The sequence below is a fragment of the Pseudomonas sp. NFR16 genome, assembly GCF_900108875.1.
Classification (GTDB): domain Bacteria; phylum Pseudomonadota; class Gammaproteobacteria; order Pseudomonadales; family Pseudomonadaceae; genus Aquipseudomonas.
In genome coordinates, this window is sequence record NZ_FNYJ01000001.1 from 855,771 (window position 1) to 912,754 (window position 56,984).

General features: G+C 62.7%; 52 protein-coding genes (2 of these 52 cut by a window edge). 25 read left to right on the top strand and 27 right to left on the bottom strand.

What is annotated here, in order from left to right; translation table 11 throughout:
* Positions 1-498, bottom strand: the start of a protein-coding gene (locus BMZ10_RS03840; protein WP_093458706.1) for an aldo/keto reductase. Its footprint begins 513 nt before the window's first position; the window shows 498 of its 1,011 coding nt (coding positions 1-498); the start codon lies at positions 496-498; its stop codon lies off the left edge, out of view.
* 147 nt (positions 499-645) lie between these two features.
* Between BMZ10_RS03840 and BMZ10_RS03845 the strand changes: the two genes are divergently transcribed.
* A complete protein-coding gene (locus tag BMZ10_RS03845; RefSeq protein ID WP_093458707.1) occupies positions 646-1,605 on the top strand; it encodes a LysR substrate-binding domain-containing protein in 960 nt (319 codons plus the stop codon).
* A 152-nt stretch (positions 1,606-1,757) separates the two neighbouring features.
* Here the strand turns inward: BMZ10_RS03845 and ycaC are convergent, their stop codons facing one another.
* From ycaC to BMZ10_RS03875, 6 genes are all read right to left on the bottom strand, one after another.
* A complete protein-coding gene (gene ycaC / locus BMZ10_RS03850) occupies positions 1,758-2,381 on the bottom strand; it encodes an isochorismate family cysteine hydrolase YcaC (RefSeq protein WP_093458708.1) in 624 nt (207 codons plus the stop codon).
* Positions 2,382-2,493: 112 nt separating this feature from the next.
* The gene (locus BMZ10_RS03855; protein ID WP_093459976.1) at positions 2,494-4,332 is read right to left on the bottom strand and encodes an amidohydrolase; all 1,839 of its coding nucleotides are present in this window, start codon (positions 4,330-4,332) and stop codon (positions 2,494-2,496) included.
* 142 nt (positions 4,333-4,474) lie between these two features.
* Positions 4,475-5,107: an antibiotic biosynthesis monooxygenase gene (locus BMZ10_RS03860; protein ID WP_093458709.1), complete on the bottom strand. Its 633-nt coding sequence runs from the start codon at positions 5,105-5,107 to the stop codon at positions 4,475-4,477.
* Positions 5,100-5,516 (bottom strand): DoxX family protein, encoded by a 417-nt coding sequence (locus BMZ10_RS03865; protein ID WP_093458710.1) that lies wholly within the window; start codon positions 5,514-5,516, stop codon positions 5,100-5,102. The genes BMZ10_RS03860 and BMZ10_RS03865 overlap by 8 nt, the downstream gene beginning before the upstream one ends.
* Positions 5,517-5,682: 166 nt before the next feature.
* The gene (locus BMZ10_RS03870) at positions 5,683-6,603 is read right to left on the bottom strand and encodes a LysR family transcriptional regulator (protein ID WP_093458711.1); all 921 of its coding nucleotides are present in this window, start codon (positions 6,601-6,603) and stop codon (positions 5,683-5,685) included.
* Between the two features lie 117 nt (positions 6,604-6,720).
* Positions 6,721-7,434 (bottom strand): AraC family transcriptional regulator, encoded by a 714-nt coding sequence (locus BMZ10_RS03875; protein WP_256214336.1) that lies wholly within the window; start codon positions 7,432-7,434, stop codon positions 6,721-6,723.
* Between the two features lie 226 nt (positions 7,435-7,660).
* Between BMZ10_RS03875 and BMZ10_RS03880 the strand changes: the two genes are divergently transcribed.
* A complete protein-coding gene (locus tag BMZ10_RS03880) occupies positions 7,661-8,305 on the top strand; it encodes a phosphohydrolase (protein WP_143070253.1) in 645 nt (214 codons plus the stop codon).
* 32 nt (positions 8,306-8,337) lie between these two features.
* Here BMZ10_RS03880 and BMZ10_RS03885 read toward each other — a convergent pair whose 3' ends face one another.
* The 3 genes from BMZ10_RS03885 to BMZ10_RS03895 all read right to left on the bottom strand — a co-directional run bounded on the left by BMZ10_RS03885 (position 8,338) and on the right by BMZ10_RS03895 (position 13,010).
* Positions 8,338-10,680: an ATP-binding protein gene (locus BMZ10_RS03885; protein ID WP_093458713.1), complete on the bottom strand. Its 2,343-nt coding sequence runs from the start codon at positions 10,678-10,680 to the stop codon at positions 8,338-8,340.
* A gap of 168 nt (positions 10,681-10,848) precedes the next feature.
* Positions 10,849-11,466: a response regulator transcription factor gene (locus tag BMZ10_RS03890; protein ID WP_218147165.1), complete on the bottom strand. Its 618-nt coding sequence runs from the start codon at positions 11,464-11,466 to the stop codon at positions 10,849-10,851.
* Between the two features lie 17 nt (positions 11,467-11,483).
* A complete protein-coding gene (locus BMZ10_RS03895) occupies positions 11,484-13,010 on the bottom strand; it encodes an ATP-binding protein (protein WP_093458714.1) in 1,527 nt (508 codons plus the stop codon).
* A gap of 381 nt (positions 13,011-13,391) precedes the next feature.
* On the opposite strand from BMZ10_RS03895, the gene BMZ10_RS03900 reads away from it, so the two are divergent.
* Entirely contained in the window at positions 13,392-14,600 is a 1,209-nt protein-coding gene (locus BMZ10_RS03900; RefSeq protein WP_371265919.1) for an MFS transporter, read from the top strand.
* A 34-nt stretch (positions 14,601-14,634) separates the two neighbouring features.
* Here BMZ10_RS03900 and BMZ10_RS03905 read toward each other — a convergent pair whose 3' ends face one another.
* Complete coding sequence (locus tag BMZ10_RS03905; RefSeq protein ID WP_256214337.1) at positions 14,635-15,507, bottom strand: AraC family transcriptional regulator; 873 nt, start codon at positions 15,505-15,507, stop codon at positions 14,635-14,637.
* 75 nt (positions 15,508-15,582) lie between these two features.
* A complete protein-coding gene (locus BMZ10_RS03910; protein WP_093458716.1) occupies positions 15,583-16,575 on the bottom strand; it encodes an MBL fold metallo-hydrolase in 993 nt (330 codons plus the stop codon).
* 232 nt (positions 16,576-16,807) lie between these two features.
* On the opposite strand from BMZ10_RS03910, the gene BMZ10_RS03915 reads away from it, so the two are divergent.
* Positions 16,808-18,238 (top strand): mechanosensitive ion channel family protein, encoded by a 1,431-nt coding sequence (locus BMZ10_RS03915; RefSeq protein WP_093458717.1) that lies wholly within the window; start codon positions 16,808-16,810, stop codon positions 18,236-18,238.
* A gap of 97 nt (positions 18,239-18,335) precedes the next feature.
* Here the strand turns inward: BMZ10_RS03915 and BMZ10_RS03920 are convergent, their stop codons facing one another.
* From BMZ10_RS03920 to BMZ10_RS03935, 4 genes are all read right to left on the bottom strand, one after another.
* Entirely contained in the window at positions 18,336-18,809 is a 474-nt protein-coding gene (locus BMZ10_RS03920) for a Dps family protein (RefSeq protein ID WP_093458718.1), read from the bottom strand.
* 119 nt (positions 18,810-18,928) lie between these two features.
* Positions 18,929-19,864 carry a LysR family transcriptional regulator gene (locus BMZ10_RS03925; protein ID WP_093458719.1) on the bottom strand — a complete coding sequence of 312 codons (936 nt, stop codon included), beginning with the start codon at positions 19,862-19,864 and terminating at the stop codon, positions 18,929-18,931.
* Positions 19,865-20,043: 179 nt separating this feature from the next.
* Positions 20,044-20,241, bottom strand: a complete 198-nt coding sequence (locus BMZ10_RS03930) for a YbdD/YjiX family protein (protein WP_093458720.1) — start codon at positions 20,239-20,241, stop codon at positions 20,044-20,046.
* Positions 20,241-22,301 carry a carbon starvation CstA family protein gene (locus BMZ10_RS03935; protein ID WP_093458721.1) on the bottom strand — a complete coding sequence of 687 codons (2,061 nt, stop codon included), beginning with the start codon at positions 22,299-22,301 and terminating at the stop codon, positions 20,241-20,243. Before BMZ10_RS03935 ends, BMZ10_RS03930 begins: the two co-directional genes overlap by 1 nt.
* 282 nt (positions 22,302-22,583) lie before the next feature.
* Here BMZ10_RS03935 and BMZ10_RS03940 point away from each other — a divergent pair, with 282 nt between their 5' ends.
* Positions 22,584-23,942 (top strand): cache domain-containing protein, encoded by a 1,359-nt coding sequence (locus BMZ10_RS03940; RefSeq protein ID WP_093458722.1) that lies wholly within the window; start codon positions 22,584-22,586, stop codon positions 23,940-23,942.
* Between the two features lie 34 nt (positions 23,943-23,976).
* Positions 23,977-24,609 (top strand): response regulator, encoded by a 633-nt coding sequence (locus BMZ10_RS03945; RefSeq protein ID WP_093458723.1) that lies wholly within the window; start codon positions 23,977-23,979, stop codon positions 24,607-24,609.
* 20 nt (positions 24,610-24,629) lie between these two features.
* Here BMZ10_RS03945 and BMZ10_RS03950 read toward each other — a convergent pair whose 3' ends face one another.
* Both BMZ10_RS03950 and BMZ10_RS03955 read right to left on the bottom strand, forming a co-directional pair.
* Positions 24,630-26,135, bottom strand: coding sequence for an ATP-binding protein (locus tag BMZ10_RS03950; protein ID WP_093458724.1), 1,506 nt, complete (start codon positions 26,133-26,135; stop codon positions 24,630-24,632).
* A complete protein-coding gene (locus tag BMZ10_RS03955) occupies positions 26,132-26,860 on the bottom strand; it encodes a response regulator transcription factor (protein WP_093458725.1) in 729 nt (242 codons plus the stop codon). The genes BMZ10_RS03950 and BMZ10_RS03955 overlap by 4 nt, the downstream gene beginning before the upstream one ends.
* 176 nt (positions 26,861-27,036) lie before the next feature.
* On the opposite strand from BMZ10_RS03955, the gene msrB reads away from it, so the two are divergent.
* From msrB to BMZ10_RS03985, 6 genes are all read left to right on the top strand, one after another.
* Entirely contained in the window at positions 27,037-27,555 is a 519-nt protein-coding gene (msrB, locus tag BMZ10_RS03960; protein ID WP_093458726.1) for a peptide-methionine (R)-S-oxide reductase MsrB, read from the top strand.
* A gap of 192 nt (positions 27,556-27,747) precedes the next feature.
* Positions 27,748-29,586 carry a cytochrome c biogenesis protein DipZ gene (locus BMZ10_RS03965; protein ID WP_093458727.1) on the top strand — a complete coding sequence of 613 codons (1,839 nt, stop codon included), beginning with the start codon at positions 27,748-27,750 and terminating at the stop codon, positions 29,584-29,586.
* Positions 29,587-29,614: 28 nt separating this feature from the next.
* On the top strand, positions 29,615-30,352 hold the full coding sequence (gene msrA / locus BMZ10_RS03970) for a peptide-methionine (S)-S-oxide reductase MsrA (RefSeq protein WP_093458728.1): 738 nt from the start codon (positions 29,615-29,617) through the stop codon (positions 30,350-30,352).
* A gap of 285 nt (positions 30,353-30,637) precedes the next feature.
* Positions 30,638-31,288: a hypothetical protein gene (locus tag BMZ10_RS03975; RefSeq protein ID WP_093458729.1), complete on the top strand. Its 651-nt coding sequence runs from the start codon at positions 30,638-30,640 to the stop codon at positions 31,286-31,288.
* A gap of 344 nt (positions 31,289-31,632) precedes the next feature.
* On the top strand, positions 31,633-33,069 hold the full coding sequence (locus tag BMZ10_RS03980) for a catalase (protein ID WP_093458730.1): 1,437 nt from the start codon (positions 31,633-31,635) through the stop codon (positions 33,067-33,069).
* A 77-nt stretch (positions 33,070-33,146) separates the two neighbouring features.
* Complete coding sequence (locus BMZ10_RS03985; protein ID WP_093458731.1) at positions 33,147-34,100, top strand: VTT domain-containing protein; 954 nt, start codon at positions 33,147-33,149, stop codon at positions 34,098-34,100.
* A 37-nt stretch (positions 34,101-34,137) separates the two neighbouring features.
* Here BMZ10_RS03985 and BMZ10_RS03990 read toward each other — a convergent pair whose 3' ends face one another.
* The 5 genes from BMZ10_RS03990 to BMZ10_RS04010 are packed head-to-tail and all read right to left on the bottom strand — an operon-like array spanning position 34,138 to position 38,609.
* Positions 34,138-34,878, bottom strand: a complete 741-nt coding sequence (locus BMZ10_RS03990; protein WP_093458732.1) for an amino acid ABC transporter ATP-binding protein — start codon at positions 34,876-34,878, stop codon at positions 34,138-34,140.
* The gene (gene argH / locus BMZ10_RS03995; RefSeq protein WP_093458733.1) at positions 34,875-36,377 is read right to left on the bottom strand and encodes an argininosuccinate lyase; all 1,503 of its coding nucleotides are present in this window, start codon (positions 36,375-36,377) and stop codon (positions 34,875-34,877) included. The genes BMZ10_RS03990 and argH overlap by 4 nt, the downstream gene beginning before the upstream one ends.
* Before the next feature lie 2 nt (positions 36,378-36,379).
* Complete coding sequence (locus tag BMZ10_RS04000) at positions 36,380-37,066, bottom strand: amino acid ABC transporter permease (protein ID WP_093458734.1); 687 nt, start codon at positions 37,064-37,066, stop codon at positions 36,380-36,382.
* Positions 37,067-37,073: 7 nt separating this feature from the next.
* Positions 37,074-37,736, bottom strand: a complete 663-nt coding sequence (locus BMZ10_RS04005; protein ID WP_093458735.1) for an amino acid ABC transporter permease — start codon at positions 37,734-37,736, stop codon at positions 37,074-37,076.
* 12 nt (positions 37,737-37,748) lie between these two features.
* Positions 37,749-38,609, bottom strand: a complete 861-nt coding sequence (locus BMZ10_RS04010; RefSeq protein ID WP_256214339.1) for a transporter substrate-binding domain-containing protein — start codon at positions 38,607-38,609, stop codon at positions 37,749-37,751.
* A gap of 229 nt (positions 38,610-38,838) precedes the next feature.
* Between BMZ10_RS04010 and BMZ10_RS04015 the strand changes: the two genes are divergently transcribed.
* Entirely contained in the window at positions 38,839-39,744 is a 906-nt protein-coding gene (locus BMZ10_RS04015; protein ID WP_093458737.1) for a LysR substrate-binding domain-containing protein, read from the top strand.
* A gap of 598 nt (positions 39,745-40,342) precedes the next feature.
* Here the strand turns inward: BMZ10_RS04015 and hemB are convergent.
* Positions 40,343-41,317 (bottom strand): porphobilinogen synthase, encoded by a 975-nt coding sequence (gene hemB, locus BMZ10_RS04020; RefSeq protein ID WP_093458738.1) that lies wholly within the window; start codon positions 41,315-41,317, stop codon positions 40,343-40,345.
* Between the two features lie 236 nt (positions 41,318-41,553).
* Here hemB and BMZ10_RS04025 point away from each other — a divergent pair, with 236 nt between their 5' ends.
* Positions 41,554-42,807, top strand: coding sequence for an MFS transporter (locus tag BMZ10_RS04025; RefSeq protein ID WP_093458739.1), 1,254 nt, complete (start codon positions 41,554-41,556; stop codon positions 42,805-42,807).
* Between the two features lie 12 nt (positions 42,808-42,819).
* On the opposite strand, the gene BMZ10_RS04030 is transcribed toward BMZ10_RS04025, so the two are convergent.
* Entirely contained in the window at positions 42,820-43,353 is a 534-nt protein-coding gene (locus BMZ10_RS04030) for a GNAT family N-acetyltransferase (protein ID WP_093458740.1), read from the bottom strand.
* Between the two features lie 197 nt (positions 43,354-43,550).
* Here BMZ10_RS04030 and BMZ10_RS04035 point away from each other — a divergent pair, with 197 nt between their 5' ends.
* Entirely contained in the window at positions 43,551-44,489 is a 939-nt protein-coding gene (locus BMZ10_RS04035) for a class I SAM-dependent methyltransferase (protein WP_093458741.1), read from the top strand.
* 12 nt (positions 44,490-44,501) lie between these two features.
* Here the strand turns inward: BMZ10_RS04035 and BMZ10_RS04040 are convergent, their stop codons facing one another.
* Both BMZ10_RS04040 and BMZ10_RS04045 read right to left on the bottom strand, forming a co-directional pair.
* Positions 44,502-46,121: a methyl-accepting chemotaxis protein gene (locus BMZ10_RS04040; protein WP_093458742.1), complete on the bottom strand. Its 1,620-nt coding sequence runs from the start codon at positions 46,119-46,121 to the stop codon at positions 44,502-44,504.
* A gap of 266 nt (positions 46,122-46,387) precedes the next feature.
* Positions 46,388-47,224, bottom strand: a complete 837-nt coding sequence (locus BMZ10_RS04045) for an IclR family transcriptional regulator (protein WP_093458743.1) — start codon at positions 47,222-47,224, stop codon at positions 46,388-46,390.
* 245 nt (positions 47,225-47,469) lie between these two features.
* Here BMZ10_RS04045 and BMZ10_RS04050 point away from each other — a divergent pair, with 245 nt between their 5' ends.
* From BMZ10_RS04050 to moaA, 10 genes are all read left to right on the top strand, one after another.
* Complete coding sequence (locus BMZ10_RS04050; RefSeq protein WP_093458744.1) at positions 47,470-48,498, top strand: ABC transporter ATP-binding protein; 1,029 nt, start codon at positions 47,470-47,472, stop codon at positions 48,496-48,498.
* Complete coding sequence (locus tag BMZ10_RS04055) at positions 48,495-49,367, top strand: ABC transporter permease (RefSeq protein WP_093458745.1); 873 nt, start codon at positions 48,495-48,497, stop codon at positions 49,365-49,367. The genes BMZ10_RS04050 and BMZ10_RS04055 overlap by 4 nt, the downstream gene beginning before the upstream one ends.
* 3 nt (positions 49,368-49,370) lie before the next feature.
* Positions 49,371-50,165, top strand: a complete 795-nt coding sequence (locus tag BMZ10_RS04060; protein ID WP_093458746.1) for an ABC transporter permease — start codon at positions 49,371-49,373, stop codon at positions 50,163-50,165.
* A gap of 43 nt (positions 50,166-50,208) precedes the next feature.
* Positions 50,209-50,499 carry a (2Fe-2S)-binding protein gene (locus BMZ10_RS04065; protein WP_093458747.1) on the top strand — a complete coding sequence of 97 codons (291 nt, stop codon included), beginning with the start codon at positions 50,209-50,211 and terminating at the stop codon, positions 50,497-50,499.
* A complete protein-coding gene (locus tag BMZ10_RS04070) occupies positions 50,496-51,857 on the top strand; it encodes an FAD/NAD(P)-dependent oxidoreductase (protein WP_093458748.1) in 1,362 nt (453 codons plus the stop codon). The genes BMZ10_RS04065 and BMZ10_RS04070 overlap by 4 nt, the downstream gene beginning before the upstream one ends.
* Complete coding sequence (locus BMZ10_RS04075) at positions 51,854-53,038, top strand: NAD(P)/FAD-dependent oxidoreductase (RefSeq protein ID WP_093458749.1); 1,185 nt, start codon at positions 51,854-51,856, stop codon at positions 53,036-53,038. The genes BMZ10_RS04070 and BMZ10_RS04075 overlap by 4 nt, the downstream gene beginning before the upstream one ends.
* A gap of 5 nt (positions 53,039-53,043) precedes the next feature.
* Positions 53,044-54,096 carry an ABC transporter substrate-binding protein gene (locus BMZ10_RS04080; protein WP_093459988.1) on the top strand — a complete coding sequence of 351 codons (1,053 nt, stop codon included), beginning with the start codon at positions 53,044-53,046 and terminating at the stop codon, positions 54,094-54,096.
* Positions 54,097-54,199: 103 nt separating this feature from the next.
* Positions 54,200-55,576, top strand: a complete 1,377-nt coding sequence (locus BMZ10_RS04085; protein ID WP_093458750.1) for a cation:proton antiporter — start codon at positions 54,200-54,202, stop codon at positions 55,574-55,576.
* Positions 55,577-55,936: 360 nt separating this feature from the next.
* Entirely contained in the window at positions 55,937-56,764 is an 828-nt protein-coding gene (locus BMZ10_RS04090) for a formate/nitrite transporter family protein (RefSeq protein WP_093458751.1), read from the top strand.
* Between the two features lie 75 nt (positions 56,765-56,839).
* A protein-coding gene (gene moaA / locus BMZ10_RS04095; protein WP_093458752.1) for a GTP 3',8-cyclase MoaA crosses the window boundary here: on the top strand, positions 56,840-56,984 show its 5' end (the start). It continues 854 nt past the right edge of the window; 145 of the gene's 999 nt are visible here — the first part of the coding sequence; its start codon is at positions 56,840-56,842; its stop codon lies beyond the right edge, outside the window.

Below are 56,984 nucleotides of genomic sequence, written 5' to 3' on the forward strand. Positions count from 1 at the left end.
CAACACCTTGAAGGCGCCTTTACGGGCCTCGTTGAAGTACTCCAGCCATTGATCGCCGTAGAAGTCCTGCGCGATGTCGTGGATCCAGACGATGTCCAGCCGATCCGTCTGCAGGCGCTCGAGGCTGTCTTCGATGGAGCGCAGCGTGGCGTCGGCGCTGTAGTCGTTGACCAGTCTGTTTGGCCGGCCATGTTCGAAAACGCCGGCTTTTTCCCCCAGATCCCGGGCCGCGACATCTTCCACTTCATCCAGCACCAGCCGACCGACCTTGCTGCTCAGGACGAACTGATCGCGGGGGTATTGCTTGAGCGCCTGCCCCATGCGCAGCTCGGACAGGCCGCTGCCGTAAAACGGCGCGGTGTCGAAGTAGCGCACGCCGGCCTCCCACGCGCTGTGCACGGTGGCGATCGCCTCGTCTTCGGGGATTGCGCGGAACATGTTGCCCAGCGGCGCGCCGCCGAATCCGATCACGCCAGGCAGTTTGTCTTTGAGACTCATGATTGATCCTCTTCAAATAGGTGGACGGACGTGCAGTCCATCGACGCGTCACCGTGGGTGACTGTTGAAGCCAAGGTTAAGTTGACCGCCAAAGACCGTCCAAGACATAATTTGGCTCACTTAAGTCCCTCAAGGTCTGAACCCCTCATGATCGATCTACGCCAGTTGCGCTATTTCGTCGCCGTGGCCGAGGAAGAGCACGTCGGCCGCGCTGCCGAGCGCCTGCACATTTCCCAGTCGCCGCTGAGCCGGCAGATTGCCCAGCTCGAAGAAGTTCTCGGCCTGACGCTGTTCGAGAGGACTCAGCAGCGCATCCGGTTGACGGTCGATGGCCGCACGTTTCTGGCCGAAACCAAGGCGCTGCTCACGCACGCCAGGCGCCTCGAATCCCTCGGCAAGCGCCTGGGGCGCGGCGAAGAAGGCGGTCTGTGCATCGGTTACGTGGAAAACGCGATGCACACATCGGTGTTGCCCGATGCGCTGAAAACCTTGCGCGCCGTGCGCCATGATCTGCACATCGCGCTGTACAGCCAGCCCTCCCATGAGCAGCTCGAAGGCCTGCGTCAGCGCAGCCTCGACATCGCCCTGGTGAGCGAGCCGCCTGCCGATGACGACCCTGATCTGCTCGCCGCACTGGTGCTGGACGACGCCATGTTGCTGGCAATGCCGGAACATCACCCGCTGGCCCACAAGGCCCGGCTGACCCCGGAAGACCTGCAATCGGCGCAATGGATCTCGGCCGCCGGCGGCCAGTTGTCGGGGCGGCAACCCGGCCTGGCGGACGAAGGCTTCGTCGCCGCGTGCATGCGCGCAGGTTTCAACCCGGACGTTCACCTGGAAGTCGCCGAGCCGATGACTGCCTTGCGCCTGGTCGGTGCCGGGCTGGGCATTGCGATGCTGCAGAAAAACCTGCGCTCGATCGCACCGGAAAACGTGGTGCTGCGCGAGGTGCCGTGGATGCAATACACGACGCCGGTGTGGGCGGCCTGGCACCGGATCAACCTGCGCCCGCTGGTGGCGATGGCCAGAGAGGTGCTGGTCAAAGGCAACGCGACGATCAGCGCCGAAGCCACTGCTCCCTCGCCGGCGGACGACGTGACGGCCTGAAAGCCGCCAGCGAACGTCCCGGTTCACCCTCCCGCATAACGCGCATTGCCCGCGACGGCCAGGCAGCCACGAAGTCAATCGTGTCTGCCGTCGCCTCGCGGGCAATGCGCGTGTTTGCTGCCTGCCGAACGCCCTGCCGAGCGTCCGCCTGCTTACTTGGCGTTGAACGCCGTGTAGCTGTTCATCAGGTTGCGGTAGTTCGGAATGCGCTGGGACAGCAGGTTCGCCAGGCCTTCCATGTCGTTGCGCCAGTCACGCTGCAGCTCGCAGGCGACGGCAAACCAGTTCACCAGTTGCGCGCCGGCCGCGGACATCCGCGCCCACGCCGCTTTCTGCACCACATCGTTGAAGGTGCCGGACGCATCAGTGACCACGAACACGTCGAAGCCTTCTTCCAGCGCGCACAGCGTCGGGAATGCCACGCAGACGTCCGTCACCACACCGGCGATGATCAGTTGCTTGCGGCCAGTGGCTTTGATGGCCTTGACGAAGTCTTCATTGTCCCAGGCGTTGATCTGACCAGGACGCGCGATGTAAGGCGCGTCCGGAAACATTTCCTTGAGTTCGGGGACCAGCGGGCCGTTCGGACCGGTTTCGAAGCTGGTGGTCAGAATGGTCGGCAGCTTGAAGAACTTGGCGCAGTCGGCCAGGGCCAGCACGTTGTTCTTGAATTCGTTCGGCGTGAAATCCTGCACCAGCGAGATCAGGCCTGTCTGGTGATCAACCAGCAGGACAACCGCATCGTTGATATCCAGGCGTTTGTAAGGAACGGTCATGATAAGACTCCATTGAGGGTGTGACAGGTGTGTGCGAGTGCCAGCCAACCACGCTGACCTGTGCCCTCGCCGGTTATTGCCGGCGAGGTTTCATGCTCTTTTCACAACCGCGTCAGAACGCGAAGCACGAGCAACCGAATGCGCCCCAGAAGCCCTGGAAGTCGCTGACCGGGACTTTCGACATGCGCGCCTTGTCATGGCTGTGTGCGTGAACGCCGCAAGGCCCGCTGCACTGGTGAACGGCAGCGGCCATCGGCGCACCGGCGCGCCAGTGGCCCGGCACCTTGGCGACCGGCGACCAGTCCGGCAGAACCGGTACGCTGGGCGGCGACAGGTCGTCGAATTCGGCGGCGCCGTACACGACCTTGCCGTCGACGACCGTCAGCACCGACTCGATCCACTTGATCGACTCTTCCGGGACGCTGAAGAAGTCCTGAGACAAGGCGACCACGTCAGCCAGCTGGCCGACCTTGATCTGGCCTTTCTTGCCCTGCTCGGATGAGAACCAGGCGCTGCCGCGGGTGAACAACTCCAGGGCCGTCTCGCGGGACAGGCCCTCCGGATACAGTTCCAGACCGCCAACGGTGCGGCCGCTGACCATCCAGTACAGCGAAGTCCAAGGGTTGTAGCTGGACACGCGGGTGGCGTCGGTACCCGCGCCGACCGGCACGCCTTCGGCCAGCATGCGTTTGATCGGTGGCGTGTGCTCGCCGGCCTTGGCGCCGTAACGCTCGACGAAATATTCCCCCTGGAAAGCCATCCGGTCCTGGATGGCGATGCCGCCGCCCAGCGCCTTCACCCGTTCGATGTTCTTCGGCGTGATGGTTTCGCAGTGGTCGAAGAACCACGGAATGCCATTGAACGGGATGTCGCGGTTGACCTTCTCGAACACATCAAGCATGCGCGAGATCGACTCGTCGTAGGTCGCGTGCAAACGGAATGGCCAGCGATGCTCGACCAGGTGGCGCACCACCGGCTCAAGGTCCTGCTCCATGCCAGGCGGCAGGTCCGGGCGCGGTTCGAGGAAGTCTTCGAAGTCGGCCGCCGAGAATGTCAGCATTTCACCCGCTCCGTTGTGCCGCAGGAAGTCGTCGCCCTGGTGCAGTTTGACGGTGCTGGTCCAGTGTTTGAAGTCGCTGAGTTCTTCTTTCGGTTTCTGGGTGAACAGGTTGTAGGCAATGCGCACGGTGAGTTGCTTTGCGTCCGCGAGCTGGGTGATCACCTCGTAGTCGTCCGGGTAGTTCTGGAAACCACCACCGGCATCGATCGCGCTGGTCAGGCCCAGGCGGTTCAGCTCGCGCATGAACTGGCGCGTCGAGTTGACCTGATATTCCAGCGGCAGCTTCGGCCCCTTGGCCAGCGTGGAGTACAGAATCATGGCGTTGGGTCGTGCCACCAGCATGCCGGTCGGGTCGCCATTGCTGTCGCGCACGATTTCGCCGCCCGGCGGGTTCGGCGTGTCGCGGGTGTAACCGGCCACGCGCAGCGCGGCACGGTTGAGCAGCGCACGATCATAGAGGTGCAGGACGAACACCGGCGTATCCGGCGCGGCCTGATTGAGCTCTTCCAGCGTCGGCATGCGTTTTTCGGCGAACTGGAATTCGTTCCAGCCACCGACCACGCGCACCCACTGCGGCGTGGGCGTGCGATCCGCCTGGGCCTTGAGCATGCGCAGCGCGTCGGCCAGCGAAGGTACGCCTTCCCAGCGCAGTTCCAGGTTGTAGTTCAGACCGCCACGGATCAGATGCAGGTGCGAGTCGTTCAGGCCCGGAATGACGGTGCGCTTGTGCATGTCGATGACTTGAGTGGCGCTGGCGCGCATCGCCATGATCTCGGCATCGCTGCCGACTGCTACAAATTTGCCGGCGGAAATGGCCACGGCGCTGGCCTTGGGTTTTTCCTGGTCAACCGTATGAAAGTTTCCGTTAAAGAGAATCAGATCGACGTTCATCGTGTGTCCTTCGGCTGAAGATTGAGAGGCACCGACGGCAAAGCCGGTGACTGGTATTGAAGAGAAAATGGCGGCTGCCGCACTCAGCAACGAGCCTTTGGCGACGAAGCTGCGGCGCTCGTTGCTGACCGGGTCGTCGTTGTCATCCTTCATGATCCGCTCCGGGCACAGCCTTTGGCCGGGCGTTCAGCCAGGGGGCGAAGAGGCGCGTGGCCTGCGGCATCAGCAGGTAAACCACCAGCAGAACGATGGTCACGGTGACGAGCGCGGTGCTGATCACGTAGTTGCCCAACAATGGAAAGCGGCTGAACACCGGCCCCCACAACAGCGGGATCAACAGCGTCAGCGGGCAGATCACCAGAAAGGTCACGCACGCCTGTTTCCAGCGCGGGGGCGGCGGCGTGTCACTGGCCGGCACGAACCAGAACTCATTGTGCGGATTGACTTCGGTGCGGTCGCCGTCGGCCAGCATCGGCGCGGCCTCGGCCACCAGCTCACGGCGTTGCTCGGAGTCCATCCAGCTTTGCATGGCGTCGGTGGAGCAGAAGCGCAGCACGCAGGTGAACATTTTCAGGCCATCGGCGTTGCCGCGAATCACGTCAACGCCCAGATGCCCCGCGTAACTGCCGGCAATAGCGACGGTGCGGCGCAACCAGGCTTCGTACTGCGCCTCGCACCCGGCCTTGACCCGGTGCTTGATCACCAGCGTGACGATTTCGTCGGCAGACAGTCTGGACGTCGGGGCGACGTCAACGGCGAGGGTGGATTCAGGCATAGCGTAAGGCTCCGGGAAAACGAACGTTGAGCGCCAGACGACCGGGTCCGGCGATCAGTACACTGGTGAAAATTATCAGCAACAACCACCCGAACTGGCCCTGCTCCACGCTCCAGTCTCCGTGCACGACCACCAGCGCCACCAGCAGCAGGAAGAGAATAGGCAGGCAGGCGAGACGCGCCAGTACGCCGGTCAGAATCAGCAGCGGACACAGCACTTCGGCGAAGATCGCCATGCTCAGGGTCAGGCTGGTACCCAGATGGAAAGGGTCTTCGATCAGCGCCAGCTGCGCCTTGAAATCAAGCAGCTTGGGCAGGCCGTGGACGAACAGCAGGAATAGCGCGCCTGCGCTTCGCAGGAACAGAAGGCCCAAGTCCTGCGCACGGTCATTAAAGCGGGAGTAAGTCATCGTGCATCCATCGATTCATGAAAATCGCGTCAGGTGTTCGGCCGTTCGCGAGCAATGAATCCATAGTGCAGTCACAGGTTGGCGGGGTATTGAACAGACGTGCTCTGAATGGTCGGTTTGTGCCCGTCAGGCGTCAGCAACCGACGCCTGATGCTTTCCAGTCGTTTCACGGCATCGGCCGGGTTTCCTGCGACATGTACTCGGTGATCCGCGAACGCAGCCAACGCTCGGCCGGGTCGTTGTCGTGCACGCCAGCCCAGACCATCGACAGCTCGGCGGGCTCGATCGGGAACGGCGGATCCTCTGCGCGTAATGCGCAGCCCTCGACCAGCGCACAGGCAGCGTAATCGGGCACGGTGGCAATCAGTTCGGTGCCGGCAAGCAAGGCTCGCAGCCCGCTGAACTGAGGCACGGCGACCACCACCCGCCTCGCTCGGCCGACCTTCGCCAGGTCGATGTCGATGTTGCCGCTCAGGTCTCCTGAAAACGACACCATGGTGTGCGGCCGCTCGCAGTAATCGTCCAGGGTCAACGTGCCCGGGCGTTTGTCACCGCGCAGCACCTTGACGCCGATGTCGCGCAGTTTCTTGCGCTTGGCGTTGGCGGGCAGTTCGGTGGTGTAGCTGATGCCAACGGAGATTTCGCCCGAGGCCAGCAACGATGGCATCAGCAGGAAGTTCGCACGGCGCACCACGACGATGATGCCGGGCGCTTCCTCCCGCAGCCGCGTCAACAAGGGCGGGAACAGACCGAACTCGGCATCATCGGACAGGCCGATGCGGAAGACGTCGCAACTGGTGGCCGGGTCGAATTCCTTGGCGCGGCTGACCGCACCGGAAATCGTGTCCAGTGCCGGCTGCAATTCCTTGAGAATCGCCAGCGCCCGGGCCGTGGGCTCCATCGCCCGGCCATTGCGCAGCAGCAAGGGGTCGTCGAACAGATCGCGAAGCCGCGCCAGCGCCGCACTGATCGCTGGCTGGCCCATGAACAGCTTCTCGGCGACCCGCGTCAGATTCCTTTCGAACATCAGTGCTTCGAAGATGACCAACAGGTTCATGTCGACGCGGCGCAGGTCGTTGCGATTCATTCAGAAGTTCCGGGATCAGCGTTGAGGAAGCCTGAACTATGCCAGACAGGCGCAGGTATACACAGCGCGCCGATGTCCGGATTGTACGTTTGTGCGGTTGATCAAGGTCCCTGCCGCTCAGTTGGCACACAGACGCTCGCGCGCCGCTGTCTGCACTTGAGGGCGGCCGCGCCCCATCGAGCGTCGCCAGTTGAACGGGGTCATGCCGACCACACGCGTAAAGACGCGGGTGAAATGCGACTGATCGGCGAAGCCGCAGTCCAGGCTGATCTGCGAAATACTCAGCAGCGAGTCCGCGAGCAGGCCCTTGGCCTTGTCCAGACGCATCTGCAGAAACCAGTCCCGCGGCGACAGACCTGTGTTCTTCTTGAACGCCCGGGAGAAATGACTGCGAGACAGCGAGCATTCTCTGGCAATGCGTGCGATCGACAGGCCTTTGTCCATCTGGCTGGACATCAGCTCCTTGGCGCGTCTCTCCTGCCAGGGCGATAACGCGACCCGGGCTGCGGGCTGTTCCACCTCTTCAGGCTCAGCGCGAGGCGCGGTGATGCGAACCAGTTCGTTGACCTGACGCTGGCTGATGCCCAGCGATTCGAGCACAGATCCCAGCACATCGTGGATCAGCGCATCGGCTTCGCTCGGCAACATCGATGCACCGCTGTTGTGCGTGACCGTCCTGTCCGGGCGATGCTCGTGATTGCTCGCCAGTTGCGCCACTACCTGCATCGCCGAGGACAGCAATGCGACGGGCTCGGCGTGCTCCGGTGCGTCGGAAGGCATCAGTCCAGCGAGTACGGCTTCGCGTATCAATAACGGGTTGAATGCGTTCATCAAGGCGCTCCAGCTTCACAGATGGCAGTGACTGAAGTCTGTGCGGATGCCTTCTTAAAGTCCTTCTCGGGGTATTAAATGTTCTGAAGCAGGACTGAATGCCGCCCGCCCGCCGCGGTTTTTTTGCCCCGTTTAAGAACGTTTAAGATCACCCCAAGGACAAGCGCGTGGCGCACGCTTATCGTGCCAGTCTCCACAAGGCCTGGTTCGCTGCGAGGGACGGCAAGTGACCACCCGATACGTCGCTGGTATCTCGATTCCTGACAGCGCAATGGCCCGCGTTGCGACCGAGCTGATGCGCGATACCCAGTCTGACCTGCTGCTGGAATCGGCCTTGCGCACCTTTGTGTTCGCTCGCCTGTTGGGCCAGAGCCGCCAGCTGAGCCATGACAGCGATCTGCTCTACGTCGCTGCACTGTTCCTGCGCATCGGCATCACCCCGCTCTACGACCATTCGCAGCGACGTTTCGAGGTCGACAGCGCCGATGCCGCGGCACAGTTCCTGTGCGGGTTCGGTCGATCGCCGGACGACATCGCCCAGGTCTGGGATGCGATCGCCCTGCACACCACACCGGGAATCCCCCACTACAAACAACCACTGACGTCGCTGTTGGCCAGCGCCGTCGAGACCGACTTGCTCGGGACTCACTGCCAGCTGTTCACCTCAGGTGCGCTGGCCGGGATATTCAGCGCATTCCCGCGCGAGCCCGGCTTCAAGTTCAAGTTGCTCCACGCCTTGGCAGTCGGCCAGTTGCACCGGCCGCAGAGCACTGTCGGCACGGTCAACGCCGATGTGCTGTCGTTTCATGAGCACCGATTCATCGCCGGCGGATTCTGCGAACGCCTCCTGGCATCCACCTGGCCTTACTGAGCGCGAACGGCTGCGACCCCGCGCAGGTGGTATCAGCGGGCGACGGGCAACGTAAAGACGAACGTCGCGCCGCCGTAGCGCGCAGGCATTGCGTAGAGGTTGCCGCCATGGGCCTGAATGATCGAATGACAGATCGCCAGGCCCATGCCCATGCCTTTGTCCTTGGTGGTGAAGAACGCGTTGAACAGCTTGTCCATATGCCGCGAATCGATACCGGGGCCAGTGTCTTCGACGCTCACCACCAGATACTCGTGACCGACCACTTCACTGGTGATCGACAGCCGACGCAGCACCTGATCCCCGGCGCTCATGGCATCCAGCGCATTGAGGATCAGGTTCAGAATGACCTGCTGCAACTGCACGCTGGAGGCATAGACGCGCAAGGGTGAACGCGTCAAGTGCGTGGTCATCAGCACCTTCTGCTGCTCCACCTCGACCAGCGTCAGTGCCACGACATGGCGGATCACGTCGTTGATCAGCAAACGGCGGCGGTGATGCGGTCCCTGCCTGGCCAGCGTCTGCAACGCCTTGACGATCTCGCCGGCGCGTCGGCCGTCGTTGACAATGTCACGCAGGCCGTGCAGCGCCTCCTCGACCTGCGGCGTCTCGCGGTTGAGCCAGCGCAAGCTGGCGGCGGCATTGGACACGATCGAGGCCAGTGGCTGGTTGATTTCATGGGCAATCGACGCCGCCAGCTCTCCCATCACCGTCGCCTGCGCCACTTGAGACAGCTTAGCCCTGGCACTGCGCAGCGCATTTTCGACGTCCTGGCGGCGGGCGTTTTCTTCGAGCAACTGGTGGTGCAGGCGCGCGGTTTCCAGCGACACCGCGGCCTGCCCCGCGAGCAGCTCAAGCACCCCGGTATGGCAACTGGTGAACACGCCCGGCGCCAGGTTGTTTTCCAGGTACAGCACGCCGATCACCTGGCCCTGCTTGATCAGCGGCACGCACAGCGCCGAGCGCACCTGATGCTGCTCAAGGTACTGGTCATCGCCGAAGTACCGGTCGGCACTGACGTCCTCGAGCACCAGCCGCTGCTGGGTGCGCATCACCCGGTAGAGAATCGACAGCGGCAGATCGGCCCTGCCGGGCACTTGTTCGACCAGTTCGATCTGCAGGCCTTCCTCGCCGCCCTGGCCGATCGCGCAAATCATCGGCGCGTCGTTTTTGACCAGCAGCAACAGCGCGCGCTGGGCGCCGGCATGAATGATGGTGTTGCGCATGAGGATTTCGATCAGGCGATCTTGCTGACTTTCGTCGCGCATCGCCTGAGCGGCCTTCATTACCGACGACAGGTCCAGCGTGTCACGCCCGCCGAGCATGGTCACCGAGGTACGTGGCACCAGCCCGGCCTCCGCGGGCAGTGCCGCCGTGCCTGGGTAGCTCAGCGAAGGTTGCCGGTGAGCTTCGCATTGTCCGGGCCGAAAATCGGCGATGTCGCGAAACTGCCGCCATTGCCGCAGGCACTCCCCCAGATCGGCGCGCACGCTCAGCGCAGATTGATAGCGATCATCCGGGTTCTTGGCGATCAGTTTGAGCACCAGCTGCGAAAGCGCAGGCGGAATATCGCCCCGAAAGTGGGTCAGCGCAGGGGGCTGCCGCGCCACGTGACAATAGACCCACTCCACCGCGTCACGCGCCTCGAACGGCAGGCGACCGGCGAGCCATTCATAAAAGGTCATGCCCAGCGAGTACAGATCGCTGCGCTGATCGGCATGGCGCTCGACGCGCCGAGACTGCTCAGGCGACAGGTAAGCCAGCGTGCCGCAGATCGCATCCGCCAACGGCAGAGCGGTCGCCGCACGCACATCGACACTCAGACCGAAGCCACCCAGGCGCACCACGCCGTCGGCGTCTTCCAGCAGGTTGCAGGGCTTGATGTCGCGATGCAGCAGACCGTGTGCGTGGGCGCCTGCCAGTGCATCGGCGGCGCCGATGGCCAGTTGCAGAAAACGATCGACCAGCAGTGCCGCTTCAGCGGGTTCTTGCAGCGCCTGAGCGCCGAAATCCTCCAGTATCAACCACGGCCCCTCACTGGCAGTGAGCAAGGCCAAGGGTTGCAATGCCCATTGCGGCATCAATCGGCCAGCCAGGGAAAACTCATGTTCCAGTCGCCTGGCGACGTTGCCTGACGCATTGCTCGCAGACCTCACGGCGCGCCACTGCTGCGAGGTCTCTGCGTGACTGATCCGGTAATGAGCCAGTTCCCCGTCGAGCAGCAGCAACTGCCAGACGAGCCGCTCCTGCCACTGAGGCCCGAAAGCTTCAGCGTTCAGATCGACTGCAGATGGCGCGTTGAACACACGGCTCATGAAAACCCTTGATGGCAACCCTTGATAACAACCACTGACAGCGCCGCCCGGGGTGCGCTGCATGGAAACTCCCGGCGTGCACGAAATCCGGTCAAGCAAACGATCGACACGAGCATCGATGTGGCGGGAGGAATAATAAGCTGAACTTTGTGCGGCTGATAGTTCACCGGATTGGAATGTCGTACGACATACCAGCTGCACATTTAACGATATGGATATTTGTGCGGTTATTTATTCGCTGAGGCTGCCAAGTCGCTCATTCATCTTCAGAAGTTCGATGACATTACGTGCGCTCATTTTCGTCATCACATGTTTTTTATGAACTTTGGCAGTGACTTCGCTAGTGCCCAGTTCAGCAGCAATCTGCTTGTTCATTTTGCCGGTAATCAGTAATGCCATGACTTGTTTTTCTCTGGGCGTCAGGCTCTCGAAGCGCTCACGAACATCGCAGGTCAATGAGCGCTCAGCCAGGCTGCGTGCGTCGCAGGCCAGCGCTTCGCGCACCAGATCGAGCAATTGTTCGGGCTCGAAGGGTTTGGTCAGGAACTCACGGGCACCCGCCTTGATGGCGCGCACCGACATGGCGATGGTGCCGTAACCGGTCATGAAAATGATCGGAAAATGCTGACCGCGCTCGTGCAGAACCTGCTGCAGGTCGAAGCCGGTGCCGTGTGCCAGATTGACGTCGAGCAGCAGGCACCTGGGCCCTTCGGTCAGTGGTCTGGCCAGAAATGCCTCGGCGCTTTCAAACACTTCACAGGCGATGTCCGCCGAGTGGAACAGGCGCTGCAGGGAGGTGCGGATGGCCGAATCATCGTCCACCACGTATACGTTGGGGGTCACACTCATAAAACAGATCCGTCGCTTCAACGGCCAGCGGCCAGTGCTCTCTGATGCCGCGCATGATACGCGTCGGGACCGACCGGCACAGCCCTGATCGCCTGAAGCCGGCTCAGCGCCGAGGGCGCGTCGCAATCCTGCACGCGCAGCTTGCCGACCTCCGGGGCCGCTTCCTGCGCATTGATGGTGAGCAGGCAGGCGCGGGTGGTGGCGAGCATCCGGTAAAAACGGAACGGCCCTTGCGCCGAGACCATCAACAGCGATTTCTGCGCCAGTTGAACGATGCAGTCGACGATCCGTGCCCGTGGCAACGCCGTGCGCTGCAATGCATCGCAGGCCCGCTCCAGGGTGAAGCGCCCTTCCAGTTCCGCGAGTCGGCGCAGCACCGTGCGCTCATCGCGGCCCAGCAGCCGGTAGCTCCAGGCCAGCGAGGCCTGAAGCGTCTGTTGACGCGGCGGCGCGGTTCGCAGTGAAGCCGAAAGCAAGTGAGCGCTGTCCTGCAGGCTGGCGACCAGTTGATAAAGCCCGAGCGCAGAGGCGCGCGAGGCGGCCATTTCCAGCGCCAGCGGCATGCCCTCCAGGCGGCGGCAGACCTCGCCCACCAGTTCGACGCTGTAGTCATCCAGATTGGCATCGCTGTGCCCAGCGATGTGGCTGTCCAGTGCCCGCCACTGGCGCAGAAACAATTGCGCCGAGGGGAAGGCAAGAACGCGATCGCGGGGCGCATTCGCCTCGGGCGCATCGAGCGGCGGGACTTGCACACTGCGTTCACCGGCGATGCGCAGCGGCTCGCGGCTGGTGGCCACCGCCCTGAGCGCTGGCACGCAGTGGAGCAGCGTTTCAAGCAGGCTGGCGATGCCTTCGACCAGGTGCTCGCAGTTGTCCAGAATAAGCAGGCCGGGGTGAGTCTGCAGGTGCAGGATCAGGCTCGACAGCTCACAGCAACCGGTGTCTGCGTCGACTTCGAGCGCACAGGCGAAGGCGTCCAGCAGCGACTCGGCCGATTGCAACTGCGCCATTGGCACGAAGTACACGGGGCTGGTGCCTGACTCGATCAGACGCTGGCCGAACTCAGCGGCAAGGGCGGTCTTGCCCACGCCGCCAGGACCAATCAGCGTGACCAGCGCACAGCCTGCACGCAGCGTCGTATCAATGTCTTCGAGCAGTGTGTCGCGCCCGAGCAAGGTGACCCTGGTGGGCAGCCGATTACCGCCACCCGCGCTGGGCAACTCCGCGGGCTGGCGTACATCGAGCTCTCCACCGCCCTCGCCGCCCAGCAAGACGTAACCTCGGCCCGGGACGGTGCGGATCAGCTCGCGGTCGGTGCCCAGTGCCTTTCTGAGCCCGGAAATGTGGACCTGCAGGTTGTTTTCTTCCACCACGGTGTCCGGCCAGACGCATTGAAGAATCTGCTCCTTGCTCACCAACTGCCCTTGGTGGCGGATGAGCAATTCGAGGATGTCGAATGCGCGCGTGCCGATGCGCATGGCAACGCCGTCCTTGAATACGTCCCTGAGTTCCAGGGAGATCATCGTCTGACCGAGACTTATCATTTCATGCAGTCCTTAGAGTGGATTCGCAGGCCCTTTGGTCGCCGACTACCACCCGAGGGGCTCACACTCGGGCGCAGGTCAACGCAGCTATCCATTTTTAATAGGCGTTCATCTAATCAGTTAAAAACAAATGTCGATATTACCTGTAGGGGTAGTCGTTGCCAGTCCATGCACCGGTGAGGGCAAAAGTGCCAGTCTTCATCGCGCTACTTCTGATTATAAGACGCCTTGTTTTTATTTAGTCGCCCACTTCATTGCACTGAAAGCAACGGGCTTTTGCGTGCAGGACGTATTCAGCACCGGCATGCGCTGCTCTAACGTCGGCGGCAATGGATGACCCGAACGGGCTCCGATCCTTGCCACTTATTTGAGCCACTGCACATGAACAACTCGATGACTTCCACACTGCAAGCGCCGCCGCAGGGCCTGACACGGGCCATGGTGTTGCTGTTCGCCTTCTGTTGCGGCGCTATCGTCGCGAACATTTATTACGCTCAGCCGATCGTCGAACTGATTGCCCCTGATCTCGGTCTGTCCGCACAAAGCGCCAGCCTGATTGTGTCGCTTACCCAGATCGGTTATGCACTGGGACTGCTGTTTCTCGTGCCGCTCTCGGACCTGATCGAAAACCGCAAGCTGATGATCGCAACTGCGGTGGTTGCGGGTCTCAGCCTGCTGGCGGCAGCGACGATGCAGCACGCCAACGGTTTCCTTCTGCTGTCGCTGATCATCGGCTTCAGCTCGGTTTCGGTGCAGATGCTGGTACCGCTGGCCGCGCATCTGGCGCCCGAGCAGTCTCGCGGCAAAGTGGTGGGCAATATCATGGGCGGCCTGTTGCTGGGCATTCTGCTCGCACGTCCGCTGTCTAGCCTGATCGCCGACCACTTTGGCTGGCGTGCGGTGTTCATGTACGCGGCACTGGTAATGCTGACCATCGTGGTGCTGCTTTCCCTGACCATTCCACGGCGCGTGCCCGATGCACGTGCGACTTACGGGCAACTGCTCAAATCTCTGGCGACCTTGCTCAATCGTCACGCGGTGCTGCGTCAGCGCGCGCTGTATCAGGGCCTGCTGTTCGCCGCCTTCAGCCTGTTCTGGACGACAGCGCCGGTGGAGTTGGCACGCCATCATGGCCTGTCACAAACCCAGATTGCGTTGTTCGCCCTGGTCGGTGCGATCGGCGCCATCGCTGCCCCCATCGCCGGTCGCCTCGCGGACGCCGGCTTTACTCGCCGCGCGTCGCTGATGGCCATGATGCTCGCGCCCGCCTCGTTCCTGATTGGCCTCAGCACGCCTGGCTATAGCGTCATTGGCCTGGCGGTGACCGGTGTGTTGCTGGATTTTGCCGTGCAGATGAACATGGTGCTGGGCCAACGGGCGGTGTACGCCCTGGACCCTGCCAGCCGTGGTCGGTTGAATGCGCTGTACATGACCAGCATTTTCGTCGGCGGCGCGATCGGCTCGGCAATGGCCAGCGCGCTGTACGAACATGACGGCTGGCAGGGCGTGATCGCGATCGGCGCGGGTCTGCCGCTGGTGGCGCTGGGGGTGTTCGTGCTCGCCGAGTCAAAGGGCGCAAAAGCTCGGTAAGACGCGATCGAGTCGACCGTGGTGAAACCGGCGCTCAAGGTCTCGGAAAAAGGGGCTGTCGGTGCCGGTTTCGCCATGCGCTCGGGGTTTCTCCGGTCATGCGCGTGAACACCCGGGTCAGATGGGGCTGATCGGCAAAGCCGCATTGCTCGGCAATGCTCGACAGGGACAGCGCCGGGGTCTGCCGTAACAACTCCCGCGCCCGCTCGACGCGCATCTTCAACAACCAGGTGTGCGGTGCAACACCCGTCGCCTGTTTGAAGGCCCTGGAAAAATGGCTGCGGGTCAGTGAACACTCCTGGGCGATGCGCTCGACCGACAAGCCAGCGCCCAAGTGACTGGCGATCAATTCCTTGGCAATGGACAGCTGAGCAGGTGTCAGTGCCGCATGGGTCTTGCCGGAAGGCGGCGCGATCCGCCCGTAACGCTCGAGCGCGTGAGTACACACCGCCAGCAGCACGTAATCGATGAACAACTGATTGCGGGTGTCGGGCCGCGCCAGCGCGGGCAGCAGCGCCTGAGCGAGCTGGTGAATGACCGGATCCTCACTGCCACCCTGCTCATAACGGAACGTCCCGACCTTTCGGGCTCCCCGCTCGGTCTGCAGTTCATCCAGCGTGGCACGCGGCAGTATCAGCCGCAGATTGTCGTAAGCCGAACGGTGCTGGCAGCGCAGCTCATTACCCATGAACGGCAGCGACACGCTGCCCTGTCGATAGCCGCCGGCGTAATTCAGGCGCCGGCCGTGCCAGAGCCGATGCGCGGCGAAATCTTCAAGCTGGACGATGATTGAAAACGCGTCCAGGCATGGAATGTCGATGATTTTTTCCGGGTCGGGCGCAGGCTGGCGAACCCGCACCGCGGTGAATTTTTCGCTGCGCAATTGCAGCATCAGGGGATCGCTCAAGGCCGGCTCCTTTCAGTCCAGGTGATCGGCCGGGCCGCTCACTCCCTGTGCATGCGCGGCCCGGTCGTGACCATCCTAGTCGATCAGCGGCACACGAGCAGCACGTTGATAAGGCCCGTATTCCACCGGCACCCACTGGAAGTGCTTGTCCACTGAAAGAATGTGCCCCGTGCCCGGGAACGGCAGATGCGCGGCCGCCACCCAGATTTTCTTGCTGGCGGCTTCGCTGAACACTTGATCGCGGCTGGCGATGGCATTTTTACTGTTTTCGTCAAAGGCAATGCTGACCTTAGGATGATCGAACTGCACGGCCAGGTTGTGCACCAGATCGCCAATGAACAGGATCGTCTGCCCTTTGGAGGTGAATTGATAGGTCGTGCTGCCTGGCGTGTGCCCGGCCTCCAGCGCGGTCTTCACCTCCGCGACCGGTGACTCGCCGGGCGTGAAGGTTTTGAATCGGCCCGCCGCGACATAAGGCGCGGTGGAGTCCTGAGCGATCTTGAAGTAAGGCCTGGCCTGTTCGGGAACACGGGCCAGCGCTGTCGGATCCAGCCAGTAATCGGCCTCCGGCCTGGCCGCGTAAACGGTCGCGTTGGCGAATACCGGCTGCTTCTGTGCATCCACCAGCCCGCAGACGTGATCCAGGTGCAGGTGCGTCAGCAAAATGGTGTCGACCTGCTCGGGCTGGTAACCCGCGGCCCTGATGTTCTGCGACAGCATGCCGGCGGTTTCGCCGATGCACTGACCGGCGCCGGTGTCCACCAGAATCAGGTTCTTGCCGGTGTTGACCAGAAACGCGTTGAACGCGGTCTGCACGCCCGGCGTTTCGATGGCGCGACGGGCCAGGATCGCGCGGATCTGCTCCAGCTTCATGCCTTGCAACAACTTGGGGGACAGGTCGTTGTAGCCATCGAACAAGGCCGTGACTTCGTAGTCGCCGACGGCCAGGCGGAAGTAGCCGGGGACCTGGGTTTTCTGTTGTGCCGGAGCCTGCGCCGCGGCGAAGCCAGAGCTTAAGGCAATGCCCAGTGCCATACAGCGGGCCAGAGGAAGCAGAGATGAGCGCATGAGAGGCCTCGGATCAAAGAAGAGAGATCGTCGATGATGCGGGGGCGAAGCGGTCGGGGATTGAAGCAATGTGCTTGTTTTGGCGGAAATGGCACGCTGCGGTGGCTAGGGGCAGCCCGTGGCGAACGCCGGCCGCCCAAGGCGCGCGCCACCGGTTATAGACATCCGCCCGGCCCCTGCCTAACATCCGCGCGAGCCCACGCGACCTGTCATTCTCAAGCGGATAACCCCAATGTCTACCGTTGCCCCTCATTATTCGCTGGCCTGGAGTCTGCTTCTGTTACTGGCCGACGTGCTCGCCTGGCAGTTGCTCGCCGACCGAAACCGGCTGCTGCGTATCGCGGTGCGCCTCGGCGCATTTGTCGCCTACAGCCTGGTGATCATCAACGCCGGGGTGAGTCCGCTGGAGGCGCCTGCCTGGCCGCAGGACAGCGCGTTGCAATTCGGCGCCACGGCGCTCGCGATTGTCTGGTGGATGTACGCCGCACGTACGCTCACTGTCGTCCTCGGCGTGCTGCTGACCAGCCGCGTCGGCCACAGCGGACGGCTGCTGCAGGAAGTGATCGGCGCGGTGATCTTCCTCATCGCCATTGTCGCGGCCGCCGGTTACGTGCTGCAACTCCCGGTCAAGGGCCTGCTCGCCACGTCCGGTGCCATGGCGATCATCGTCGGTCTGGCGTTGCAGAGCACGCTCAGCGACGTGTTCTCCGGCATTATCCTCAACACCACCAAGCCGTATCAGGTCGATGACTCGATCTCCATCGACGGCATGGAAGGCAAAGTCATGGACATCGACTGGCGCGCCACGCATTTGCTGACCGGCGTCGGCACCATGGTGGTGATTCCCAACTCGGTGGCGGCGAAGGCGAAGATCGTCAATTTGAGCCGACCGGTCCATATTCATGGTGTGTCGATCACCATCATGATGTCGCCTCATATCCGCCCCCGCCGGGTGCTCGATGCGCTGGAGCGTGCGCTGCAGGGCTGCAGCGCTCTGCTGCAGACGCCGAAGCCGCGGGCGGTGGTCAAGGACACCAGCCCGACCACGATCGAATACGCCGTCACCGGTTTCATCAGCGACCTCAACAACAAAAGCGACGTGCGCAACCTGCTGTTCGATCTGGCGTACCGGCATCTGGAAGCGGCAGGGATTTCCTGGCAGTCGGAGACCGCCGCCGAACCGGTGTCGCGCCAGAGGGCACTGCTCGATGAGGTGAAGATTTTTCGCACCAGCAGCGCAGAAGAAAAAGATCAGCTCGCCAAAAGCATGGTGTCCCGCGAATACGCCGCCGGGCAGACCATCATCGAACTGGGCGAGGTGACCGACGGCCTGTTCGTGATCGCGACCGGCGTGGTGTCGGCCGGCGTGAAGGACGGCGCGAATCTGGTCGAAGCCGGCCGCATGGGGCCCGGTGAGGTCATGGGCGAACAGAGCATACTCGGCGACACCCCATCAGAAGGCCGTTTCGTGGCCCTGACCTCGTGCGTCATCTACCGCATCGACAAGGCCGCCACGCGTCAGGCGATGGAGAAGCGCGTGGAAATCACCACCGCACTGAATAAACTTCAAGCCGTCCGCCAGCAGAACACTCAACACGTCCTGCTGCGCAAGCCGGTGGCGGTCAAGAAGAGCAATTTCCTCGGCTGGCTGCAGAAACGCTGATCGCGCCCGCGGGTACGTCGTCGCTGGTACAACGTTACTGCCATAAATAAAAACGCCCCCGATCCGCAGAGGATCGGGGGCGTGTGCGGGCCGTGTATCAGTTGCCTTCTAGCAGCGAGCGCAGCATCCAGGCGGCTTTTTCGTGGACCTGCATGCGTTGGGTCAGCAGGTCCGCCGTAGGCTCATCACTGACTTTTTCCAGCAGCGGGAACATGCCTCGTGCGGTGCGGACCACCGCTTCCTGGCCTTCGACCAGCTGGCGGATCATGTCATCAGCCGCCGGCACGCCCGGCTCCTCTTTGATCGACGACAGGCGAGCATAGGTCGAGTAGGTGCCGGGCGCCGGGAAACCCAGTGCGCGGATGCGTTCGGCGATGGCGTCAACCGCTGTGGCCAGCTCCGTGTATTGCTCTTCGAACAACAGGTGCAGCGTGCGGAACATCGGACCGGTGACGTTCCAGTGGAAGTTGTGGGTCTTGAGATACAGCACGTAGGTGTCAGAGATCAGCCGCGACAATCCCTCTACAATTTGCCCGCGATCCTGTTCGTTGATACCGATTTCGATAGCCATGACTTGCTCCCTTGGTCGCTTGATTTCTCGTGATGCGTCCATTGTAGGGAGCGCATCGGGGCAGCGGAAATCAGCCATGGCAATCGCAACCATCGACAGCGGCTATGACCGGATTGAAGTCAGGTGCTGCTGACAGAGGGCAGCTGCACGCCCTCCTCGCCGAGAAAAACCTGCAGCCGTGAACGCAACCAGCGTTCGGCCGGATCGTTGTCACGGGCCTGACTCCAGACCATGTGCACCGGCAATGGCTCAAGGGCAATCGGCAGCGCCTGAACGCTCAACCCTCCCCGCGCCGCCAGCACGGTGGCGGCGTAATCCGGCACGGCAACGATGAGGTCAGTGCCCTCCAACAGCTCGCTGAGGCTGTTGAATTGTGGAACCGCCAACACCACCTTGCGCTCGCGCCCCAGCCGCCGCAAGGCGTCGTCGACAAAACCGACCGTGCCACCGGCGAACGACACCAGTGCATGGGGACGCGCGCAGAACTCATCCAGATCCAGCGGCTGCGTCCCGCCGTCGCCGCGCAACAGCACGACGCGACTCGTGCGCAGCGCCTGCCGCCGGACGCTGCCCGGCAGTTCGGTGGTGTAGCCGACGCCCACGGTGATCTCGCCCGCGCCGAGCAATCCAGGCATCTGCAAATAGTTGGCCCTGCGCACCACCAACACAATGCCGGGCGCCTCCAGACGAAGCTGCCTGAGCAGGCGCGGCAGCAGCGCGAACTCGACGTCATCGGCCAGACCGATGTGAAACACCCGGTCGCTGCACGCCGGGTCGAACTCGGCCGGCTGCCTGACCGCCATGGCAATGGACTCCAGCGCGGGGCCAAGCAGCAAGGCAATCTCCCGTGCCCTGGGGGTGGGTTCCATGAATCGCCCGGACCGCTCGAACAGCGGGTCGTTGAACAACTCCCGCAGACGCGCCAGTGCCGCGCTCACCGCAGGCTGCCCGAGGAACATGTTTTGCGCCGCGACACTGACGCTGCGGGCCTTCATCAAGGCTTCGAAAATCAGCAGCAGATTGAGATTGATGTGCCGCAGGTCAGTGTGATGCATGACCGAAATCCCGCTTTTAATTACGGTCGTCATCTTTGCAAATCCCGACGCTGAAAGTCAAAGCTTCAAAACACTGTTGATGTCACTGCGCGGTGACCGTGCGGACGACGGGGGCATAAAAAAACGCGCCAGGATCGAGATCGTGGCGCGTCTGGTTTACCCGGCCGGGGCCTGGGCACTCAACAGCATTTGGGCCCGGCCTTGCCGCCGTAACGGGCGTCCTGCCTTTCGCGGAAGAACGCTTCGTAACTCATCACCGGCTGGTCCGGGTGGGTCTTGTGCATGTGCTCGACATAATTGTCGTAGTCAGGCATGCCCACCATCAGGCGGGCCGCCTGCCCGAGGTATTTGCCGAGACGGCTGAGGTCGTTGAACATCAGCGCGCTTCCGGCATCGCCTGAAACGGTGCTTCCTTATCGCTGCGCTCTTTCTTGACCCACGCCGCGCGACCCACCTTGATCGCATAGAACAGGATGCTCAGCACCACGAACAGGAACAGTGTGGTCAACGCTGCGTTGGTATAGGCGTTGAAGATCACGTGCTGCATCTGCTCGACGGTTTTCGCCGGCGCCAGAATCTGGCCAGCCTCGGCCGCCGCACTGTACTTCTTCGCCAGTGCCAGGAAACCAACGGCGGGGCTTGGGTCGAACAGCTTGATGAAACCGGCGGTCACGGTGCAGATCAGCAGCCACGACGCGGGCAGGATGGTGACCCAGGCGTACTGCTGGCGCTTCATCTTGATCAGCACCACCGTGGCCAGCATCAACGCGATCCCGGCGAGCATCTGGTTGGAAATGCCGAACAGCGGCCACAAGGTGTTGATGCCACCCAGCGGATCGATCACGCCCTGGTACAGCAGATAACCCCACAACGCGACGCAACCACCGGTGCCAATCACGTTGGCAGTCCAGGATTCGGTGCGTTTCAGCGCGGGGACGAAGCTGCCGAGCAAGTCCTGCAGCATGAAACGACCGGCGCGGGTGCCGGCGTCTACGGCAGTCAGGATGAACAGCGCTTCGAACAGGATTGCGAAGTGGTACCAGAACGCCATGGTGTTCTGACCCGGCAGGACCTGGTGCAGGATCTGCGCGATGCCCACAGCCAGCGTCGGCGCACCACCGGCACGGGCCAGTACGGTATTTTCGCCGATGTCCTTTGCCACTGCGGTCAACGCATCGGGGGTGATGGCAAAGCCCCACGAGGTAATGGTCTGCGCGGCAGTCACCACGTCGCCACCCACCACAGCCGCAGGGCTGTTCATGGCGAAATAAACGCCCGGGTCGATCACCGAGGCAGCGACCATGGCCATGATTGCCACGAACGATTCCATCAGCATGCCGCCGTAACCGATGTAACGAGCGTTCTTCTCGTTATCCAGCAGTTTAGGCGTGGTGCCCGAAGAGATCAGGGCATGGAAGCCCGACACCGCGCCACAGGCAATGGTGATGAACAGGAACGGGAAAAGCGCACCTTTCCAGACCGGGCCAGTGCCGTCGGTGAACTGGGTCAGGGCCGGCATTTTCAACTCAGGGGCGAGGATCAGAATGCCGATCGCCAGCGCGACGATGGTGCCGATCTTCAGGAACGTAGACAGGTAGTCACGGGGTGCCAGCAGCAGCCAGACCGGCAGCATGGCAGCCACGAAACCATAACCGACCAGCATCCAGGTGATCTGCACGCCGGTGAAGGTGAAGGCATGGGCCCACTCGGGGCTGGCCGCCACTTGGCCACCGGCCCAGATCGACAGCAGCAACAGCACCACGCCAATGATGGAGATTTCACCGATCCGGCCCGGGCGGATGTAGCGCATGTACACGCCCATGAACATCGCAATCGGGATCGTCGCCAGCACGGTGAACATGCCCCACGGGCTTTCGGCCAGGGCCTTGACCACGATCAGCGCCAGCACCGCGAGGATGATGATCATGATCAGGAAGCAGCCGAACAGTGCGATGGTGCCGGGGATGCGGCCCATTTCTTCGCGGACCATGTCGCCCAGCGACCGGCCGTTCCGGCGGGTGGACAGGAACAGGATCATGAAGTCCTGTACCGCGCCGGCCAGCACCACACCGGCGATCAGCCAGAGTGTGCCGGGCAGGTAGCCCATCTGCGCGGCCAGAACGGGACCGACCAGCGGGCCTGCACCGGCGATAGCGGCAAAGTGGTGACCGAAGAGGATGTGTTTGTTGGTGGGAACGTAGTCCAGTCCGTCATTGTTGATCACCGCGGGGGTCGCCCGGGTCGGATCGAGTTGCATGACGTGATTGGCGATGAACAGGCTGTAGTAGCGGTACGCAACCAGATAAATGGCAACGGCGGCGACGACAATCCAGAGTGCGTTGATGGCTTCACCGCGGCGCAGCGCGACGACACCCAAGGCGCATGCCCCGAGGGCAGCGACGGCGAACCAACCCAGATGTTTGGTCAGTCGGGTCATTGTGGGTCTCCTGCCCAAGCTCATGGCTTGTGGCGTAATTGTTATTGTTCGGTCCGGGGTAACGGAGCGTCGCCACTATCCACGCAGTTGTCAGCAAGAGAAATTCGTACTACTACGGGATCAACTGCGTAGTTTTACGTAGATGGCCAAAAGCCTGGACGACAGAATCTTCCGCGATCTGCACCACCGCTTTCGCAAGCAAGCCTGCCACGGGTGTCCAGCGTCAGCCATTGCGTGTCTAATACTGCCCACAACACCCCGCCCCGCCGGACGTCCCCCACCATGCAGCTGAAACACAAAATCGTCGCCCTCGGCCTGTTGCCGCTGATCCTTGCCGTGTCGGTGATCTGCGCCTTGGTGATCGTGCAGAACCAGCGCCTGGGCGAACAACAGGCGCAGCTGATCGAAGACAGCATCCTGGCGAGCAAACGTGCCGAGCTGAAAAACTACGTCGAAATGGCCATGAGCGCGCTGGCGCCCCTTTACGACAGCGGCCGCAACGACGAGCAGACCCAGCAGAAGGTCCTCGAGGAACTGTCGAAACTGAGCTTCGGCATCGACGGCTACTTCTTCGTCTACGACCAGAACGGCCGCAACCTGATGCACCCGCGCCAGGCCGCGCTGGTGGGCAAGGACCTGTGGAACATGACCGACCCGCAGGGCCTGCTGGTGATTCGCGCCCTGCTGCAGAGCGCTGAATCCGGCGACGGCTTTCAGCATTACGCCTGGGAAAAGCCGTCCACCGGCCAAGTCACCGACAAGCTCGCCCACGTGGTCATGCTCGATCGCTGGGGCTGGATGCTCGGCACCGGCATTTATCTGGAAGACGTCGAACGCGCCACCCAACAGGCGCGCAAGGAGGTCGCGCGGGGCATCTACGCGACCATGCTCGACATCGGCGCCGTGGCGCTGATCGCCGTGCTGCTGGTCTTCATCTGCGGCGTCACCCTCAACGCCAGCGAGCATCGCCTCGCCGACCGCAAGCTGCAGATGCTCAACCAACGGATCATGAACCTGCAGGAAGAAGAGCGCTCCCGGCTGTCTCGCGAGCTGCACGACGGCATCAGCCAGGTGCTGGTGTCGATCAAGTTTCAGTTCGAGCTGGCCGGGCTGCAACTGGAAGGCAACGACCAGCGCGGCCTCGAGACCCTGCGTCAGGGGACCGAGCGGCTGGGTCAGGCGATCGGTGAAATCCGCACCATTTCCCATGACCTGCGCCCCTCGCTGCTCGACACCTTGGGGCTGGCGGCGGCCGTGACGCAACTGGTCTCCGAGTTCGAGCAGCAGAGCGGCCTGAACATCCACTACACCCACGACCTGAGCAACCTGAAGCTGGCCGAAGGGGCGCCGGTCGCCCTCTTCCGCATCCTTCAGGAGGCGTTGACCAATGTCGAGCGCCACGCCCAGGCGCAGAACGTCTACATCGACCTGCAGGGCAATAAACGTCAGGTGCAACTGACGGTGCGCGATGACGGTGTCGGCTTCAACGCCGATGTCGGCCATTTGCAGGAGATACAAGGCGGCATCGGGTTGCGTAATATTCGCGAGCGCGTCGAGCACTTCCATGGCCAGCTGAACCTGTATTCCGCACCGGGGCACAGCGAATTGACCGTGACCATGCCCGTCAGCGCAGCCGCATGATTCCATCCCTCCACACAGGAAGCCCGTTCCGATCATGAGCGCCAGCCCGTCCATCCGCATCGCCCTGGTCGACGACCACTCTCTGGTTCGCGACGGCGTGCGCGCCCTGCTCTCGACCCGGCCGCTGTTCGAAGTGGTGGGTGAAGCGGAGAACGCCGCTCAGGCACTGACGATGTGCGAGGACGTCAAACCGCACATTCTGCTGGTCGACATCGGCCTGCAAGACATGAACGGCCTGGAACTGACCCAGCTGATTCGCCAGCGCTGCCCGGCCATCAAGATTCTGATCTTGAGCATGTACGACAATCAGGAATACGTCGCGACGTCGATACGTGCCGGCGCCAGCGGTTACGTGCTCAAGAACGCCCCGTCGCGGGAAATCGTCGCCGCCATCGAAGCGATCGCCACAGGCGGCACGTTCTACAGCGCCGAGGTGACCCTGAAGCTGGTGTCGAAGAAAACCGAAGAAAACGAACTGACCCCGCGCGAGGTGCAAGTGCTGGTCGGGCTCGCCAAAGGCCTGGACAACAAGACCCTCGCGCGCGACCTGGCCATCAGCGTCCGGACGGTCGAAACCCACCGGCTGAGCATTCGCCGCAAGCTCAAGGTCGACAAACCGGCGGGCCTGGTGAAGTACGCGATGGAGCATGGGCTGCTGTTGCCGTGATCCATCGCGTTATTGCCGGGTCACGGGTGGTGTTCACCCTGACGCAATGCCTTTTCCGCGGTGTCCTGATCCACCGGCAAGGCGAACCTGAACGTGGCGCCTCGGCCGGGGACGTCGATCAGCTCGATGCGATGCCCGTGCAACTGCAGGATCTGGTGGACGATACGTAACCCCAGGCCGCCATCGCGACGCGCCCCGCCGATGTTGAAGGGCCGCAGGAACAGGCTTTCGCGCAGTTCGGCGGCAATCCCCGGCCCGGTGTCGCTGACAATCACGTCGACGAAGTTGCCCCGGGGCAGCAGCGACACGCTCACCTCGCCCCCTTGCGGGGTGTGACGCACGGCGTTGTCGAGCAGGTTGGTGAGCACGCGTTCGATCAGCCCGAGATCGGCATGAACACCGGGCGTCGACGGCGCGAAGTGTGGCGTCAGCGTCAGCGAACGGGCTTCGGCCGCCAGTTCGAATTTCTCGAAGATGTCCTGCACCAGATCGGTCAATGAAAACCCTTCGATCACCGGCACGACGAAACCGTGCTCCAGGCGCACCAGTTCGAGCAGCGATTGCGCCAGCCCGCCCACCTTGCGGCTCTGATCAAGCGCGATCCCCAGATAACGACGGCGCTCTTCGGCACTGAGGCTGGCGTCCTTGACCGACAACACTTCCAGATAGCCATGCAGCGACGCCAGCGGCGTGCGCAAGTCGTGGGAAATGTTCGCGACCAGTTCGCGGCGATCCTGGCTCTGCCGGGTCAAGGTCTGCCACTGCTCGCTCAGCCGGCTCTGCATCTGCTTGAACGTCGCATCCAGCACGGCAATCTCGTCGTGGCACTGCGGTGCGCGTTCGGTATCTTTCTCAGGGGGCGCCACCGGCGCAGCATTGATGTCGAACCCGCTCACCGAATTGGTCAGACGGCGCAGCGGGCGGGTGATCCAGCCAAACGCCGCGAGGCCGGCCAGCAGGCACAGCAAGGCGATCAGACCGATCGCCCACAGCGCTGTGCTCAGGGCTTCGCTGGTGGCGCCTCGCTCGACCAAGCGGTCATGGGCTTCGCCCAGCAGCACCACGTAGAGAAAGCCGGCGGGCTTGCCCATCACCATCAACGGCGCGGCGCTGAAGACCTTTCGGGCGGTCATGCTGCGCGGGTCATCGCCGAGGACCGGCAGCGGATCACCGGCCAGCAACCGGCGTACAGGCGCCAGATCCACACGGTCGCGCAGCACGCGGTCTCTGGGCGCGGCATCACCGACAATGCGCCCCGCATCGTCCAGAAGGTACACCTCGACACTGGGATTGACCCGCATCAACTGACTGAACAACTCGCGCACGGCGTCCGGCTTCAGGCCGTTGGCGTCCATCAGTTGGGTGTCACGGGCGATATGCTGCGCCAGATCCCGGGACAGGCCCTGCACCACTTCCAGCTCATGCATCTTGCTCGAGCGCACCTGCAGCCAGACAGAGGTGCCGCAGCAGACCAGCAACAGCAGCGCGAACACCAGCGACAGGCGTTGGGTCAAGGTCATGTTCACAGCGCCTCTCCCAACGTGTCGCCAGGCTCGGCGAATTTATAGCCGCGCCCCCAGACCGTGAGGATGCGCAGCGGCTGCGCCGGATCCGCTTCGATCTTCGCCCGCAGGCGGTTGATGTGGGTATTGACGGTGTGCTCATAGCCTTCGTGGTTGTAGCCCCACACCGAATTGAGCAGGTCCAGGCGTGAAAACACCTTGCCCGGTTGCCGAGCGAAGAAGTACAGCAGGTCGAACTCCCGGGGCGTGAGGTCCAGGACGCGGCCTTCCAGCGACGCCTCGCGGGTCAACGGGTCGATGAACAGACCCGCGCTGGACAGGCTGCCAGCGTCCATCTTCAGGTTGCGCGCCATGGCGTCGACCCGGCGCAGCAGCGCCTTGACCCTGGCGACCAGCTCCATCATCGAGAACGGCTTGGCCAGATAATCGTCGGCGCCCAGCTCAAGGCCCAGAATCCGGTGCATTTCGCTGGAGCGCGCGCTGGTGATGATGATCGGCGTGTAGCGCGTCATGGCCCGCGCCCGACGACAGATTTCAAGGCCATCCACCCCTGGCAGCATCAGGTCGAGAATCAATGCGTCCCAGCCGCCTTGTTCGAGCAGACGCAGGCCTTTTTCGCCGTCAGCGCTGTGCACGACGTCGAAATGTTCGTCGCGCAGGTGCAGGCAGATCAGGTCGGCAATATGACTGTCGTCCTCGACCACCAGAATGCGTTTGGGCTGTTCCATGGAAAGTAAAACCTAACAGGCGCATCGATCGCGCGATGTCCCATTGTGCCGATTTCGACGCCGCGCAGTTACCACGAATTGTTTAACTCTCGGTGAGGATTCCGGGAACAGACCGCCCCTAACCTTGGCTCATCGCAACAGGCCGCTCGTAATCGGCTGAGCAGAGGAGTCATGTCATGCTTTCAAGAAGACAATTCATGGTGCTGAGCGGCGGCGCGGGTGTGGCGGCGATTGCCCTCGGCATGCTGCCCAAATTCGCCGATGGCCAGGCCCTTGTCGCACCAGACGCCCCGATCGGCAGCTTTGAAGTCAGTCACACTGACGATGAGTGGCACGCGCTGCTCAGCGACGATCAGTTTCAGGTGCTGCGCCGCGAGGCCACCGAAAGGCCCTACAGCAGCCCGCTGAACGAAGAGCACCGCAGTGGCACCTTCGCCTGCGCCGGTTGCCAGCTGCCGTTGTTTTCGTCGACCACCAAATTCGACAGTCACACCGGATGGCCGAGCTTCTGGGCGCCGCTGGACAACGCCACCGCCATCCGCACCGACACCTCGTTCGGCGTCCTGCGCAAGGAGGTTCACTGCCGACGCTGTGGTGGGCATCTGGGCCACGTATTCACCGACGGCCCGAAGCCCACAGGACTGCGCTACTGCATGAATGGCCTGGCGATGAGTTTTGCCGAGCAAACAACATGACAACCGATGTGTAGGAGCGTGGCTTGTCCCGCGATCTGCCGGGGACCGGCAGCAAACCCGGTGCGTGCGGTGTGTCTGGGACAACGCGTTATCTGAATGCGTGACGACTTAGTCGCCGATTTCCGGACAAGCCACGCTCCTACAACGTCTTGCGTTGCTATCGAACTGCATTTATCTGAACGGAATAAAACCATGCTCCTGATCATCCTCGCCTACCTCGGCGGCGTGCTGACCATCGTCAGCCCGTGCATCCTCCCGGTTCTGCCGTTTGTCTTTGCACGCACCGGCCAGCCGTTCGTGCGCAGCGGCTTGCCGTTGCTGGTCGGCATGGCCGTCACCTTCGCGCTGGTGGCGACCCTGGCGGCGGTCGGCGGTGGCTGGGTCGTCCAGCTCAACCAGTACGGCCGCGGCCTGGCGCTGATTTTCGTGGCGCTGTTCGGCCTCACCTTGCTGCTGCCCAGGCTGGCTGAGCGCCTGACCCGACCGCTGGTGGCGGCGGGCAGTCGCCTGACCGAAACTGCCTCGACGGGTGCCGGGCCGAGCGTCTGGGCCTCGTTCATGATCGGCGTGGCCACCGGCCTGCTGTGGGCGCCCTGTGCCGGGCCGATTCTGGGTCTGGTCCTGACCGGCGCGGCGCTCCAGGGCGCAAGCATCGGAACGACGATTCTGCTGTTGGCCTACGCCGCCGGTGCCGCCACTTCGCTGGCCCTCGCCTTGTTGGTGGGCGGCAAAGTGTTTGCCGCCATGAAGCGCTCGCTGGGTGCGGGTGAATGGATTCGTCGAGGCCTGGGCGCCGCGATGCTCGCCGGCGTTGCCGCCATCGCGCTGGGCCTTGATACCGGCGTGCTGACAAAGATTTCCACGGCCTCCACCGGTGGACTGGAGCAAGCGCTGGTGGGGAGACTGTCCGGGGATTCCCACCCGAGGAACCTCGCCGAAGGCGGCGCGATGATGGCGCAGAACGTTCCGGGCGGTGACGGCCCTGGCGATGCGGGTCCGGACAGCCCCGGCATGCAGGCGTCCGGCGCCATGATGATGGCGGCGAAGAACACCGCCCCACGCCTGCCGGTGGAAGGCCAACTGCCTGCGCTCGACGGCGCCGTGCAATGGTTGAACAGCGCGCCGCTGACCGCCGCGCAGCTCAAGGGAAAAGTGGTGTTGGTGGATTTCTGGACCTACTCCTGCATCAACTGCCTGCGCAGCCTGCCCTACGTCAAGGCGTGGGCCGACAAGTACCGTGATCAGGGCCTGGTGGTGATCGGCGTGCACGCGCCGGAGTTCGCTTTCGAGCGTGACGTGAAAAACGTGACCAAAGCCATGGCTGATCTGGGCATCGACTATCCGGTCGCTGTCGACAACGACTATGCCATCTGGCGGGCGTTCGATAACCAGTACTGGCCCGCTCACTATTTTGCCGATGCCAAGGGCCAGATCCGGTATCACCATTTTGGTGAAGGCGCGTATGACGAATCCGAGCGGGTGATTCAGACCCTGCTGCGCGAAGCCGGCCAGACGCAGATCAGCACTGATCTGATCGACGCCAGCGGCCAGGGTGTGCAACAGGCGGCGGACATGGGTGACGTCAAATCGCCGGAAACATACCTGGGCTACGATCGCGCCGAAAACTTCGTGTCCCAGGGCGGCGCCCGGCATGACCAGCCCTTGAGCTACACCACCCCGCCCACGCTGGCCCTGAACAGTTGGGGCCTGGAAGGACAGTGGAACATCGGCGCCGAGCGGATCAGTCTCGCCGCACCGGGCGGCAAGATCAGCTACCGCTTCCACGCCCGCGACCTGCACCTGGTGCTGGGCCCGGGCAGTGACGGCAAGCCGCTGCGCTTCAAGGTTTCGGTCGATGGCAAGGCGCCTGCCGAAGCCCACGGCACCGACGTTGCGCCGGACGGGAGCGGCACGGTGACCGAACAGCGCCTGTATCAACTGCTGCGTCAACCCGGCGACATCGCCGATCACACCTTCACCATCGAATTCAGCGATCCGGGCGTCTCTGCTTACGCCTTCACGTTCGGTTGAGTTCCGTCTCGCGTCAGGAGTGTCAGACATGAAAACATCACCCATCCACCGCTTCCGTTCAACGCTGCCGAGCGTGCGGCGCCATGGCTTGCGCCTGTTGGCAGGTGCCTTGCTGCTACAGACCGCCGCCTGCTCGTTTGCCGGCAACGAAGACGCCGTGAGCATCGCGCCGCCGCAGCAGGATGAAGTCGTCAGCACCACGCACAGCGAGAAGGCGGTGCTCGCCGGCGGCTGTTTCTGGGGTGTCCAGGGCGTGTTCCAGCATGTTCAGGGGGTCTCCCGCGTCGTCTCCGGCTACACCGGCGGACAGGCCGATACCGCACAATACGAGCGCGTCAGCGAGGGCGATACCGGGCATGCCGAATCAGTGGAGATCACCTTCGATCCGGCGCAGGTCAGTTACGGCAAACTCCTGCAGATCTTCTTCTCGGTGGCGCACAACCCTACCGAGCTCAATCGCCAGGGCCCCGACCATGGCACTCAATACCGATCGGCGATATTCCCGCAGAGCCCTGAACAACAGGCCGTGGCTCAGGCCTACATTGCACAGCTCGACGCCGCCAAGTCATTCAACGCGCCCATCGTGACCAGGATCGAGCGCTACAACGGTTTCTACCCTGCCGAGGATTATCATCAGAACTTCCTCACCACCCACCCGACCTACCCGTACATCGTCATCAACGACCTGCCGAAGGTGAACCAGCTCAAGACGCTGTTCGCTGATCGGTACGCCGAGCAGCCGGTGCTGTTGAAGACCTCGCAATAACACTATCGACCCATCGGCGGCAGCCTGGTCTCCCTCGCTGCCGCTGACGGTTCAGGTCGTGAGGGCCGTGCTTGAGCCCTCGACAGCGACTGATCCACGCCTTCTAAACCAAAGTATGAGTGGCGAACACCTACGTATCGGGCGCCGGTACCAAGGTACAAGTGACGCCCCCGGTGCTCGCGAATATCCTTCTCACATCCCTGTCATGCAGGCCGGACCTCTCTTAGCTGTGGGATACAGACCGTATCGGACAGGCTCGTCGCAGAACACGTGAGGAGATTCACCATGTTTGCCGAACTCGCCCCCAGATCCGCGCTCAACGCCGAATTCGCCAGTGATGCCCATGGCCTGTACACCACGCTGCACGGTGAGGAACGGGCACAGTTCGTCGCCTTGCTCAATGAACACCTGGGCACGACCCAGCAAGTGTGCGGCTTTGCCCGCGAGGTACGCTGGCGCTTGCGCAAGTTGAACTACCAGGCCATCAAGGAACTGTTCAAAGGCCTGGACCTGGCGACCCAGCAATTCGTGACGTTCCTGCAGGGCCGGGTCGAGAGCCTCAGCGGTGCTTCGGCGCAACAGGTCTTCCTCGCCGCCACTTTGCAAGAAGCGGAACAGGCAGCCGGCTTTCGTGAATGTTTTCAGGAGATTCATCAGTTGTCCCAGCAACTCACCGGGTTGGTGGAGCGCACGCAGCGTTTCATGGACCGTGCGGTAGACGCGGGGGATTACGCCACGGCCAATCTGGTCAGCGAAGTGCTGTACCGGGCCAACCAACTGGTCTGCAAGATCAAGCTGGACATTCCCACAGGTGCCTCGTTTACCAGTGAATGCCGCCAGCCCACCCGTCCCAACAGTTACTTTTCGACCATGGAGGTCTGGGCCCAGAGCCCTGGCCTGATGGGCATCAGCGCAGCAGAGAGCTACCGTTTTTGAGTCCTTCGACATGCAGACCTCTCCTCCCTTTGGCGCCCGGTCCGGGCGCTTTTTTTACCCCATCAGCGCGCACATCGCCGCGCTCCAGGGATACGGTCATCCGCCCGTCATGATGCTCCCGTATTCAAGGACGACTGCACTGTCAATTCACGCAATTGGCATTGCCTTATTCAAAAGGCCATCCATTTGCGTTAAAAAGACGCTCGATCGTCGGCTTGCAGCGCTCTGGCACACGCCTCTGGCAGCCAGCCGCGCCTCGGCGTTTACAGCAAGAAGGCGCACGAGCGTCCAATAACAATACCGTTGAACCCTTGAGACTGACTGTCCCAAACCGGAGCCTGAGCATGAACAAACTCACAACAGTGGCGGGTGCACCCGTCGTCGACAACCAGAACTCGCAATCGGCCGGCCCACGCGGCCCGCTGATGCTGCAGGACGTCTGGCTGCTGGAAAAACTCGCCCACTTCGACCGCGAAGTGATCCCGGAGCGTCGCATGCACGCCAAGGGTTCGGGCGCGTTCGGTACCTTTACCGTGACTCACGACATCAGCCGCTACACCAAAGCGCGGCTGTTCTCCGAGATCGGCAAGAAGACCGACATCTTCATCCGCTTCTCCACCGTGGCCGGTGAGCGTGGCGCCGCGGATGCCGAGCGCGATATCCGTGGCTTCGCCATCAAGTTCTACACCGAACAAGGCAACTGGGACCTGGTGGGCAACAACACGCCGGTGTTTTTCCTTCGCGACCCGCTGAAATTCCCGGACCTGAACCACGCGATCAAACGCGACCCGCGCACCAACATGCGCAGCGCCGATAACAACTGGGATTTCTGGAGCTCGCTGCCGGAAGCCTTGCACCAGGTGACGGTGGTCATGAGTGACCGCGGCTTGCCGAAATCCTACCGTCACATGCACGGTTTCGGCAGCCACACCTTCAGCTTCATCAGCCCGGACAACCAGCGTTTCTGGGTCAAGTTCACCTTGAAAACCCAGCAAGGGATTCAGAACCTCACCGATCAGGAAGCCGCAGCACTGGTCGCCGACGATCGCGAAACCCATCAGCGCGACCTGTACGAAAGCATCGAGAAAGGCGATTTCCCGCAGTGGAAAATGTTCGTCCAGATCATGCCGGAAAGCGACGCCAGCACGTACAAGGTTCACCCGTTCGACCTGACCAAAGTCTGGCCACACGCTGACTATCCACTGATCGAAGTGGGCACGCTGGAGCTGAACCGTAATCCGGATAACTACTTCCACGATGTCGAGCAGGCCGCGTTCAACCCGGCCAACGTGGTGCCGGGCATCAGTTTCTCGCCGGACAAAATGCTCCAGGGTCGCCTGTTCTCCTATGGCGATGCGCAGCGTTATCGTCTGGGCGTGAACCATCATCAGATTCCGGTCAACGCGCCGCAATGCCCGGTCAACAGCTACCACCGCGACGGCCAGATGCGGGTCAACAGCAACGCTGGCGGCACCATCGGCTACGAGCCCAACAGCAAGGGCGCATGGGTCGAGCAACCGGACTTCTCCGAGCCGCCGCTGGAGCTGCACGGCGCGGCGGCCAACTGGGATTTCCGCAAAGACGATGACGACTACTATTCGCAGCCCCGCGCGCTGTTCCGCCTGATGACCGCCGAACAGCAGCAAGTGCTGTTCGACAACACGGCGCGGGCCATCAGCGGTGCCTCAGCGCTGGTCAAACAACGCCACATCGACAACTGCACCAAGGCTGATCCGGCCTATGGCGCGGGCGTCGCGGCAGCCATCGAGAAACTCGGCTGACGGATAATCGGCGTTGACAGGAAGGGGTGTTCAGGCGACGTTACTGACACCCCTTTTTTCTTGTCGAGTGGCGCGCCATGAATGAACTCCAGCAGTTGAACGAAAGCCACGGCCTGTTGCTGGTGTTCGTCAACGTGTTGCTGGAACAGATCGGCCTGCCGGTGCCCGCCTACCCGACGCTCATCGTCACCGGTGCGCTGGCCATGCAGAGCAAACCGTTGCTCGGCGCGGGCGTACTGGTCGCGATGCTCGCCTGCCTGATCGCCGACGCCCTGTGGTACTGGGCGGGCAAGCGTTACGGCAGCGTGCTGCTCAAATCCATCTGCAAGATATCCCTGTCCCAGGACACGTGCATTCGCCAGGGGCTGAACGTCTACGAGCGGGTCGGGCCGCGCGCGATGCTGCTGTCCAAATTCCTGCCCGGCGCGGGCGCGCTGGTCACCACGGTCGCCGGCATGAACGCCACGCCGTTTGCGGTGTTCATGCGCTACTCACTGGCGGGATCGTTCATCTGGGCCGGTTCTGCCCTGCTGCTCGGCATGCTGTTCAGCGATGCGCTGATCCCGCTGCTGGACTGGCTGAGCGGCTACCTGCCGATCGCCATCGGCGCCGTACTGGGTCTGCTCGGCGTCTTCATCGCCTGGAAATACTGGAAACGCCGGCGCCTCCAGGCACGCACCGCCCGCGTGCCTCGTATCACCGTTCCACAGTTGCTGGCGCTGCGCGACTCCGACCAGGCGCCGGTGATCATCGATGTACGTCCCAGGTTTCATACGGCAGTGGTCGAAGGCATCCCCGGCGCTGTGTCCATCAGCCTGGAGGAACCGTTGGAGCCGTGGCTCGATCAGCTCAATGACGTCGACATGGTGTTTTATTGCGCCTGCCCGAACGAACTGTCCGCCGCCCTCCTTGCGGAAAAGCTCCACGCACGCGGCCTGACCCGCGGCAAAGCGCTGGTCGGCGGCCTGGATGCATGGCGCGAAGCCCAGGTCGCGGCGTCCGATCCACCGGGCAAAGCCGCCACGGCCTGACGACGTTTGCATTCCACAGGTCAATCGAACACGTTGTTCAATGCAGGACGCTCTGCAGGAATTGCCGTGTGCGTGGGTGTTCGGGCGCTGAAAATATCTGCGCTGGCGGTCCTGTTTCAACGATCTTCCCGCCATCAAAAAACACCACCCGGTCCGCCACCTCACGGGCAAACCCCATTTCATGGGTCACCACAATCATGGTCATGCCCTCGGCTGCCAGGCCTTTCATCACGTTCAGGACCTCACCCACCGTCTCAGGATCCAGCGCTGAGGTCGGCTCATCGAACAACATCAACCGCGGCTTCATCGCCAGCGCGCGGACGATCGCGACGCGCTGTTGCTGTCCGCCCGACAACTCGCTCGGGTAGCCTTCAGCCTTGTGTCGCAGCCCGACGCGATCGAGCAACGCCAGTGCATGGGCCTGGGCGTCGGCCTTGGTCTGTTTTTTGACCTTGACCGGCGCCAGAATCATGTTGGCCATGACGGTCATGTGCGGAAACAAGGTGTAATCCTGGAACACCATGCCGATGTCTTCACGCAACCGCGCCATTGCCTTGCGATCATCGGCCCTTACCGAGTCGCCGCCGTCCACCACCACGCTGCCGGCCGAGGGCTCTTCCAGACTGTTCAGGCAGCGAATGAAGGTCGATTTGCCCGAGCCACTCGGGCCGATGATGACCACCACCTCGCCCTGCGCCACCTCCAGATCGACGCCCTTGACCACTTCGACTTCACCGAAGTGCTTGTGCAGTCCACGCACCGTCAACATGCTTTTCATAGACCGGCCTGCGCGCGCGTGGCGGCTTGCAGATTTTCCTGCGCGACGCGCAGACGATCGCGTCGTGCCTGGTTGGCCTGACGCTCCACTTGCAGACGGGCGTTCGCTCGCAGCAGGCTCGGGCCCAGCGACGACAGTGCAGGACCGCCGGCCGAGTCGCGCGACTGCACGTTCGCGGTCGGGTCCAGGCACTCGCGGACCTTGTACGCAGGCAGATTCAAGGCGTGACCGAGTTGCTCCATGGCGCACGCGTCGACCATGTCGGTATCGATCCGGTGCGCGGGCAGACCCGCGTCCATCGCCATGCGTACTGCGGCACCCACCACATGATGCGCTTCGCGGAACGACAGATCGGCCTCCCGCACGATCAGATCGGCAAGCCCGGTCGCGGTGGAGAAGTCTTCACCGGCACGGCGTACCGCCAGGTCAGCATTGGGGATCGCCGTGCGCAGCACCAGCTCCAGCAGCTTCAGACAACGCAGGCTCTCCTCGGCCGCCTCCCAGAAACCTCTCGTCCCTTCGCGATTGGCGTCTCCTGTATGAGAGAAATTGCTGCCCTTGACCGTGACGCTTGCCGCCATCAGCAGACCGACGATATGTCCGGTGCGACCTTTGAGGTACTCGAGCACGGTCGGATTTTTCTTTTGCGGCATGATGCTTGAGGTCGCGGCCACGCTGTCCGGGAAATCGATCAGACTGAACTCGTGGGTGCTCCAGACGAAGTAGTCCTGAGCCACGCGGCTCCAGAACACCGACAACAGGCTCAAGTGCGACAGGCTTTCGAGGATGAAATCCCGCGAACCGACAGCGTCCAGTGCGTTGTCCAGATAACCGTCGAAGCCCAGCAGTTCTGCAGTGCGCGCGCGGTCGATGTCGAATGGCGTGCCGGCAAACGCAGCAGCGCCGAGCGGACTCTGATTCATCGATTCCAGGGTTTGCGTCAGCCGTTTGCAATCGCGCTCCAGCGCCTGCTCCACCGCCGACAGGTAATAGCCATACGTGATCGGCTGCGCAGGCTGTAAGTGGGTGTAACCCGGCATCACCACTTCAGCGAACACTTCGGCGTTGTTCAGTGCTGTCTGCCGGGTCTGAATCAGCGCATCGATCAGGCTCATCAGCACCTCCCGGCACCGCAGCCGGTCAAGGGTGGCGAGGATGTCGTTACGGCTGCGCCCGGTGTGCAGACGGCCACCGATATCGGTGCCGATCTGCCCGATCAGGTGGGCCTCATAGTTGAAGTAGGCGTCTTCCCGAGAAGGGTCCAGGGTCACTTCGCCCGGCCCTGCGGCTTCCATATCCAGCACGCCCCTGGCCAGGGCCGCCGCGTGTTCGTTGCGAATCAGCCCCTGCTCAGCGAGCATCACGATGTGCGCCTTGTTGACGTTGCCCAGGTTGATGAAACCGTCGGCGAACCCTTCCAGACGAGGCCGGTAGATGTACTCGTTGACCTCAGGGGCGGTGGTTTCTTTCAAGCGACGACTGACTTTGGATTCTTGCATGATCAAACCCCTTGACGAGTTACGCGCGTCGCTGGACGACCCAGGCGACGTTCGAGATAACGGCTGAGCCAGCTCAGCAATGAACAGATGACGAAGTACACCAGCAGCACCAGCCCGTAGACGCTGAATGCCGGGCTGACGCCGGTCATGACGGTGGAACGTTCGACGATGATCTGTCCGACCTTGAGGAACTCGCCGACGCCCACCAGGGCGCCCAGCGATGTGGCCTGCACCAGCATGGTCAACAGCCCCGTATAGGCCGGCAGAATGGCCTTCATCGACTGCGGCGCAATCACGTGCAGATAGATCTGCCAGGGGCGCAAACCCAGGGTCCAGGCGCTTTTCCATTGGTGCCGGGACACTGACTCAAGGCCTCCGCGAACGATCTCGATGCCGTTGGCACTGCCCCACAACGTAAGGCCGGTGACCACCGCCGCGAACGGGCTCAAGTCAAGCCCCAGCATCGGCGCGCCGAAGAAGATGAAGAACACGTTGACGATCAGCGGGATCGAGCGGAACAGCTCGACGTAGCCGTGAATCACCAGACGCAACAGGCGGTTTTTCAGCGTTGCCAGCACGCCGAAGATCGCTGAGATGAGCGTGGTGAACAGCAGGATCACCAACGCCAGGCGCAGGGTCATCCACAAGCCCTTGAGCACGAATCCCCAGTTTTCGATCAGAAAATTCATCGCGACCTCAGTGCCTGAAAGGCCGTTGCAGGTGGGCAGAGAGGCGTCCGGTCAACAGTGCCAGCATCGCCACCAGCGCCAGGTACATCACGCAGATGGCGCTGAACATTTCGATCGCCCGAAAATCCGTGGCAATCCGGTCTACCGCTACGAAGGTCAGCTCGGCAAGACCAATGGCCTGCAGGTACGACGAGTTTTTCAGCAGCGAAATCGCGGTATTGAGCACGGACGGCAAACTGGTCCGAAAGGCGATTGGCAAGGCCACCAGACACAGGTACTGATGGGGCTTGAGACTCAGGGCCAGGCTCGCTTCTCGCATCTTGTGCTCGACCGTGGCCAGGCCGCCGCGCATATTCTCCACTTGATAGGCCCCGGCCCAGAGCGACAGGCAAAACACCCCGGACCAGAACAGCGACAGTTCGAGCCCTACCGCCGGCAGGCCATAAAAGATGAAGAACAGCTGCACCAGAATCGGCGTGTTACGGATCAGTTCCACATACAGCGCCACGATCTGCGCCAGCACGGGTATGCGCATCGCCCGGGCGGCACCACCGAGGATGCCGATGATCAAGGAGAACGCAATGGCCAGCAGCGACACCCGCAGCGTCATCAAGACACCGTCGAGCAGCGCTGGCCACTGCGCCAGCAGGTAATTGAAATCGAAATCCATGACAGCGCCCGGTCAGAGTTTTTCAGCGGGTTTGGCTTGCTCGAACACGCTCAGGTAGTAGCGCTGAATGTTTTCCGGGACGTACTGGCGAACCCAGCCGCCGAACAGCTTTTCCTCATGCATCTTCGCCACGGCGGCGCTGAGGTAATCGCGCCATGGTGCGTCGTTCTTGCGCACGCCGATGGCCGCATCGGATATCTGGAAAGGCTCATTGATCAAACGCGCGTCGCTGTCGAAGGCCGCGACCACCACCAGCGTCGCGGCATCATGGGTGTATGCGTCGGCGCGACCCTGACGGAACGTCTGCAGGGCGTCGGCCGCGCTGTTCATGCGCAACGTCTTGACCTCCGGCATGTGGTCCTCGAACCACTTGGCCTGCACCGAGCCCTTGAGGGTGGCGAGGGTCTTGCCGTTGAGGTCCTTGATCGACTTGATCGGGCTGTCCTTCTTGACCACCACGTCACTGGCGCCCCAGCGATACGGCGTGGTGAAATCGATGACGCGCTGGCGCTCCGGGGTCACGCCGAGGGTCGCAATGAGGAAATCGACTTTACGCCCCAACAGTTGCGGGACGCGGTTTTCAGCGGTGACACAGGTGAAGGTCACCTTGTCTTTGGAGCCCAGCGCCCAAAGCGCAATCTGCCTGGACATCTCCACTTCCACACCGGCGAATTCGCCGTTGCCATTCTGAAAACCATAGGGCGGCTGATCACAACGCACCCCGGCGCGCAATTGCCCTGCTTCCTTGATTTCATCTGGGACCGGCGGCAACTCAACCGCGTGAACCTGCGCCACACCTGCCAGGCAGACACATGAGAACGCGAGTGCGCGACCCATTACGTTCAATGAAAAAAGTCTGGATGAGAACGACATATTGCCTCCTGGTTACCAACCAGCGCAGCACCGCACGACGCGATGACACGCAACGATTACAAGGGCAGAGAGCAGCGGGTTTACAGCGCGGCCTCACGGCTTGAGGTGCGCTTGATCATCGCGTCCGTCTGCGCGGAATCTTCGATGTCGAAAACAGTTATAAAGCCTCTGGCTCATGCCAACAAATGACAATACATTGGTCATCCATACCAAATTGATATGGCCTTCCATGAACTTCAAACAAGTCGAAGCCTTTCGCGCCGTGATGTTGAGCGGCTCGATGACCGCTGCAGCTGAGTCGCTGCACACGTCACAACCTAATATCAGCCGCCTGATCGCCCAGCTGGAGCGCGCCAGCGGCTTCAAATTGTTCGAGCGCGTGAGCGGGCGGCTTTTGCCCACTGACGAAGGCGCGGCGCTGTTCGCTGATGTGGAGCGAGCGTTCATCGGCTTGCAAAGCCTGGAAAATTCGGCGCAAAACATTCGCCGTGGCGGCACAGGGCAACTGCGCATCGCCGCAGTGCCCTCGCTGTCGCTGACGGTGTTGCCGAAAGTCATTCAGCGCTTCCGTCAGGAAAATCCCGAAGCAGCCATTTCGATCCACACCAGCGACTCGCCGATGGTCGCCCACTGGGCCGCCTCGCAGTTCTGCCATGTGGGCCTGGCCTCCTATGTTGGCGAAGACATGCCGGGGGTGCGTACGCGGAAAATCTGTGATGTGCCGGGAGTCTGTGTGTTTCCCGAGGGACACCGGCTGAGCGAACTGGAGTCGGTCACACCGGATGATCTGAAAGGCGAAGAGTTTATCTCGCTGTCCCTGAACGATGGCTCACGCACCCGCGTGGACCGAGCGTTCGCAGGTGACAAGGAACACCGCAAGCTGAACCTGGAAACGCCCTATGCAGCGACCGTGTGTTCATTGGTGGCGTTGGGGCTGGGTGTGAGCATCGTCAGCCCGATGGTGGCGCTGGAGTATCGGCACATGGGCATCGAAACGCGGCCGTTCCTGCCACAGATCCGGTTTTCGACTTACCTGCTGCTGCCGGAAGACCGGCCTCAGAGCATGCTGAGCCAGCGGTTTGGCGACCTGATCGAGACCATGCTCACCGAGGCAAGCAAGGATTGGCAGGGATAGTGGACGAAACAGCCACACCTGTCCGCCAGCGAGGGACATGTTTCTGTGGGAGTGAGGCCGCTGGCGAAGACGGAGTTCCAATTGAATATCCGGCGGATGTACCGCCCGCTTCGTGAGCTTGCTCGTGAAGGCTTAATGCACTACCAGCAGGAGCGTGGCTTGTCCGGCGATCGGCGCCGCAGTCGTCGTAGAACCTGGGCAGGTGGTCTGCCTGATGTACTGCGTCATCCGATTCTGCTGCCGCTGCGCGCCAGTTCGCGGGGCAAGCCACGCTCCTACAGGGGATTTGTAGCGTTGCCGGGTTTGTGTCGAGCACAAATCTGCGGGAGCGGGCTTGCTCGAAGGCTTGTGCACTACCAGCAGGAGCGTGGCTTGTCCGGCGATCGGCGACGCAGTCGTCGTAAAACCTGGGCAGGTGGTCTGCCTGACATACCGCGTCATCCGATTCTGCTGCCGCTGCGCGCCAATTCGCGGGGCAAGCCACGCTCCTACAAGGGACTTGTCGCGTTCCCGGGTTTCGGGACTAGGGCACGAACCTTGTGGGAGCTTGCTCGAAGGCGGATTTCCAGCCGCTGAATATCCTTCACTCACGCACCGATCAAATCCCGCTCAACGCCAAGTCCATCGCAAAGTAGGTGAAAATCAGGTCCGCGCCCGCGCGTTTGATGGCGCCAAGGCTTTCGCGCACGACGCGGCCTTCGTCGATGGCGCCGGCCTGGGCAGCAAACTTGATCATCGCGTACTCGCCGCTGACCTGATACGCCGCCAGTGGCAGGTTCGAGGCTTCGCGGATGTCGCGGATGATGTCCAGATAGGCGCCGGCCGGTTTGACCATCAGCGCGTCGGCGCCCTCGGCTTCGTCCAGCAGCGACTCGCGCAGGGCTTCGCGGCGGTTCATCGGGTTCATCTGATAGCTCTTGCGGTCGCCCTTGAGCGCCGAGCCGCCTGCTTCACGGAACGGGCCATACAACGACGACGCGAACTTGGTCGAGTACGCCATGATCGGCGTCTGGGTGAAACCTGCCGCGTCCAGCGCCGCACGAATGGCGCGGACCTGACCGTCCATGGCGGCCGAAGGTGCGATCACGTCGGCACCGGCGCGCGCGGCCATGACGGCCTGCTTGCCCAGGTTCTCGATGGTCGCGTCGTTATCGACATGCGCACCGTGCATCACGCCGCAATGGCCGTGATCGGTGTATTCGCAAAAACAGGTGTCGGACATCACGATCATTTCCGGCACGGCGTCCTTGATGGTGCGCGAAATGCGCGACACCAGGCCGTTTTCCTGCCAGGTGTCGCTGCCGGTGGCGTCCAGATGATGGGACACGCCGAAGGTCATCACCGACTTGATCCCGGCGCGGGCATAGCGCTCGACTTCCTGCGCCAGTCTGGACTCGGGAATGCGGCTCACGCCAGGCATGCTGTTGATCGGCACGAAGTCGTCGACCTCTTCCTCGACGAAGATCGGCAGCACCAGATCGTTAAGGGTGAATTCGGCTTCCTGAAACAGCGCGCGGAAGTTCTCATTGCTGCGCAGGCGGCGTGGACGAGCGGCGGGAAACAGACTGGACATGGCAGTTCCTGATCGAGGATTGGCGAAAAGCGCCGGACCGGATCGAGGTCGCGGCGCTATCAATGGCGCGAAGCTTATTCCTGCCTCGCGCCGGATTCAAATATCGAGGCGATTAAGACAATTGCCGCACGTGCAAGAGTCCGGCGACCGCCATCGAACGAAACCTGTCGCGCACGGGTCATTAATCGGGAGCAGTACACCCCTGTCGCTGCGCGACCCGTCTGGCGAGGCCGGCCTTGAACAGCACTTCCGATTACCGCAACAACCGCTCACTGGACGGCCTGAACTTCTTCCTCGCCGACGTGCGCGACGGCTTGGGTCCGTATCTGGCGATCTACCTGCTGGCGGTGCACAAATGGGACCCGGCCAGCATCGGCCTGGTCATGACGCTCGCTGGTATAGCCGCTTTGGTGACCCAGACGCCAGCGGGTGCGCTGATTGACCGCACCCGCCGCAAACGACTGGTGGTGATCGTCGCGGCGCTGCTGGTCACCGCCAGTTGCCTCGTCCTGCCGTTCATCGAAGGCTTCACCTGGGTCGCCATTACCCAGGGATTGGGCGCCATCGCAGGTTCCGTGTTCGCGCCGGCCATCGCCGCGATCTCACTGGGGATCACCGGCCCCAAAGCCTTTACCCGCCGCACCGGACGCAATGAAACCTGGAATCATGCGGGCAATGCCTGTGCCGCCTTGCTGGCCGGGGGCCTGTCGTGGCTGTTCGGTCCGATTGCGGTGTTCTATCTGATGGCGTTCATGGCGCTGGCGAGCATCGTTGCGGTCAGCTTCGTCGACGCCAAGGCCATCGACCACGACGTTGCACGCGGTTTCGACCCGGCTCGACAACGCGATCATGAGCAGGCCAGCGTTCTGGCTACGTTGATGCACAATCGGCCACTGCTGATCTTCGCCATCTGCTGCGGGTTGTTCCATCTGGCCAATGCCGCGATGTTGCCGCTGGTGAGCCAGAAACTCTCGCAGATCGACATGCGACTGGCCACGCCTTTGACCTCGGCCTGCATCGTCGCGGCGCAGTTGGTGATGGTCCCGGTCGCCTGGCTGGTGGGTGCCAAAGCCGATCAATGGGGGCGCAAGCCGCTGTTGATGGCGGGGTTCGTCATTCTGCCGATCAGGGGCGTACTTTATGTGCTCTCGGACAACCCGTACTGGCTGGTAGGCGTGCAATTGCTCGACGGCATCGGCGCGGGTGCTTTCGGAGCGCTGATGCCGCTGGTGGTGAAGGACCTGACGCGCGGCACTGGCCGTTTCAACGTCAGTCTGGGGGCGATCTCCACCGTGTTCGGCCTCGGCGCCGCGTTGAGCAACGGGCTTGCCGGGCTGGTAATCCGAGAGGCCGGATACGACGCGGCGTTCCTGACACTGGCGACCATCGCGGCGCTGGCCTTTGTGCTGGTCTGGCTGGCCGTCCCGGAAACCGCAGACACCCTGGCGGGCAATCGATCCTTGTCGCCGACCGCACAAACCGGCACCTGAGCCGGCAGTCCACTACCGCGACGGCGAACTGGCCGCGCCTTCGCCCAACGCCCGCTGCATGATCACGGTGTCTAGCCAGCGGCCATGTTTGAACCCGACCGATTCGAACACCCCGACCTTGCGAAAACCCAGACGCTCGTGCAAGCGGATCGAGGCGACGTTTTCGCTGTTGCCGATGATCGCCACCATCTGCCGGCGCCCGTCTTGCTCGCAGCACTGGATGACGCGCTGCAGCAGCGCCTGACCGATGCCCGCCCCGGCCAGGCCGTCGCGCACATAGACCGAATTTTCGACAGTGAAGCGGTACGCCGGGCGCGGCCGGTACAGCGTGGCGTAGGCGTAACCTACCACTTCCCCGTAGCGCTCGGCCACCAGATACGGCAAGCCGTTGGTCAGGATGTCGGTGCGCCGCTGTCGCATCTGCTCAAGCGTCGGTGGCTCGAGCTCGAAACTTGCGGTGCCGTGCGTCACATGGTGTGCGTAGATCGCCCGTACGGCGGGCATGTCATCGTCGCGGGCATCGCGCAGGTTCAATGTCTGAGGCATGGGCAACCTTCTTTTCGGAGGAATCGTAGAGGCCGCAGTGACTTTCCTTCGCCAACCGGCGGCGATGAAAAGGGCCCGCGCAATGATGACCGCTTGGCGAGGCAAAGCAATACCTGTGATGCGCCAACGCGTGAACGCTGAGGGGGCAATTGGGTTTAGAATGCCTCCCTTTCTGACTGCCGACCCGCCGACTTTCGATGAATTCCCACGCGCTGAAGACCCTCAACGAGCACCTGCTCGCCGCCCTCGCCCCTGCTCCTGCAGAAACCCGTCGTCTGTTTCATGGCCGCGGGCGCTGCTGGCCGGGCCTGGAGCAACTGACCGTCGACTGGATGCAGGGCGTGGTGCTGGTGTCGTTGTTCAAGGCACCGGCCGACGACGAACTCGATGCCCTGAAGCATCTGTTGGCTGACCTGGTCCAGACCCCGACGTGGAAAGCGTGCCAGGCGCACACTCTGCTGCTGCAGCACCGCTACCTGTCCGACAGCCACACCGAAACCCTGCTCGGCGAGATGCCTGAACAATGGACCCTGACCGAAGGCGGCCTGCGTTATCAGGTGGATTTCGGCAAAAAGCAGAACACCGGACTGTTTCTGGACATGCGCCACGGCCGCGACTGGGTCCGGGCCCAAGCAGCCGGCAAACGCGTGCTGAACCTGTTCGCCTATACCTGCGGCTTCTCAGTGGCAGCCATCGAGGGCGGGGCCGAGTTCGTGGTCAACCTGGACATGTCGCGGGCGGCGCTCAGTCGCGGTCGCGAGAACCATCGACTGAACGGACACGACCTTGCCAGGGTGAGCTTCCTGGGCCATGAACTGTTCAAGTCCTGGGGCAAAGTGAAGAGCAGCGGGCCTTATGATCTGGTGATCATCGACCCGCCGTCTTTCCAGAAAGGCAGTTTTTCGCTGACCAAGGATTACCAGCGCGTGTTGCGCAAGCTGCCGGAACTGCTGAACGGCGACGGCACCCTGCTTGCCTGCATGAACGACCCTGCGCTGGACGCCGCTTTCCTGATTGCGGAGGTGACGCGTGAAGCGCCGGGGCTGCGCTTCGAACAGCGGCTGGACAATCCGCCGGAGTTCCCCGACGCAGAACCCGACGGCGGGCTCAAGGCCCTCGTGTTCCGCCAGGCCTGAACCCCTGAGGCGTCAGGCGCTGAGCCGGGAGATCACATCGTTCAGGCCCACCGACAAACCGTGCAGGTCTTCGCTGGCGGTTTCCGTGCGCTGTACGTTGCTCTGATTGGTGGTGGCAATCGCGGTGATCTCGGTGAGGTTGCGCGAGATGTCTTCAGCCACCGACGTCTGCTCCTCCGCAGCGGTAGCGATCTGCCTGTTCATGTCGCGAATGGCCTCCACCGCCGTGGTGATGCGCTGCAGGGACGAGCCGGCCAGTGCGACCTGATCCACGCTTTCCTGGCTGCGCGCCTGGCCGCTTTCGATTGCCTGAGCAGCGTCGATGGCGCCGGTCTGCACCGAACTGATGATCTGATTGATCTCGGCAGTCGAGGCCGCCGTGCGCTGGGCGAGCGTGCGAACCTCATCGGCGACCACCGCAAATCCTCGGCCCGCATCCCCGGCGCGGGCGGCTTCGATGGCAGCGTTCAGCGCCAGCAGGTTGGTCTGCTCGGCAATGCCGCGAATCACTTCGAGCACCTTGCCGATCCGTCCGCTGTCGCTTTCCAGACGACGAATGACATCGGCGGTGTTGCTGATCTCGGCGCGCATCTGGGTGATGGCAGTGATGGTCGCGCTCATGACCTTGCCGCCCTCCTGAGAGCTGCGGTCGGCTTCGCTGGCAGCTTCGGCGGCCTGAGCGGCGTGGCGGGCGACTTCCTGCGCCGTGGCCGACATCTCGGTCATTGCCGTGGCCACCTGATCGGTGCGTTCGAATTGTTCATGGGTGCCCTGCGCCATCAATGCCGCGATGGCCTTGAGTTCGCCCCCGGCGCTGTCCAGATCGGTGGTGCTGCGCTTGAGCCGCGTGAAGGTGTCAGCCAGGAAGTCACGCAAGGTGTTGGCGGCCACCGCCAGACGCCCGAGTTCGTCCTGGCGGGTCACGCTGACGCGGTCGCTGAACCGTCCCTGACTCAGTTGCGCGACGTATTCGATGAGCATGCTGATCGGCCCGACGATGTTGCGATTGACCATCCATAACGTCAGAACGCCCACCAGCAAGGCAGAAGCCAGCATCACCAGCGTTCCGATCAGGATCGTCTGATCGGCGGTGCTGCTGATCTCCAGCGACTGTGCATCGCTGCGTTTGCGAAGATCAACTACCAGCGCACTCATCTGCTCGCTTGTTGCGCGGTCGACCCCCTTGACGGCCAGATCACCGGCCACCGGATCGCCACTGGCCGCAACGAAGGCATCGCGGCCCTTGCGATAAGCCACGCCCAGCGTGCGGTGCTCGTTGCGCAGGTTCTCGACCTGCGCCTTGATCGATGCATCCAGACCACTCATGCCGCTCAAGCGACCCAAGGTGTCCTGCACCAGACGCTCCTGCTCCTCAAACTGGCCCCAGAACTTGTCACGGTCGGTCGCTTGTCTGCCACGCAGCAACACGTTCTTCCACTCCTGGACCTGAACCTTGAATTGCAGGTTGGCCTGATCGACCAGCTGCGAGGCCTGCAACGGCCCTTCGATCAGCCCGCGGTAAGACTTCACGTTGCTGGACAGGAAATGAAAACATGCGAGGGCGATCAACAGCACCAGCACCAGGCTGCCGCTGAGCAGCGCGAGGATCTGCAATCTCAGGGATTTCGACATACGGGGAATCTCATCAGGGAGGACAGCGTGCTCCGGGTGCGCCCGAAGGTTTGCCTGCTTGCCACTTCCCTGTGCCATCGCTTCGGCAACGAACCGAAAATACGATGGGCCTACCTAGCCTGCTTCGACTCGGCCACGCGCTTCTTTAAACCGCCGGGACGACATCCGACAGGCGGTGAAAAAGCGCCAATGGAGCGTCTGATTGCCAGGTCAAAATTCTGTCGAACAAGCGCCAAGTCGCTGATTTTAAAGTCTGACCCCGCCGCTCATTCTTTTTGACCGAACACTTGGGAAGGCCGGCGCAATACCGGGTCGAAGGGGTTGATCTTCTGGCTGATGGCGACCGCTTCACGCTTGAGCAGGTCCACCACCGTCGGCATGCGGTCAGCATTGAGCCGGTCACTGATGGTTGCCACGCTCAACGCCGCCACCGCCTTGCCCTCACGATCGAGAATCGGCACGGCCAGCCCGGCCATGCCTTCCAGAACGCCAGTGTTGCGGGCGGCGTAGCCCTGGCGGCGGACCGTGTCGATTTCCGAGCGCAGCATCACTTCGTCATACAGGTGGAAGTCACGCAGGCGCGGCAGGTTGTAGCGGATCACGGTATCGCGCTCCTCTTCGGGCAGAAACGCCAGGATTGCCAGACTGCCCTGACCGACGCCCAACGCCACCCGACCGCCAATGTCCCCAGTGAAGGTGCGAATCGGATAAGGCCCTTCGCTGCGATCCAGACACACGGCATCGAAACCGCTGCGCGCCAGCAGAAACAACGAATCGCCCAGAGACGCCGACAGGCGCAACAGGCTGGGCCGGACCACATCGCGCAGATTGCCGGACTGCCCGGCCCGCGCCGCCAGGGCGAAGAATTCCAGGCTCAGGCGGTAGCGTTTGCTGCGCACGTCCTGATCGACCATGCCCTCGTCCATGAGGCTGCGCAGCAGCCGGTGGGTGGTCGGTTGCGACAGCCCGACCTGCTGGGCCAGTTGCGTCACGCGCTCACCACCCTCGGGGCTCTCACCCAAGGCGCGCAGCACCGCAAAAAGGCGGGACACTGCGCCGACGCCCGTTTCTTTTGCAGGATCATTCCGCTCAATGGAATCCATAACGCCAATTCACCTGTTTTCATTCATTGAACGAATAAATCTGAAAATACTACTCGCTCAATGAAATTCGTCGTTGAGCGCATCGTATTCGCAGGCTTAGGATCAGTCCACAGGGCGATTTGAATAACAGCGGCAGCCGACACAGATCGAGCGCCAGCGTCCACGGCATCACGCACGTCTTCTCTTCGCATCTGCCCATAAAAAAGCATGCCCCCGGCATGCACTAAAACAGGTGGAACGCAGCCATGGCATTTCTTCAACTTCAGGCGTTGTGCAAACGTTACGGCGCCGTCGATGCGGTCGTCGCCACTGACCTGTCGGTGGAACAAGGCGAGTTCGTTTCCCTGCTCGGCCCCTCTGGCTGCGGCAAGACCACCACGTTGCAAATGATCGCCGGGTTCGTCGACGTCAGCGGCGGCCGCATCCTGCTCGATGGCCGCGACATCACGCACGCCAAACCGGCGAGCCGTGGTCTGGGTGTGGTGTTCCAGTCTTATGCGTTGTTCCCGCACATGACCGTGCGGGACAACGTCGCCTTTGGCCTGAAAATGCGCAAGGTCGCCGCCGCCGAGATCGAGCGCCGCGTCAGCCGCGTGCTGCAACTGGTGCGCCTCGATCAACATGCCCAACGCTACCCGCGTGAACTCTCCGGCGGGCAGCGTCAGCGGGTGGCGCTGGCCCGCGCCCTGGTGATCGAGCCGCCGGTGCTGCTGCTGGACGAACCGCTGTCCAACCTGGACGCCAACCTGCGCGAAGAAATGCAGTTCGAGATTCGCCGCATTCAGCGAGAAGTCGGCATCACCACCTTGATGGTCACCCACGATCAGGCCGAAGCGTTATCCATCAGCGATCGCGTGGTGGTCATGCAGGCGGGCCGCATCACACAGATCGACGAGCCCTACAAACTGTACGAACACCCGCGCACTGAGTTCATCTCCGGTTTCGTCGGCAAGGCCAACCTGCTGCGCGGCGACCGCGACGAACACGGCGCCGCGCAAGTCCGCCATCAGCCTGGCCAGGGCGTGCTGACGCTGAGCCTGCGCCCGGAAAAGATCGACCTGGTGCCGGCAGGCGATGGGCGCCTGCAAGGCAGGATCGTCACCCGCTACTTCCTCGGCAGCCAGTGGCTGTACCGTGTCGAAACGCCGATCGGTGACATCACCGTCGTGCGGCGCAACGATGGCGACGCGCCCATGAACGAAGGCACCGTGGTGGGCCTGGAGTGGCCATCCGAACTGCTGCGCGTACTCAGCGCCGATGAGGTGTCGGCATGAGCGGCGCCAGCGTGCTGCGCGACACCGGTCGCGGTTACTTGTTATCAACGCCGGCCCTGGCGCTGTTCGTCGGCCTGCTGGTGCTGCCCCTGCTGCTGACGCTGGTGCTGTCGTTCAACGTCTTCGACTACGAGGTTGGGGTGAAGGGCGATGCCTGGACCTTTGCTCAGTACGTGAATCTGGTGACCGATTCGTACTTCTACGAAATCTTCCTGCGCACGTTCTGGATCAGCGCGCTGGTCACCTTGCTGTGCGTGGTCATTGGCGTGCCGGAAGCGTACATCCTCAGCCGGATGGGGACGCCGTGGCGCTCTATCTTCCTGATTCTGATCCTCACTCCGCTGCTGATTTCGGTGGTGGTCCGGGCGTTCGGCTGGAGCCTGCTGCTGGGCGCCGACGGGTTGGTGAATCAGGCGATCCAGGCGCTGGGCGGTCGTCCGGTCAAGATGCTCTACACCCCTTTCGCGGTCATTCTGGCGCTGGTTCACGTCATGCTGCCGTTCATGATCATCCCCGTGTGGACGTCGCTGCAGAAGCTAGACGCCTCGGCCGAGCAGGCCGCGCTGTCGCTGGGTGCCACGCAGGCCAAGGTCATGCGCCTGGTGGTCCTGCCGCAAGTGCTGCCTGGCGTGCTGTCCGGCACGCTGATCGTGTTCGGCCTGTCCGCCAGTTCCTTCGCGATACCGGGCCTGCTGGGCGGACGACGCCTGAAGATGGTCGCCACCGTGGTTTACGACCAATACCTCTCGGAACTCAACTGGCCGATGGGCGCGGCGATTGCGGTCGCCCTGCTGCTGATCAACCTGCTGGTGATGCTGTCGTGGAACCGGCTGGTCGAAGGCCGTTATAAAAAATCCCTGGGGGAATGATCGATGTCCAAGAATGGTCCTCTGGCCCTGTCCTTTCATGCGCTGGTCGTGGTGTTCATGCTGGCGCCGCTGCTGGTGGTGTGCCTGGTGGCGTTCACGCCGGAAAACACACTGAGCCTGCCGTGGCACGGCTTTTCACTGCGCTGGTTCAGCGCGGTGTTCGAGCGCGCCGACTTCATTCAGTCGTTCTATAACAGCCTGATCCTGGCAGTGGTTGCCGCGACCCTCGCCACACTGATCGCGGTGCCGGCGGCGCTGGCGATCACCCGCTACCGGTTTCCGGGCCGTGATTTCCTCAATGGCCTGTTTCTCTCGCCGATCATCATTCCCCACCTCGTGCTGGGCGTGGCGATGCTGCGCCTGTTCGCGCTGATGGGCGTAAACGGCAGCTTCGTCTGGCTGACGTTCGCCCACGTGGTGGTCATTACGCCTTATGTCTTGCGCCTGGTGATTGCGGCAGCGATCGGCATGGACCGCAGCGCCGAGCAGGCCGCCGAGTCACTGGGCGCCAGCCGCTTCACCCTGTTTCGCCAGATCACCCTGCCCATGATCCTGCCCGGCGTTGCCGGTGGCTGGCTGCTGGCGTTCATCAACAGTTTCGATGAAGTGACCCTGTCGATCTTCGTCACCTCGCCGTCGACCCAGACGCTGCCGGTGCGCATGTATGTGTACGCCACTGAATCCATCGATCCGATGATGGCGGCTGTTTCGGCGCTGGTGATTGCGCTGACGGCCGCCACCATGATCATCCTTGATCGTGTGTACGGGCTGGACCGCGTGCTGGTGGGGCGCCACTGATGAACATTCGCTTACCCGTCTTTTGCCGCACAGAGAGAGCGCCATGGCTTTGCTGAAACGACTGGCCGAACACGACCGCGACGTGTTGCCCTTCACCCTCGATGGTCAGGCGGCCAGCGGCTTGCGGGGCGATACGCTGCTCACCGCGGTGCTGACGGCCGATGACTACTTGCGCGGCAGCGATTTCAGCGCCGAACCGCGTGCCGGTTTTTGCCTGATGGGGGCGTGCCAGGATTGCTGGGTCCGACTGGGCGACGGGCGCCGCGTGCGCGCCTGCTCGACGCTGCTCGAAGCGGATTTGCGTGTCAGTCGCGAACCGGGACGGCGCCCATGAGCGGTCAGGACGTGGTCATCGTCGGTGCCGGCCCGGCGGGCATCCGCGCCGCCCAGACCCTGGTCGCCTATGGCCTGCGGCCAAGCCTGATCGACGAAAGCCTGCGTGGCGGCGGGCAGATCTATCGTCGTCAGCCGGAAAATTTCAAACGCTCGGCAAAAGCCCTGTATGGCTTCGAAGCGTCGAAAGCCCAGGCCGTGCACGCGACGCTGGACCGGCTGCAGAAAGACATCGATTACCGCCCGCAGACGCTGGTGTGGAATACCGAGCAACATACCCTCGACACGCTGTGCGACGGCGTAGCCGAGCAGGTTCGCTACCGGCAGCTGATCGTCGCGACCGGCGCCACCGATCGCATCCTGCCGGTGCCGGGCTGGACATTGCCGGGCGTCTACAGCCTTGGCGCGGCGCAGATCGCGCTGAAATTCCAGGGCTGCGCCATTGGTGAGCGGGTGGTCTTCGCCGGCAGCGGCCCACTGCTGTATCTGGTGGCCTACCAGTACGCCAAAGCGGGCGCGCAGGTCGTCGCGGTACTCGACAGCTCGCCGTTGTCCGCCCAGGCACGCGCCCTGCCCGCGCTGCTCGGCCAACCGGCCACGCTCGCCAAGGGCTTGTACTACCGAGCCTGGCTGAGCGCCCACGGGGTGGCGGTGCATCAAGGCGTCGCACTGCGCCGGGTCGAGGGCGAACGTCGGGTCACCGCGGCCGTTTATGCGGCCGATGGGCAGGAACAGGTGCTGCCGTGCGATGCCGTCGCGTTCGCGCATGCGCTGCGCAGCGAAACTCAACTGGCTGATCTGCTCGGCTGCGACTTTGCCTGGAGCCCGCTGAACCGGGCGTGGCTGCCGACCCGCGATGCGGCAGGCCGCAGCAGCGTCGACGGGGTTTATCTGGCTGGCGACGGCGCCGGAATCATGGGCGCGGACGCCGCCGAAATGGCCGGAGAACTGGCGGCGCTCACCCTGCTCGGCGACATCGGTTACACCGTCGACCGAACACGCAGCCTGGCGTTGCAACAGCGACTGGAGGCGATTCAGCGTTTTCGTCGTGGCCTTGAGACCGCCTTTCCGTTTCCCGAAGAGTGGGCCGCCAGGGCGCCCGATGAGGTGATGATCTGCCGCTGCGAGGAAATCACTGCCGGTGACATTCGCCAGACCGTTGCCCACGGTCACTGGGAAATCAATCGGGTCAAGGCGATGTGCCGGGTCGGCATGGGTCGCTGTCAGGGCCGGATGTGCGGCCTGGCCGCTGCCGAAATCGTCGCGCAATGCTCCGGGCGCGACATCGCAGGTGTTGGCCGCCTGCGCGGGCAGGCGCCGATCAAACCACTGCCCTTCGGCGTGGAGACAGAACGATGAGCCAGCCGCTGGAATTCGATGCGCTGATCATCGGCGGGGGCATTGTCGGCTCTTCGGCCGCGCTGTTCCTGGCCAGGGCCGGCAAGCACGTGGCGCTGCTGGAACGGGATTTCTTCGGTTCGCACTCGAGCGGGGTCAACTACGGCGGCGTGCGCCGTCAGGGACGTCCACTGTCGCAGCTGCCGCTTTCCCAACGTGCCCACAGCCTGTGGGGCGATCTGAAGAACCTGATCGGCATCGACGGCGAATACCTGCGCTCGGGCCATCTCAAACTGGCGCGCAGCGACCACGACATGGCCGCGCTGGTGGCCTACGAGCAGACTTCCCGAGGCTTCGGCCTGGACCTGCAATTGCTTGACCATGCTCAACTGCGCCTGCGCTTTCCCTGGGCGGGCGACGTCGCCGTCGGCGCCTCGCTGTGTGCCGATGACGGCCACGCCAACCCGCGCCTCGTGTCGCCCGCGTTTGCGGTCGCCGCCACGCGCGCCGGGGCTCAGGGGTTCGAGCAGGCGGCCGTCACCCAAGTCAGCCATGACGGCCAGGCCTTCGCCGTACGCACCGCTGACGGGCGCGGCTTTCGCGCTCCGTGGCTGCTCAACTGCGCCGGCGCGTGGGCGGCGCACCTGGCCAGCCAATTCGACGAGCCGGTGCCGATGCAGTCGGGTCACCCGGCCATGCTGGTCACTGAACCCCTGCCGATGTTCATGGACGTCAGCACCGGGGTCGAAGGCGGCGGCATTTATGCGCGTCAGGTCGCGCGGGGTAACTGCGTGCTGGGCGGTGGCCAGGGCTTCGCGCTGGACCCGACGAGGGCGCGGCCGGGACAGGCGGCGATTCTCGACATCCTGCGCAACGCCGCCGAACTGTATCCGCCGCTGGCCGGCGCTCAGGCGATTCGCACCTGGAGCGGCACCGAAGGCTACCTGCCGGACCGCGAGCCGGTGCTCGGCGCCAGTTCCACGCAACCGGGTCTGCTGCACGGCTTCGGTTTTGCCGGATCGGGCTTTCAGATCGGTCCTGCCGCTGGCGAAGCGCTGGCGCAGATCGTCTGCGAAGGGGCGTCGCGGATCGCCCTGGACGCTTTTTCGATCTCCCGTTTTCAACCCGTCAAACCTGCCACCGCCGTGCCGCCCCGTGCGGATAACGTCATCCCTTTGCTCAGAGGAAAATCGCAGCCATGAACAGCATGAACAACGTGAAACGTCTGGCCCTGACCGGCCTGTCCTGCTTGCCGCTTGCCGCCCTGCTCGCTTCGATGCCGGCGCAGGCCGAAACCACGCTGTATCTGGGCATGAACGGCGGCACCATGGAACGCCTGTATGCCGATCAGGTACTGCCTGCGTTCGAGAAAGCCAACAACGTCAAAGTGGTCATCGTGCCGGGCACGTCTTCGGACATTCTCGCCAAGGTCCAGGCGAGCAAAGACAATCCGCAGATGCACGTGATGTTCCTCGACGACGGCATCATGTACCGCGCGATCTCCATGGGCCTGTGCGGCAAGTTGCAGCCCAGCGCGACGCTGGCGGACATTCCGGAAAAAGGCAAAATCAAGGATGAGGCAGTGGCCGTGAGCCTGGGCGTGACCGGCCTGGCGTACAACACGAAAATGTTTCAGGAAAACGGCTGGAGCGCGCCGACGTCCTGGGCGGACATGGCCGACAAACGCTACAAGGACAAGCTGGTATTTCAGTCGCTGGCCTCGTCGACCTTCGGCCTGCACGGCTTCCTGATGTTCAACCGTCTGCAGGGCGGCGATGAAACCAATGTCGAACCGGGCTTCAAGGCCTGGCCGAAAACCGTTGGCCCGAACGTACTGGAATACATCGCCAGTTCCGCGAAGATCTCGGAAATGGTGCAGACCGGCGAGGCCGCGCTGTTCCCGCTGACGCCCACTCAGGTCACCGCGCTGAAACTCAAGGGCGTGCCGGTTGAGTACGCGCCACCCAAGGAAGGTGCTGTGGTCCTCAACGTGGCCGAATGCACCATCGCCAACAACGATCAGCCGGAACTGGCGCAAAAGCTCGCCGAATTTCTGCTGACTCCGCAAGCGCAGGCGCCGGCACTGGAGATGGGCGACCAGATTCCGTCCAACCCGAAAACCCCGACCACCGAGAAAACCCGTGGTCAGGTGGAGGCCATGAACAAGTACCTGGAAACCGCCGTGACCATCGACTGGGATCAGGTCAACCAGATCCGTCCGGAATGGAACGCTCGCTGGAGCCGCACGATCGAGCGGTGATTCAGGCGCTTGGCGCTGGCACGGCAACAATCCAACATCCGGCCCAACTATCCCACCTCGTCACAGTCACAGCCTTACCCCCCCTGACTGCTGACGAGGCCGGATGAGTTTTATTCTTTGCATGACTGTGCTCGGCGTTCTGTTAATGCTGCTGGCACTGACTTCTTCTTACCTGCGCTGGCTGCCGGTCACGACCTCGGCGGTGTGCCTGGCATTTGGCGCGCTGATCGGCCCCTGGGGGCTCGATCTGGTGCAACTGGACGTGCGCGATGCACGGCACTGGCTGGAGCGCCTGACCGAGGTCGCGGTCCTGTTTTCCCTGTTCAACACCGGCATCAAACTGCGGCTGCCCCTGCACCGCAAGGCGTGGCACACCGCTTACCTGCTCGCAGGACCGGTGATGCTCGCCAGCATCATCGGCGTCTGTCTGGCAGCGCATTATCTGTTTGCGCTGCCCTGGGCGGTGGCGCTGTTGCTGGGCGCCATGCTGTCGCCCACCGACCCTGTGCTTGCGGGGCTTGTGCAGGTCAATAATGCGCAGGACTTCGACCGGGTCCGCTTCGGCCTGTCCGGGGAAGCGGGTCTGAACGACGGCACCGCGTTTCCTTTCGTGATCTTCGCCCTGCTGTTCTTCGGCCATGCCAATGGCAATTTCGACTGGGTTCAGGGCTGGTTCCTCAAGAGCATCATCTGGGGCGTGCCCGTGGCGCTGCTGATTGGCTACGGCCTTGGTCGCAGCGTCGGGCACCTGATGATTTACCTGCGCATCAAGAATGCCGACAGCACCAGTTCGCCCAACGATTTCCTTGCCCTGGCGCTGATCGCCATGGCCTACGTGGTCGCCCAGGGCCTGGGCGCGTTCGGCTTTCTTTCGGTGTTCGCCGCAGGCCTGGGCTTGCGTCATGCCGAGGTGCGTACAACGCAGTCGGATGTCCCGGCCGAGCACGTCGCCAAACCGGTGCTCGGGCACATGGACAGTGCGCCGGAAGCGGCAACGGTTCCCCAGGACGAGGAGATCAGCGAGTCTCAACTGGCCGCGGGGGTGATGATGGGGGACATGCTGGCCTTCGGCAGTCTGGTCGAACGGGCGATGGAAGTGCTGCTCATCACCCTGCTTGGCGCCGCCATCGCGCTGTACTGGGACTGGCGCGCGGTGGGTCTGGGCCTGGCGCTGTTCTGCGTGATCCGGCCACTGAGCGTGTGGATGCTGATCCGGGGTGAACTGCTGACGGGCCCGCAGAAGGCCTTGGTCGGCTGGTTCGGCATCCGCGGGATCGGCTCACTTTATTACCTGTGCTACGCGCTGTCTCACGGCCTCCCCGAAGACATCATTCAGACCAGCATCAGCCTGACCCTGTCGGTCGTTGCGCTGAGCATTCTGCTGCACGGCATCAGCATCCAGCCGCTGCTGGAACGCTATGAACGCAGCATGAACACCCGCAGCGACGACCTCGGCCCCGAGCATGAATCGTCGCCGTGACGTTTTGACGCGCGCCGTCGGTCGCGATTCCTGCGCAGGGGTCGCGCCCGCCAGCCGATAATGGGGAGGACAGAACTCCCGCGATAGAGCGCATCGATCACTTCATCGGAACAAGCGATTGGACGCTCTACGCTCCGGTCGGTAGCTTGCTCACTAACTGATCGCGTCATTTTTGTCGCAGCTGTCCGGCGAACAATCAGACGCGCATCGTTGCCTGTACAGGGACCTGCCGCCGTGTCACCGACACGCTCGCGCATCAAGACTGGACGCTTGAAAACACCCGAATAAAGCTACCTCCTATATTGCGCGGCGCGCGGCGTTCTTGCCGCAGCGCAGGCCATTGCGTGCGAGTCCAGAACCATGTCAATCAACACTCCACAACAAATCGCCGAGATGACGGTCGAAGCGGGCGTCAAGAAATCCCGTCTGCCCGCGCTGTCGATCATGGTGCTCGGCTTCCTCGCCGGGGCCTTCATCGCACTGGGCTTTCTGCTCGACATTCACGTCAGCACCATGATTCCGGGGCCATGGGCTTCCCTGGGCAACCTGCTCGGCGCCGCAGTCTTCCCGATCGGCCTGATCCTGGTGATTCTGGCGGGCGGCGAATTGCTGACCGGCAACATGATGAGCCTGCCCACCGCCATGTTCGCCCGGCGGATCTCGGCGGGCGCCGTCGCTCGCAACTGGCTGCTGGTGACCTTCGCCAACCTGCTGGGCGCCCTGTTCATCGCGTACTTCTTTGGCCACGTACTGGGGCTGACCGAAGGCGCGTACCTGAACAAAACCCTGGCCATTGCCAACGCCAAGGTGAGCGCCGACTTCGGTCAGGCCTTCATTTCCGGCATCGGTTGCAACTGGCTGGTGTGCCTGGCGGTCTGGCTTTCCTATGCAAGCAAGGACGTCACCGGCAAGATCCTCGGCATGTGGTTCCCGATCATGGCGTTCGTGGCCATCGGCTTCCAGCACGTGGTCGCGAACATGTTCGTGATTCCGGCAGCAATTTTTGCCGATGCCCTGAGCTGGACTCGATTCGTCGAGAACTTCGTCGCAGTGTTCCTCGGTAATGCCGTGGGAGGTGCAATTTTTGTCGGTCTGGCGTATTACGTGTCATATTCGAGGGCCACACAGGCTCCGGTGACCGGCGATGCGGTTGCGACAATCGTGCAATCCACGGGTCACAAGATTTAACGCTTCAGTCGCGCGCACCGTGAACGCGGTACGCGCGGCCTGCTTCTGCCACGCAGCACGCTGTCGAGATAAGCAATGTCAGATCGAATTCTGCTAGACGGGTTTTCACGCAAAGTCGATTACGTACGCATGTCGGTGACCGATCGCTGCGATTTTCGCTGCGTCTACTGCATGGCCGAAGACATGACCTTTCTGCCGCGTCAGCAGATCCTCTCGCTTG

Bases quoted from the DNA above. Each gene is read 5' to 3' on its own strand.
- BMZ10_RS03845 (WP_093458707.1), top strand. From the start codon at position 646: ATGATCGATCTACGCCAGTTGCGCTATTTCGTCGCCGTGGCCGAGGAA.
- ycaC (WP_093458708.1), bottom strand. From the start codon at position 2,381: ATGACCGTTCCTTACAAACGCCTGGATATCAACGATGCGGTTGTCCTG.
- BMZ10_RS03855 (WP_093459976.1), bottom strand. From the start codon at position 4,332: ATGAACGTCGATCTGATTCTCTTTAACGGAAACTTTCATACGGTTGAC.
- BMZ10_RS03860 (WP_093458709.1), bottom strand. From the start codon at position 5,107: ATGCCTGAATCCACCCTCGCCGTTGACGTCGCCCCGACGTCCAGACTG.
- BMZ10_RS03865 (WP_093458710.1), bottom strand. From the start codon at position 5,516: ATGACTTACTCCCGCTTTAATGACCGTGCGCAGGACTTGGGCCTTCTG.
- BMZ10_RS03870 (WP_093458711.1), bottom strand. From the start codon at position 6,603: ATGAATCGCAACGACCTGCGCCGCGTCGACATGAACCTGTTGGTCATC.
- BMZ10_RS03875 (WP_256214336.1), bottom strand. From the start codon at position 7,434: ATGAACGCATTCAACCCGTTATTGATACGCGAAGCCGTACTCGCTGGA.
- BMZ10_RS03885 (WP_093458713.1), bottom strand. From the start codon at position 10,680: ATGCAGCGCACCCCGGGCGGCGCTGTCAGTGGTTGTTATCAAGGGTTG.
- BMZ10_RS03890 (WP_218147165.1), bottom strand. From the start codon at position 11,466: ATGAGTGTGACCCCCAACGTATACGTGGTGGACGATGATTCGGCCATC.
- BMZ10_RS03895 (WP_093458714.1), bottom strand. From the start codon at position 13,010: ATGATAAGTCTCGGTCAGACGATGATCTCCCTGGAACTCAGGGACGTA.
- BMZ10_RS03900 (WP_371265919.1), top strand. From the start codon at position 13,392: ATGAACAACTCGATGACTTCCACACTGCAAGCGCCGCCGCAGGGCCTG.
- BMZ10_RS03910 (WP_093458716.1), bottom strand. From the start codon at position 16,575: ATGCGCTCATCTCTGCTTCCTCTGGCCCGCTGTATGGCACTGGGCATT.
- BMZ10_RS03915 (WP_093458717.1), top strand. From the start codon at position 16,808: ATGTCTACCGTTGCCCCTCATTATTCGCTGGCCTGGAGTCTGCTTCTG.
- BMZ10_RS03920 (WP_093458718.1), bottom strand. From the start codon at position 18,809: ATGGCTATCGAAATCGGTATCAACGAACAGGATCGCGGGCAAATTGTA.
- BMZ10_RS03925 (WP_093458719.1), bottom strand. From the start codon at position 19,864: ATGCATCACACTGACCTGCGGCACATCAATCTCAATCTGCTGCTGATT.
- BMZ10_RS03930 (WP_093458720.1), bottom strand. From the start codon at position 20,241: ATGTTCAACGACCTCAGCCGTCTCGGCAAATACCTCGGGCAGGCGGCC.
- BMZ10_RS03935 (WP_093458721.1), bottom strand. From the start codon at position 22,301: ATGACCCGACTGACCAAACATCTGGGTTGGTTCGCCGTCGCTGCCCTC.
- BMZ10_RS03940 (WP_093458722.1), top strand. From the start codon at position 22,584: ATGCAGCTGAAACACAAAATCGTCGCCCTCGGCCTGTTGCCGCTGATC.
- BMZ10_RS03945 (WP_093458723.1), top strand. From the start codon at position 23,977: ATGAGCGCCAGCCCGTCCATCCGCATCGCCCTGGTCGACGACCACTCT.
- BMZ10_RS03955 (WP_093458725.1), bottom strand. From the start codon at position 26,860: ATGGAACAGCCCAAACGCATTCTGGTGGTCGAGGACGACAGTCATATT.
- msrB (WP_093458726.1), top strand. From the start codon at position 27,037: ATGCTTTCAAGAAGACAATTCATGGTGCTGAGCGGCGGCGCGGGTGTG.
- BMZ10_RS03965 (WP_093458727.1), top strand. From the start codon at position 27,748: ATGCTCCTGATCATCCTCGCCTACCTCGGCGGCGTGCTGACCATCGTC.
- msrA (WP_093458728.1), top strand. From the start codon at position 29,615: ATGAAAACATCACCCATCCACCGCTTCCGTTCAACGCTGCCGAGCGTG.
- BMZ10_RS03975 (WP_093458729.1), top strand. From the start codon at position 30,638: ATGTTTGCCGAACTCGCCCCCAGATCCGCGCTCAACGCCGAATTCGCC.
- BMZ10_RS03980 (WP_093458730.1), top strand. From the start codon at position 31,633: ATGAACAAACTCACAACAGTGGCGGGTGCACCCGTCGTCGACAACCAG.
- BMZ10_RS03985 (WP_093458731.1), top strand. From the start codon at position 33,147: ATGAATGAACTCCAGCAGTTGAACGAAAGCCACGGCCTGTTGCTGGTG.
- BMZ10_RS03990 (WP_093458732.1), bottom strand. From the start codon at position 34,878: ATGAAAAGCATGTTGACGGTGCGTGGACTGCACAAGCACTTCGGTGAA.
- argH (WP_093458733.1), bottom strand. From the start codon at position 36,377: ATGCAAGAATCCAAAGTCAGTCGTCGCTTGAAAGAAACCACCGCCCCT.
- BMZ10_RS04000 (WP_093458734.1), bottom strand. From the start codon at position 37,066: ATGAATTTTCTGATCGAAAACTGGGGATTCGTGCTCAAGGGCTTGTGG.
- BMZ10_RS04005 (WP_093458735.1), bottom strand. From the start codon at position 37,736: ATGGATTTCGATTTCAATTACCTGCTGGCGCAGTGGCCAGCGCTGCTC.
- BMZ10_RS04010 (WP_256214339.1), bottom strand. From the start codon at position 38,609: ATGTCGTTCTCATCCAGACTTTTTTCATTGAACGTAATGGGTCGCGCA.
- BMZ10_RS04015 (WP_093458737.1), top strand. From the start codon at position 38,839: ATGAACTTCAAACAAGTCGAAGCCTTTCGCGCCGTGATGTTGAGCGGC.
- hemB (WP_093458738.1), bottom strand. From the start codon at position 41,317: ATGTCCAGTCTGTTTCCCGCCGCTCGTCCACGCCGCCTGCGCAGCAAT.
- BMZ10_RS04030 (WP_093458740.1), bottom strand. From the start codon at position 43,353: ATGCCTCAGACATTGAACCTGCGCGATGCCCGCGACGATGACATGCCC.
- BMZ10_RS04035 (WP_093458741.1), top strand. From the start codon at position 43,551: ATGAATTCCCACGCGCTGAAGACCCTCAACGAGCACCTGCTCGCCGCC.
- BMZ10_RS04040 (WP_093458742.1), bottom strand. From the start codon at position 46,121: ATGTCGAAATCCCTGAGATTGCAGATCCTCGCGCTGCTCAGCGGCAGC.
- BMZ10_RS04045 (WP_093458743.1), bottom strand. From the start codon at position 47,224: ATGGATTCCATTGAGCGGAATGATCCTGCAAAAGAAACGGGCGTCGGC.
- BMZ10_RS04050 (WP_093458744.1), top strand. From the start codon at position 47,470: ATGGCATTTCTTCAACTTCAGGCGTTGTGCAAACGTTACGGCGCCGTC.
- BMZ10_RS04055 (WP_093458745.1), top strand. From the start codon at position 48,495: ATGAGCGGCGCCAGCGTGCTGCGCGACACCGGTCGCGGTTACTTGTTA.
- BMZ10_RS04060 (WP_093458746.1), top strand. From the start codon at position 49,371: ATGTCCAAGAATGGTCCTCTGGCCCTGTCCTTTCATGCGCTGGTCGTG.
- BMZ10_RS04065 (WP_093458747.1), top strand. From the start codon at position 50,209: ATGGCTTTGCTGAAACGACTGGCCGAACACGACCGCGACGTGTTGCCC.
- BMZ10_RS04070 (WP_093458748.1), top strand. From the start codon at position 50,496: ATGAGCGGTCAGGACGTGGTCATCGTCGGTGCCGGCCCGGCGGGCATC.
- BMZ10_RS04075 (WP_093458749.1), top strand. From the start codon at position 51,854: ATGAGCCAGCCGCTGGAATTCGATGCGCTGATCATCGGCGGGGGCATT.
- BMZ10_RS04080 (WP_093459988.1), top strand. From the start codon at position 53,044: ATGAACAACGTGAAACGTCTGGCCCTGACCGGCCTGTCCTGCTTGCCG.
- BMZ10_RS04085 (WP_093458750.1), top strand. From the start codon at position 54,200: ATGAGTTTTATTCTTTGCATGACTGTGCTCGGCGTTCTGTTAATGCTG.
- BMZ10_RS04090 (WP_093458751.1), top strand. From the start codon at position 55,937: ATGTCAATCAACACTCCACAACAAATCGCCGAGATGACGGTCGAAGCG.